At 53.0% G+C, this 57,671-nt stretch carries 39 protein-coding genes (2 of these 39 running past the window's edge); 28 read left to right on the top strand and 11 right to left on the bottom strand.

Going from position 1 to position 57,671, the window contains the following annotated elements:
* From SCARR_RS05850 to SCARR_RS05835, 4 genes are all read left to right on the top strand, one after another.
* A protein-coding gene (locus SCARR_RS05850) for a hypothetical protein (protein WP_136060568.1) crosses the window boundary here: on the top strand, positions 1-537 show its 3' portion. 285 nt of this gene lie to the left of the window's left edge; the window shows 537 of its 822 coding nt (coding positions 286-822); the start codon falls outside the window, past its left edge; its stop codon occupies positions 535-537.
* Positions 538-622: 85 nt separating this feature from the next.
* A complete protein-coding gene (locus SCARR_RS05845) occupies positions 623-2,737 on the top strand; it encodes a DNA polymerase (RefSeq protein WP_168433036.1) in 2,115 nt (704 codons plus the stop codon).
* A 203-nt stretch (positions 2,738-2,940) separates the two neighbouring features.
* Entirely contained in the window at positions 2,941-5,172 is a 2,232-nt protein-coding gene (locus SCARR_RS05840; protein ID WP_136060566.1) for a primase-helicase family protein, read from the top strand.
* A gap of 578 nt (positions 5,173-5,750) precedes the next feature.
* Positions 5,751-6,236: a sigma factor-like helix-turn-helix DNA-binding protein gene (locus SCARR_RS05835; protein WP_136060565.1), complete on the top strand. Its 486-nt coding sequence runs from the start codon at positions 5,751-5,753 to the stop codon at positions 6,234-6,236.
* Positions 6,237-7,661: 1,425 nt separating this feature from the next.
* On the opposite strand, the gene SCARR_RS05830 is transcribed toward SCARR_RS05835, so the two are convergent.
* Positions 7,662-7,925, bottom strand: a complete 264-nt coding sequence (locus tag SCARR_RS05830) for a hypothetical protein (RefSeq protein ID WP_136060564.1) — start codon at positions 7,923-7,925, stop codon at positions 7,662-7,664.
* Between the two features lie 260 nt (positions 7,926-8,185).
* On the opposite strand from SCARR_RS05830, the gene SCARR_RS28795 reads away from it, so the two are divergent.
* Positions 8,186-8,575, top strand: a complete 390-nt coding sequence (locus tag SCARR_RS28795; protein WP_246044430.1) for a DUF5681 domain-containing protein — start codon at positions 8,186-8,188, stop codon at positions 8,573-8,575.
* A complete protein-coding gene (locus tag SCARR_RS05820) occupies positions 8,473-9,699 on the top strand; it encodes a terminase large subunit domain-containing protein (protein WP_246044449.1) in 1,227 nt (408 codons plus the stop codon). Before SCARR_RS28795 ends, SCARR_RS05820 begins: the two co-directional genes overlap by 103 nt.
* On the opposite strand, the gene SCARR_RS05815 is transcribed toward SCARR_RS05820, so the two are convergent.
* On the bottom strand, positions 9,696-10,430 hold the full coding sequence (locus tag SCARR_RS05815) for a hypothetical protein (protein ID WP_136060561.1): 735 nt from the start codon (positions 10,428-10,430) through the stop codon (positions 9,696-9,698). The genes SCARR_RS05820 and SCARR_RS05815 overlap by 4 nt on opposite strands.
* A gap of 217 nt (positions 10,431-10,647) precedes the next feature.
* On the opposite strand from SCARR_RS05815, the gene SCARR_RS05810 reads away from it, so the two are divergent.
* The 8 genes from SCARR_RS05810 to SCARR_RS05775 all read left to right on the top strand — a co-directional run bounded on the left by SCARR_RS05810 (position 10,648) and on the right by SCARR_RS05775 (position 19,431).
* On the top strand, positions 10,648-11,892 hold the full coding sequence (locus SCARR_RS05810) for an IS4 family transposase (RefSeq protein ID WP_136060137.1): 1,245 nt from the start codon (positions 10,648-10,650) through the stop codon (positions 11,890-11,892).
* Positions 11,893-12,100: 208 nt separating this feature from the next.
* The gene (locus SCARR_RS05805) at positions 12,101-13,747 is read left to right on the top strand and encodes a Lon protease family protein (protein WP_136060560.1); all 1,647 of its coding nucleotides are present in this window, start codon (positions 12,101-12,103) and stop codon (positions 13,745-13,747) included.
* 17 nt (positions 13,748-13,764) lie between these two features.
* Complete coding sequence (locus SCARR_RS05800; RefSeq protein WP_136060559.1) at positions 13,765-14,346, top strand: hypothetical protein; 582 nt, start codon at positions 13,765-13,767, stop codon at positions 14,344-14,346.
* Positions 14,347-14,362: 16 nt separating this feature from the next.
* Positions 14,363-14,938 (top strand): hypothetical protein, encoded by a 576-nt coding sequence (locus SCARR_RS05795; protein ID WP_136060558.1) that lies wholly within the window; start codon positions 14,363-14,365, stop codon positions 14,936-14,938.
* A 106-nt stretch (positions 14,939-15,044) separates the two neighbouring features.
* Positions 15,045-17,462: a type IV secretory system conjugative DNA transfer family protein gene (locus tag SCARR_RS05790; RefSeq protein ID WP_168433035.1), complete on the top strand. Its 2,418-nt coding sequence runs from the start codon at positions 15,045-15,047 to the stop codon at positions 17,460-17,462.
* Complete coding sequence (locus tag SCARR_RS05785; protein WP_136060556.1) at positions 17,449-18,051, top strand: hypothetical protein; 603 nt, start codon at positions 17,449-17,451, stop codon at positions 18,049-18,051. Before SCARR_RS05790 ends, SCARR_RS05785 begins: the two co-directional genes overlap by 14 nt.
* A gap of 73 nt (positions 18,052-18,124) precedes the next feature.
* Positions 18,125-19,117, top strand: a complete 993-nt coding sequence (locus tag SCARR_RS05780; protein WP_136060555.1) for a TOTE conflict system archaeo-eukaryotic primase domain-containing protein — start codon at positions 18,125-18,127, stop codon at positions 19,115-19,117.
* Complete coding sequence (locus tag SCARR_RS05775; protein WP_222846192.1) at positions 19,114-19,431, top strand: helix-turn-helix domain-containing protein; 318 nt, start codon at positions 19,114-19,116, stop codon at positions 19,429-19,431. The genes SCARR_RS05780 and SCARR_RS05775 overlap by 4 nt, the downstream gene beginning before the upstream one ends.
* A 411-nt stretch (positions 19,432-19,842) precedes the next feature.
* On the opposite strand, the gene SCARR_RS05770 is transcribed toward SCARR_RS05775, so the two are convergent.
* The 7 genes from SCARR_RS05770 to SCARR_RS05740 form a co-directional block, all read right to left on the bottom strand.
* Positions 19,843-20,463 (bottom strand): hypothetical protein, encoded by a 621-nt coding sequence (locus tag SCARR_RS05770; protein ID WP_136060554.1) that lies wholly within the window; start codon positions 20,461-20,463, stop codon positions 19,843-19,845.
* Positions 20,460-21,068: a hypothetical protein gene (locus SCARR_RS05765; protein ID WP_168433034.1), complete on the bottom strand. Its 609-nt coding sequence runs from the start codon at positions 21,066-21,068 to the stop codon at positions 20,460-20,462. The genes SCARR_RS05770 and SCARR_RS05765 overlap by 4 nt, the downstream gene beginning before the upstream one ends.
* A 189-nt stretch (positions 21,069-21,257) precedes the next feature.
* Positions 21,258-22,556, bottom strand: a complete 1,299-nt coding sequence (locus SCARR_RS05760) for a hypothetical protein (RefSeq protein ID WP_136060552.1) — start codon at positions 22,554-22,556, stop codon at positions 21,258-21,260.
* A 3-nt stretch (positions 22,557-22,559) separates the two neighbouring features.
* On the bottom strand, positions 22,560-23,966 hold the full coding sequence (locus SCARR_RS05755) for a sugar porter family MFS transporter (protein WP_136060551.1): 1,407 nt from the start codon (positions 23,964-23,966) through the stop codon (positions 22,560-22,562).
* A 126-nt stretch (positions 23,967-24,092) separates the two neighbouring features.
* Positions 24,093-24,461 carry a hypothetical protein gene (locus tag SCARR_RS05750; RefSeq protein ID WP_136060550.1) on the bottom strand — a complete coding sequence of 123 codons (369 nt, stop codon included), beginning with the start codon at positions 24,459-24,461 and terminating at the stop codon, positions 24,093-24,095.
* Positions 24,458-25,378, bottom strand: coding sequence for a glycyl-radical enzyme activating protein (locus SCARR_RS05745; protein ID WP_136060549.1), 921 nt, complete (start codon positions 25,376-25,378; stop codon positions 24,458-24,460). Before SCARR_RS05745 ends, SCARR_RS05750 begins: the two co-directional genes overlap by 4 nt.
* Positions 25,379-25,445: 67 nt before the next feature.
* Positions 25,446-27,761, bottom strand: a complete 2,316-nt coding sequence (locus SCARR_RS05740) for a pyruvate formate lyase family protein (protein WP_168433033.1) — start codon at positions 27,759-27,761, stop codon at positions 25,446-25,448.
* Between the two features lie 107 nt (positions 27,762-27,868).
* On the opposite strand from SCARR_RS05740, the gene SCARR_RS05735 reads away from it, so the two are divergent.
* Entirely contained in the window at positions 27,869-28,828 is a 960-nt protein-coding gene (locus tag SCARR_RS05735) for an AraC family transcriptional regulator (protein ID WP_168433032.1), read from the top strand.
* On the opposite strand, the gene SCARR_RS05730 is transcribed toward SCARR_RS05735, so the two are convergent.
* On the bottom strand, positions 28,819-29,631 hold the full coding sequence (locus SCARR_RS05730; protein ID WP_136060546.1) for a sugar phosphate isomerase/epimerase family protein: 813 nt from the start codon (positions 29,629-29,631) through the stop codon (positions 28,819-28,821). The genes SCARR_RS05735 and SCARR_RS05730 overlap by 10 nt on opposite strands.
* The gene (locus tag SCARR_RS05725; protein ID WP_136060545.1) at positions 29,631-30,599 is read right to left on the bottom strand and encodes a fatty acid desaturase; all 969 of its coding nucleotides are present in this window, start codon (positions 30,597-30,599) and stop codon (positions 29,631-29,633) included. The genes SCARR_RS05730 and SCARR_RS05725 overlap by 1 nt, the downstream gene beginning before the upstream one ends.
* Before the next feature lie 959 nt (positions 30,600-31,558).
* Here SCARR_RS05725 and SCARR_RS05720 point away from each other — a divergent pair.
* From SCARR_RS05720 to SCARR_RS05660, 13 genes are all read left to right on the top strand, one after another.
* A complete protein-coding gene (locus SCARR_RS05720; protein WP_136060544.1) occupies positions 31,559-32,386 on the top strand; it encodes a hypothetical protein in 828 nt (275 codons plus the stop codon).
* A gap of 185 nt (positions 32,387-32,571) precedes the next feature.
* Positions 32,572-34,860 (top strand): sodium-translocating pyrophosphatase, encoded by a 2,289-nt coding sequence (locus tag SCARR_RS05715; RefSeq protein ID WP_136060543.1) that lies wholly within the window; start codon positions 32,572-32,574, stop codon positions 34,858-34,860.
* 97 nt (positions 34,861-34,957) lie between these two features.
* Positions 34,958-36,196 (top strand): PP2C family protein-serine/threonine phosphatase, encoded by a 1,239-nt coding sequence (locus SCARR_RS05710; RefSeq protein ID WP_136060542.1) that lies wholly within the window; start codon positions 34,958-34,960, stop codon positions 36,194-36,196.
* Positions 36,197-36,396: 200 nt separating this feature from the next.
* Positions 36,397-38,307: a polysaccharide lyase 6 family protein gene (locus tag SCARR_RS05705; protein ID WP_168433031.1), complete on the top strand. Its 1,911-nt coding sequence runs from the start codon at positions 36,397-36,399 to the stop codon at positions 38,305-38,307.
* A 7-nt stretch (positions 38,308-38,314) separates the two neighbouring features.
* Positions 38,315-40,594: an alpha/beta hydrolase family protein gene (locus SCARR_RS05700; protein ID WP_136060540.1), complete on the top strand. Its 2,280-nt coding sequence runs from the start codon at positions 38,315-38,317 to the stop codon at positions 40,592-40,594.
* A 154-nt stretch (positions 40,595-40,748) separates the two neighbouring features.
* Positions 40,749-42,509, top strand: a complete 1,761-nt coding sequence (locus tag SCARR_RS05695) for an alpha-L-fucosidase (protein WP_136060539.1) — start codon at positions 40,749-40,751, stop codon at positions 42,507-42,509.
* A 48-nt stretch (positions 42,510-42,557) separates the two neighbouring features.
* Positions 42,558-43,397 (top strand): alpha/beta hydrolase, encoded by an 840-nt coding sequence (locus tag SCARR_RS05690; RefSeq protein WP_136060538.1) that lies wholly within the window; start codon positions 42,558-42,560, stop codon positions 43,395-43,397.
* 32 nt (positions 43,398-43,429) lie between these two features.
* Positions 43,430-45,691: a heparinase II/III domain-containing protein gene (locus SCARR_RS05685; RefSeq protein WP_168433030.1), complete on the top strand. Its 2,262-nt coding sequence runs from the start codon at positions 43,430-43,432 to the stop codon at positions 45,689-45,691.
* Positions 45,692-45,837: 146 nt separating this feature from the next.
* Positions 45,838-48,099 carry a heparinase II/III domain-containing protein gene (locus SCARR_RS05680; RefSeq protein WP_136060536.1) on the top strand — a complete coding sequence of 754 codons (2,262 nt, stop codon included), beginning with the start codon at positions 45,838-45,840 and terminating at the stop codon, positions 48,097-48,099.
* A 165-nt stretch (positions 48,100-48,264) separates the two neighbouring features.
* Positions 48,265-49,797 (top strand): glycosyl hydrolase family 28-related protein, encoded by a 1,533-nt coding sequence (locus SCARR_RS05675; protein WP_168433029.1) that lies wholly within the window; start codon positions 48,265-48,267, stop codon positions 49,795-49,797.
* A gap of 37 nt (positions 49,798-49,834) precedes the next feature.
* Complete coding sequence (locus tag SCARR_RS05670; protein WP_168433028.1) at positions 49,835-50,968, top strand: reprolysin-like metallopeptidase; 1,134 nt, start codon at positions 49,835-49,837, stop codon at positions 50,966-50,968.
* Between the two features lie 332 nt (positions 50,969-51,300).
* The gene (locus SCARR_RS05665) at positions 51,301-55,887 is read left to right on the top strand and encodes a putative Ig domain-containing protein (RefSeq protein WP_136060533.1); all 4,587 of its coding nucleotides are present in this window, start codon (positions 51,301-51,303) and stop codon (positions 55,885-55,887) included.
* Between the two features lie 291 nt (positions 55,888-56,178).
* Positions 56,179-57,671 carry the 5' end (the start) of a LamG-like jellyroll fold domain-containing protein gene (locus SCARR_RS05660; RefSeq protein WP_136060532.1) on the top strand. It continues 2,458 nt past the right edge of the window, so only the first 1,493 of its 3,951 coding nucleotides appear in the window; the start codon lies at positions 56,179-56,181; its stop codon lies beyond the right edge, outside the window.

The raw sequence follows: 57,671 nt of genomic DNA, 5'->3' as shown, positions 1-57,671 counted from the left end.
AAGGATTTGATCCTGCTCGATCCCGGCTCCGACCCCAAAGTCTGGTCCGATCCGCTTAACGTCACGGTGCTCAACGCCAAGAAGCAGTTCCAGGAAAACCTCGACTATGGCGTGGAGGAAATGCCCGAAACCGTCGACACCCTTGACGAGGTTCAGGAACGAGGCGGGTGGATCGACTGGCGGGGCGACGAAAAGCCGCCGTGGCGTCCGATGCTCACCGTGCTGCTGCTCATCGAAGCCCCGTCCGATGCGTTGGCCGAAGAGTTCTCTATCCAGGGCATCGATGGCAAGGCCTACGAGCTGGCGCTCTGGACACTCAAGGGTTCGGCCTACAGCCGGGCAGGCAAAGCGATCAACACCGCCGCCCGTTTCGCCCTCCGCAATAAGGAGACCGGGCAACCGGAGCTGCACAAGGGTAAGTGGACGCTGCAGGTTCGCCGGGAAAAGCTCGGCACCAACCTCGTCTATGTCCCGCGCCTGCGCCAGCACGGCAAGCACCCGGACGAGTTCGTAGAATTCGTCACCACCCTGCTGTAGCGGTTTTTCGTAGACGATGCTTCCAGCTTCGTTACCGAGGCTGGGGGCATTCGCTTCAACCTTCAACGTTTTAAACGGTTTTCCTATGTCTGCTCCAAACTCCAAACTGCCAACCCCAAACTGCACCGCGATTCTCGCGGTGGACTTCGAAACCTACTACGACCGCGACTACTCGCTAAGAAAGATGGATGCGCGGACCTACGTCCACCACCCAAAATTCGACTGCTACCTCATGTCTATCTATGGCTATGTACCGCAGGCGTCCCGCCTGCCTTGCCCATCCTCACCGTCTTCTGATCTCTGTCTTCCGTCCTCTGAACTCTTCTCTTGGTGCGGCCATCCAAAAGACTTCTCCCAGTGGCACCTCCTCTCTGGCGCCACCCTAGTTGCCCACAACGCGGCTTTCGACTCCCTCGTGTTCAAGCGCCTTCAGGCATTGGGTGTTATTCCTGATTTCAAGTCTCAGGTTTCAGGTTTCCAGTTTCCTGTCTGGCGATGCACTGCGTCTCTCGCAGTGTATTTATCGGCGCCAAGGTCGCTCAAGGGAGCCTGTAAACAGCTCCTCGGTATTGCCGTCGATAAGACCCAGCGCGACAAAGCCAAAGGCCAGGCCAGCGGCGATCTGTTCGGTAACGAAGCAATGGCCGCCTATGCCCTGGAAGATGCCCGTCTATGTTATCTTCTTTGGGACAAGTTCAACCACCTTTGGTCTGCAGAAGAGCAGGAACTGGCCACCCTTACTTTTGAATGGGGGCAGCACGGCATAGCCGTCGATTCCCAACGGTTGGCAGCGTCTATCCGCACGTTGGAAACCCAGCGCTTCAACGCGGCGCAAGCGCTGCCATGGGTTGACGACCTTGATGAAGACACGCCGCTTTCCCACCGCAAACTGGCGGAAGAATGCCGCAAGGCCGACATCCCTTGTCCGGCATCGCTGGCTATGGACGATCCCGAATGCGCGGCATGGGAAGACAAGTATGGTGCTGACTATGCCTGGGTAGATGCCATGCGGATATTCCGTCGCACCAACATGCTGCTCAAACGCTTCCACACCGTCCGCTCCCGTTCCTTTCCTGTACCGCTGGCGTCTCGCCTGCCCTGCCGTACCGCTGGCGTCTCGCCTGCCCAGTCCGCACCGTCCCCTAATGCCCAGTGCCTAGTGCCTAATGCCTGCACTTACCACTTTCCCTACAGTCTGAAATATTTCGGTGCGGTACCAGGCCGCTGGTCCGGCGATGCTGGGTTTAACGTACAGAACATGCCGCGCGGCGAACTATTCGACGTCGATCTTCGCCGCTGCTTTATTCCGTCACCCGGTAACGTATTTATCATTGCCGACCTCTGCCAGATTGAGCCGCGCATTCTGGCATGGTTGATTGGCGACGCAGCCTTTCTCGACTTGGTACGAAGCGGCATTGATATCTACGAAGCTCATGCGCGTTCCACTATGGGCTACACCGATCCACGCCCATTAAAGGAAGTGGATTCGGATATGCGTTCCCTGGCCAAAGCGAGAACGCTTGGACTCGGCTACGGTTGCGGCCCGAAGAAGTTCGTGGCGGTGGCCAAGAATCTGGGCGGCATTGACATTACCTTTTCTGAGGCCAAGCAGACCGTGCAGGACTTCCGCTCAAAGAACCCGAAGATCACCCGCTTATGGCAGCGGTTGGATCGCGACTTCAAACGCAGCGCCGGTTCCGACTACCACATCGAACTGCCATCCGGTCGGGAGCTGCGCTACCTATCCGTCTGCAAAAATCCACGCGGCTACTATACAGCGGAGACGGAAAGGGGAGGGCGGAAGCGTATACTCTACGGCGGCCTGCTTACGGAAAACCTCGTACAGGCCACGGCTCGCGATGTCTTTGCCGAGCAGCTTCTCAATATCCACCGCTACTTATGTAGCACGGGCATCTCTGCCCGTGATCCCGCATCGCCATGTACCGCAGGCGTCCCGCCTGCCCAATCCGCACCGCAATCCCTTCAGAATTCGACATTCCCTGTTCATCATTCTGCGGTTCCCACCCCTTTCGGCCGCATCGTCTTCCATGTACACGACGAAGTAATCGTCGAGGTGCCTTTATCGATTGCAGAGCAAGCACGAGAGCAGCTCCTCGCCATCATGTCCACCACACCCGACTGGCTTTCCGGCTGTCCGGTCGAAGCCGAAGCCACCATTCACAACCATTATACAAAGTAGGGTTTTAAGTTTTATGACAACCAGTTTTCAGCCGCATCCGTCCGCACCGTCTTTGCTTTCTATGCGTTCTTTCGCGGCCAACAAACCCGTCCGCACCGCTTCTGTGTCTTCTGCGTATTCCGTTGTTCAAACCCCCGTCCGCATCGACTTTTCACATTTCAAGCTTCACGTCTCAAGTTTCAATTGAACCGGAGGTTCTATTCATGCTGCTCGCCATCCCCAATCTCGCCTCATCCCGTACCGTCGAATGCTCGCCGTGGGAGACCGAAACCACCGCGCCGCCCAAGACACGCTGGAACCGTCCGGATGTGGAACATACATTCTATTCCGGCTACGAAGGTCTCATTGCATCGGGCCGCATTGATTCCAAAAACAATCCAGCGGTCTTGCTCCATTGGCTGGTGGCCGACTACGACGGCAACATCGACCAGCACATGCGCGATACCGTGCTCGAACGGTGCACCGACTTCAGGCCGCAATATATTTGTCGTACCGCTTCCGGCGGCGCCCGTCTGCTATGGAAACTCGCAGAGCCGTTTCCACTGCACCGGAACGACCTCACTGCAAAGCTCATGCGGCACATCAAAAAGAAACTCAAGCTCTCCAAGCTGCTGGTCGGCCTAGATACCGATGCCTTCGAAGATCCCTGTAAATATTACGAGGCTGGTACCGATTGGCAGCCACTATCTTGCGATGAGATATCTTCGGCCTTCATCATGCAGTGGGCCATCGAATCCACGCATAACTATGCCTGGGGCAAGCTCGGTACGGTTATTCCGATGGATATTGTCGCCGCGGAAGTAGAGCGGCAGTTTCCCGGTCGCTGGCAGGGCGAATTCTACGTCGGTGCGCGCGGCGTACGTTTCTGGGATGCAGAGTCCGACAACCAGACTGCCGCTGTTGTACGCGATTCGGGTATGCAATGTTTTACCGGTGGAACCGCATTCGTTCCATGGTCGGTCATTCTTGGCCGTCAGTTTGTCAGCCAATTTGAAGCGGATCGTATTGGCGGCAGCGTTACCGATGTCTATTTTGACGGCCGTGACTACTGGACGCAGCTGCCCAGCGGTCAATGGCAATCGTATGGGAAAGCTGACATTGCACTTCACCTGAAGGTGGAGCGTGGTCTACGCGGACAACCCGCTCGTGGGGAAAACTTCAGCGAGGTGGACCAGGCTATCCATCGTATCCAGAAGCAACAGTATATTGCCTGTGCCGCTCCGTTGGTACATCGACCCAAAGGCATTGTCCTGATCGACGGCAATCGCGTACTCAATACCTCCACCGTCACCGTCCTCCAGCCCGCCACGGACGAAGAATACTACCAAGCCGTTGTTGTATCGCAGGCTTCCAGCCTGCCTTGCCCATCCGCACCGCCATGTACCGCCGGCGTCTCGCCGGCCCCATCCGCACCGCCTTCAGAGTTCGATGTTCCATGTTCGGAGTTCTGCGGTTCGTCTGCCTTCCCCTGGCTGCACGATTATTTCTCCAACTTCTTCGACCCGTCCGAGCAGCTTGATTTTTTCTATGCCTGGTTGCAACGTTGGTATGTTTCCGCCCTTGAAGGCCGAATGCTGCCCGGTCAGGCCTCTTTCTTTGCCGGCGTCCCAAATACCGGAAAGACACTGCTCTCCAATGTTATTCTATCCCGTATCTTCGGCGGCCACATCGATGCCAGCTCTTTTCTTTCCGGCGAGGATGGTTTCAACAGCCACCTATTCAACAGCGCCGTCTGGGCGGTCGACGATGTCGTGCCGCTGACCGACAACAAATCGCACCTAAAGTTCTCGGCGCTCATCAAGAAGATGGCGGCCAACCGCACCTTTTCCGTGCGTGAGAAATACCGGGTCGACAAGTTGATTGAGTGGAATGGCCGCGTAGTCGTTACCTGCAATACCGATCCCGAATCTATCCGTATTCTACCCGACGTCGATTTATCCAACCGGGACAAAATCAATCTCTTCCGGGTTGCCGAGCGCGATACCTTTACCTTCCCGCGCGATGTCGAATCCATCATAGCCGCTGAGTTGCCGTACTTCCTGCGCTGGCTGCTCGACTGGCAACCACCGGACAACGTGGTCGGTGATACGCGTTATGGCGTGAAAACGTATTGTGAGGATTCCCTGTTCGAAGCGGCGCGCCATTCATCCAGCGCCTATTCATTTCTCGAAGTGCTGCTCAAGTTTTTCGAGGGGCAGGTGGAGGACACCTGGGATGGTTCCGCCACCGAGCTGCTATCGGCCATGCTCAACGACACCGACGGCCTGGCCGGCATCGCCTCCAAGTACACCACGCGTCAGGTCGGCCGCGAACTCTCCAAGCTCGCCTCCCAGAACTATCCCATCACCCAGCAGCGTACCGGGGCCAAACGCATTTGGATTATCGACATCAACGAAATCATTACCGGAGACACCGCCGATGGAACGCCGTTTTAATAATCGTACCGCGCGCGTCTCGCGTGCCCTGGAGGGACGACCTCCGTGTCGTCCTGCCGTACCGCGGGCGTCTCGCCTGCCCACACCTGCACACCCCGTTTCAAAACGTTTACTTCGTGTCGTTATGACGTGTGACATCATAAGAAAAAAAGTCTCTAGAGCCCTCTCTGAGTATTTTCACGGGGGCGTCCGCACGGCGTTCTGTCCTTCTCTCCCTATATTACTATATATATGTCATAGAATGTCATTATGTCATAAGCCCCGCGGGGCAGTGCTTTCCTCGGTGACATCCCCCGTGCCGTTTCCGCTGCCGCTGTTTCTACGTCACTTTCCGTGTCTTCGGTTTATTGCTTCTCCGTGTCCCTCTGTGCCCTCTGTGGTGAACCTTTCCCAATCCGCACAGTCGCTGCCATCCCGCCTGCCCCTCCGCGCTCTTTCCGTACCGCGGGCGTCTCGCCTGCTCCGCCGCCAAGCATACGCAATACGCATTACTCGTTACGCCTCTCCATCCGTGTTTGTCCGTGTTGATCCGTGGCTACACCAAACTTCCAACATCCAACCCCAAACCGGTTCCCGCTATGCTCTGTCATAAATGCCCACACTACGATTCCATCCAGCGCGGCGACTATGCTTCCAAACCCTGGAAAGACACGCCCTGTGCTAAATGCAAAATGGGGGAGGATACCTTTTACTCCGTGCCCTTCGACGAAGAGCAGCCCGTTGTAGCCGGGGGCGGTGACCCCGGACCCGCCATGTCCGCCTATACTGTAGCTGAGGGCCGTGATCCCGGATCCGCCGACCGCTGTTCACTCCCCGGCGACACCATGCTCCCAGCCTCAACCCTCGCCACCTGCCTCCAAGGGTTGCTTACCCTTGACCCCGAGCTTCGTGAAATCGTTGCCTTGCGTTTTCTCGGTTTGTCCTACCGCGAAATCGCGGAACGCCAAGGCACCTCCGTCCAGCTCGCCGAGATGCGCCACAAGCGCGCCCTCCGCGACTGGCCTGCCCTCGAATCCCTTTTCCCTGAAAAGGTCGCCAAGCAGTCCCGCCGTAAATCTCGGTAGTAGTATTATGTACTACGCCGTGTTCGTCGGCTCTTGTCCGTGGTTCAAGTTTCAAGTTTCCAGTTTCAAATTTCAAGTTTCACCTACTTCCCGCCCGCCATCCCTTACGCAGCAAACGCGCTCAGAACCTGCTACGCAGAACGCTGTCACGTTTCCTGCTCTACCTACGCCGCAGCGCCAGGCGCCCTTTGTGCCTTCCGGTTCGCGACGGGAGCAGGCCAACTCATCTACGATGGCCGGCCTGCATCCCTTTGCTCACCGTCTGTCCCAAAGTTCACCTCGCGCTGCTTCGTGTTACCCCCCAAGCCCCCCGCAACGGGGGGATGTACGCCGCGCCTTGAGCCAAAGAAGAAATTGTTCATCCAGCTTCATTCCGCCATCCTTCCGCATCCAGCGGCCAGCTACGCAGTACGCTGTCCGTTCCCGGTCTCCTCATTCAGCTTCCTTCACAAATTCTCCTTTGTCAGGCGCAGTATGGGTGTCGGCTGCTCCCGCCACCAGCGGCACAGCGCCAGGCGGCATTTGCTCGCTCCCTTCCGCCCCGGCTCCACTCGTACCTCATTCCGCCAGGCGGAAGTCCGTTCCCAAACGCCACCTCGCGCTGCTTCGTATGACCCCCAAGCCCCCGCAACGGGGGATGTCCGCCGCGCTTTGAGCCAAGAAAGAAATTGTGCTGTCTGTACGCTGCGCAAGCTCCGCGTCCATCCATCACAAATTCTCCCTTGTCTGCGCGGTATGGGAGGCGGCTATTACCGCCACGTCAGCGCATCAGCCGTCTTTGCGTTCCGCTCGCCGGCCAACCAAGGCGGGGGCGCTGATGTTATTTTCGCAGCACTCAAAAACATCATCGCCTGATCCCGCCCGCTTGCCCGGCCTTCGCCCTACGGGGAGCTCCACACAAATTCGGCTCAAGCGCTTCAACTACACTCCGGAAGCCCGGCTGATCCGAACGGCTCATGCTTCTCCGGTCGCAGACTCCCTCCGCAGCATCAGCCGCCCGGGACGGTCTTCCTTCGGGGGCCTACGGCCTACCCTGCGGGGCAATGTAGGCGAAGCATCCTGCTTCGTTTTCCCTCTTTGTATGAAGCAATGAGCGGTTCGTTCCTCACACGCTCCTTGCTTCCCTGCTGCCACCGGCATCGCTCCAGGCATTCGCGCAGGCGTTGGCAAACTCGCAAACCCGCATAATGCATGATTATGTTCAGTGGTTTTTGGAAATCAAAATTTCAACCACCCAACATAACAAGTCATTATGCGAGCTTGCTTCTTAGGGGAGGGCGACTCCGCCCTCACAGGGGGCAGCCCCCGGCGGGGCGCCCGCTTCCCCCTCGGCCTTCGGCCTCACTCCCTTGCCCCATAGCGGTCACGGTTTCGGCTTACGCCCAACCCGCGCCAGCCCCGGCCCCTTCCTCCTGGTCCTTCAACTTAGCCAACGCTATGGCGGTCGGGCGGGGCGGCCGTGGTCGCGTGGTTTCGGCTATCGCCTTCACCCACCGCATCCCCCGCCCACCCGGCCATGGCGCGTCCATCTCGCAGGCTCGCTGTCCGCGCCCTAGGCCCCCGCCCGGGAACCGGGGCTCCTCGCGCTCGGGTTTTTAAAGTATCGCGCTCCGGAACGGCCGCCCAGCGGCTGCCCTGCGGGGCAAGTGGAACGTCGCCGGAACATCCGGTCTTTTTGGTTGTTTTCAATCTGTTCCATCAGCGTTATCTGCGGGCCAATTTTCGCGCCGAGCGGGCGAGGCCAGAGCAGCGCGACGGAAAAACGGGCGAGCTTGCGAGGCCGGAGCGGGAGCGACGGAAGCGAAGCGCCCCGCAGGGGCACCCCCCTAATTTTCCCGCGGGTGAGCGGCGCGAGCCTGTTTTTCTCTGCTCTAAGCAGATTCATGAAACAGCCTGAAGCACACGTCGGCATGTCTGTTTGATTCCCGCTCTTTAAGTGAGGAATCACTATGCAGTTTCAACCCGGACAATCAGGAAATCCAGCCGGACGCCCCAAAGGGCAGAAGAGCGGGCGCATGCAGGCGCTCGGCGAGCTCGACGCCATTCTCAAAGACGCAGGCACTCTGGAGACGCTTCGCGAAGGTCTCCAGAAGTCGCTGGAACGCGACCCGGTCTGGTTCTTCCGCCGAATCATCATGCCCCTTCTTCCCAAGGAGGCTTCCCTTCAAATTGAAAACGATGGAGTCGTTCAATGGCTTTCACTCTCAACTACTGTCCCCACGGAGGTCAGCAGCGAATCCACGACGCCCGCGACACGCGATTCCGCGTTGTCTGTACCGGACGCCGTTTCGGCAAAACCCTCTGCCTTGCCGGAGAACTCCTCGACCGAGGTGCCTTAGCTCCCGGCGATTACGGTTGGATTGCTCCGACTTACAACGTCGCCGACCGTGGGAAAGAAGCCCTGCGCGATATTGCCGGGGGCTTTGTCCGCTTCATTGGCCGCACTCCGTCGCGTGCTGAATTCGATGGCCCCTTCGGCACGACCCGCATCTGGTTTCTTTCTGCCGACAACCCCGAAAACATCCGGGGCTACGGCTTCCGCGGCTTGGTCATCGACGAGGCAGCGCTTGTGCCGCTTGATGTCTGGAACTACATCCTGCGACCCACCATTGCCCAGACCCAGGGATGGGCCGTGTTCATTTCCACCCCCAAGGGGCGCAACTGGTTCTACGACATGTTTACGCGCGGGCAGGACCCGCATGAGTCCGACTATGAATCGTTCAGCTTCCCCAGTGTCGAGAGTCCATATTTTCCGGCGTCTGAATGGGAGGATGCCAGGCGGACACTTCCCTCCGATGTTTTCAAGCAGGAATACGAAGCGCAGTTCCTCGAAGATTCCGCCGGGGTATTCCGCAAGGTATCATCCTGCCTGTTTCCTGAATCGGCTATTTCCCGCGATGACCGCGCGGGGCCGGTGGTGATCGGATGCGATGTCGCCAAGCATACAGACTTCACCGTTTTGATCGCCATGAACTCCCGCAACGGGCGCTGCCTGGAGATGGAGCGCTTTAATCAACTCGACTGGCCGGTGCAGAAGGATCGCATCCTTACTTTTTCGCGCAAATGGCGCGGCCGCCTGATCCTAGATGCAACCGGCGTAGGCGATCCCATCTACGACGACCTCGCCCGACGCTACAGCAACATCGAGCCGTTTAAATTTACATCGGTTTCAAAGACCGCATTGATCCAGCGTTTGATTGTAGCCATCGAGCAGAAAAAAGTGGGCTGGCCCGAGGAATGGAAGGTGCTCACCAACGAACTGCAGCGGTACGAATATGAAATATCCGCGCGCGGCCATCTGTCGTACAATGCACCATCCGGCTTCCACGACGACTGCGTCATTGCGCTCGCCCTGGCAAACCACCGCCGCTGGCAGACCGAATCCTGCGGCCCGTTAATTCCAATTCCACCGATCCACGGCATCCGCTCCCGATGGTTCCCGCGCCCGCGTTCTTTGGATTAGTCTTGTTCGAAGTTCGTTTTCATAACGATTCCTGCAATCTTGGCAATCTTCACCTTTCCATTCTCGATCCTCAACGTTACCTTCTCAGAAACGGTCACCCTGATGACTGAACCATCTCCACGCGAGATGCATTCCTGAACGACGGTGTTCTCGACATCCGCTTGCTGCGCACCTGGGGAGATGTCGACCTTGCCAATGCTGGTCTTGCAGAGGCGATTGCTGTAGAAACAGTGCGATTCTCTCATCATCGCCAAATACTCCTCCCGGTCGTACTCTTGCGGCAGTTCATCGGGATCAGGCGACATGGCATAGGTCACCGTGAGATCTTTGGATAGCAATTGTGAAAACGTATAGATGTCGCCAGCAACCGCCAACCGATCGGTCTGCGCAGCAAGGTTCGTTACCGCCTTTGGGGTCAATACGGTAACTTCCGGCTCATCTGCCAAAGAGCCATTTGCAGGCTTCTCTTCTTCAATCCGGACATCATCTATCCATAGTGTTCCCGCTTCTATGACATTAAGTTGGAATCGAATAGTGCCGTCTGTTTCCGGGACGACATAAATGTATTCAAATTGACGCCATGTGTCGGTGCCCGTTTCTTCTTCACCAAAGGTTTTCGTAATTGGAGGATGTGCAGCACGATCTTTTTTTTCAGCTTCAGTAAGGCCTCGGTGGGAATGTCCTCGTTCGTTCTTAATTATTACTCGAACCGTACATCCCTGATTCTTCAACCAGAAACTAACTTTATAAGGTTTGCCTGTTTTTACAGGGTAAAGAACCTGAAATAGTCCCGCGGACCGGTTTCCGCCTACAGGATCTGCCTTATGCGCTATAAGCTTCAGCGACTGCTTTCCCTCAGCGAAATCTTCAGTATCTAATTCACTGTCATCCCATAGATTTTAAATAAAAAGGCTGGCTTGTGAGCTCTAAATCCTCCACTCGGAGGGTATGAAAAAACAGAGACAAAAACACAAACCAGCCGGACATAGGTATACAACCTTGAAGCAATTGTGCAATCTGATTCCCGGACACATGGTCACGAACCTTGCGAAGAAGCATGGCGTCGATGCCCGAAGCCGGACGTACACGCCATGGAGCCATGTGGTTTCGCTGCTTTATGCCCACTTTGCTCATGCGCTCGGGCTTAACGATGTATGCGACGCGCTCCAGATGAATGCGGCGGCGCTCTCCACCATCCGCGGTGCGGTTCCACCGTCCCGCAACAACCTGAGCCATGCGAATCAAGTGCGCGACGCGAACATGGCCGAAGAGCTTTATTGGAGCATGATGAAGCATCTGATGGACACGGTGCCTGGTTTTGCGAAGGGAAAGGTGCGTAGTGGATACCTCCGTCGCTTCAGCAAGGCGATCCATGCGCTCGATTCGACCACGATACAGCTGGTGGCCAATAGCATGGACTGGGCAAAGCACCGCCGCCGCAAGGCCGCCGCGAAGTGCCACATGCGTCTGGACCTGCAAAGCTTCCTTCCACGATGTGCCATTGTCGACACTGCAAAACACCATGACAGCCGCAAGACCTTGAGCTTGTGTGCCGACCTTGAAGCCGGAGAAATCGTTGTATTCGACAAGGCTTATATCAAATTCAAGCATCTCTTTGAGCTAACGGAGCGCGGCATTAATTGGGCGGGTCGAGCGAAAGACAACATGCAGTACACGGTGATGCGCTCCCTCGAAACGACTAAAAACAAGCGCATCCTTCGCGACGAAGTCATCGAGCTGATGCTCGAAAAATCGAAGAAGGCCTACCCGTGCGAGTTGCGCCGCGTTGTAGCCCTCGTGGAGATCAACGGCAAGGATGTCGAAATGGTCTTCCTGACCAACCATCTGGAGTGGAGCGCGTGGACGGTCGCGGAGCTCTACCGCTGCCGGTGGGATATCGAGGTGTTCTTTAAGGAAATCAAACAGACGCTCCAGCTCTCCGACTTTCTCGGCTACAGCGCTAATGCCGTACGCTGGCAGGTATGGACCGGGCTGCTCGTCCATCTGCTGATGCGCTGTCTCAAATTCATGCACGGATGGGATCACAGCTTCAAGCGCCTGTTCACCGTCGTAAGGGTCTCGCTTTGGCGTCGCTGGAACCTGCCCGCCTTGCTGGAATCCTATGGGACAGCCAAACCACCCGGTCGCATCCGAGGAGCACCGGAACAGGCGTATCTGCCGGGGTTCATCTAAATGCTGTGGGACAGCCAACTGTTTAAAACGGGGAATCATCATTACTCTTCAACAAAAAATCGGAATCGACTAAATAAACTAAACATCAGAAACCTTAACAAAAACGGGAGCTGACACTCCGTTATCGACCTTTGTCGAGCTGATCACCACTATGAGTCCGTCCGAGGGTAAAGTAACCGTCAATGCATACATATACAGACAGGAGCACTTGATTAAACCTGTGCCTGTTGAACTGCTTGCTCTTTTCGGTATGAGCCCTATACAAGAACGATTGTTAGGGAGCGAGGTGTTATCCCCAGGCAAGAGCTTTGGTGGCCAGTGTGCTGAGGATGCTGACGCATCGCCTCCTGATGAGATTTCCTCCAATTCAAGCGCTTTTCTGGGATTACTTGCCAAGGGGATTTCATTGCTTCCGGATATAGGCCCGTTTGGATTTGAACTGTCAGGCGTCAACCTGTCCGCAGCATCAAGCTCCGATGTCGGAATAGATGTTTCCGGCTTTTCCGCGGACACGCCGATTTTCGCAGCCATGTTGTCTGCCGCGCTGGACATTCCCTTGGCCCAGGATGTCGTGTTGACGGGGCACATGGCATCGGTTTCCGGCGATATCCGCCTGGTGCGGCATATTCCGGCAAAGCTGCAGGCTGCGATCGAAGATTCTGAAATCGAAGAGTTTCTCTGTCCTGAAATTGATGCGGACAACTCCAATCGATTTCTTCCGGAAGATGAGCGCGAAATCCTGGCTGCGGCAATCCAAAAAGCGCGGCGGTACATACGCATTACGGCGGTACGCACGATTGAAGACATCATCCCTGCGGTGTTTCAGGAAGAGGACATCGTACGGTCGGCCTTGCGAACTGGGTTTGGGCAGTCGGAAGACACCGCTTCCTGCGGGGAAGGTCCAGTCGAGTGCACAATCCAGCGATTAGGTGGCCGGATTGAGGATCGGTTCTATGCGATTCTTAAAGCCGTGGTAGCCACGGGGCATCCCAAAGAGATAAAACCCTTCCTTTCCGAGTGGGCGGATGCACACCTGCGGCGCAACCATTATCCCCAGGGATTCGGAACCCGCCTGAGGGAGTTGTTGAGTGCGATCCCTCTTGAGACCCAGCGAGGACTTGAATATCCCCTGGTTCCGGTCAGCACGTGCATACGCCTAAGCCAATATGCCGCCGCTTCCGATGGCAACGATGTCGTTGCGCTCTACGATGCGGCAACGCGACGCCGACCAATACATTACGCCCACCTCCATCCGTCTTCGGTCGATGGTCCGGTGTCCAGTACGCTTGCAATCGTCACAGCCGAGTTGCAGCCGGAAAACCTGGCAGAGAGAATAGGCCTTCCTATCGACCGGGCGCGTGCCGGATACGCTCTTTACAGTGTCACATCGGAATCCCAGGCCGAAACATTGGGTGTGGCGGCGGCCTTTTACCTTCATATGGCCCAGGCTACAGGCCGCACCGGTGAGCATGTTACTGCTGAGGAAGTCATGCCGGAGGCTCACGCGCTGATGGGGGAAGCCTTCGCCCGGGAAGGCGGGGAACCTGCGGCCTACGCAGAGGCAAGGGATGCCACGCGGGGTGGACTGAGGCACGTATTGGACCGAATGGCTGATGAGTATAAACGGCGAAGACAGGAGGAATATATCCAACTTGTCCTCGCTACGGCTTTTGACCGCGAAGACTACCGGGCTCGAGTTGCATTTATGGGCGACTTTCTGAAGCTGCACCCGGAGTCGCTGCCGCCGCACCTTGCCTCCGAGCCGCCGGAACGGTTCGCTGACCGGTATGATGTGATCGTGCGGTCCTTTGTGGATTCGATGGAGCAAGTAAAACGAGTGGTTGGCACTCTATAAGATAAGGAGACAAAACAATGACGGCAATTCAACAGATAATGGATGCTCTGGAAGAGCGGAGCATTGCTCGTAATATCGGTATTCCGCATGACGAGGCTCGTATGCGGTATCCTTTGTCGAGCAATACGGTAGGTTCGTTCGAGGCGTTCGCCTCGGTAACAGGCGATTACCTCAATCATCACACGGCAACCTGCATTACAAACGGCGGTCGTATGTCGGCCGGGCAGGCCCAAGGCAGGGCGAAAGAAATGATCGAACGGGAATATCGCCGGAACAACGGCGACATCGTCTCGGCCTACAATGATGCCCATGACGGAACGAATGGCGGTATGCGAAAAATCCTCGATATCATTGCCGACGCCTGCAAGACAGAGGCGGTTCAGCACTACGTACGTTCCATATTCGACAGCTATGTCGCTCCTAATTCATGGGAGGACAAGGTGGAAATTATCCGGCAGTTCATGCGGCACTTCGATGCCAGCATCCCTTCAAACGTACGCAGGGACCAGCCGGAGCGATATGCACAAAACTACCGGGATCTCATCGACGCTTTTGTCCAGGGGCTGCGCCAGACATCATCGATGTTCCGGCGACTCTAAAATGAGGAAGGGGGTTATGACAGCAAGCAGACTCCAGCGCCTGCTGGCCAATATCGAGGGTATTCCCAGCTGCATCGATCAAAAAGTCGATGCGGCCCTGAATGGCTTTGCAGTAAAGACGGCCATTCTCACGGACTGGGATTCGTACTGCGAATGCCTCGCCCGGTGCTTGTCCCATGTGGAGGCAACCTTGCTGGGAATCAATCCCGGCCCTGTCGATATTCAGTTTTGCTCAAACCGATGTTGGCATCTGTTGAAGCGGAAATATGGGGACAGCGCGGCACAGGCGGCCTTTGAAGAGGTGAGGACCGGAAGCGGCGGAGGGCTGCGCGGCGTATTGCGCATCCTGGCATTGGAGTACGGTGCGGAATACTCGCGCAATCTGATCTCCGTCACGGTGGAATCGTATTTTTCACACCGAAGCGTCGAACAGTTGATGGCCGATGCAAAAGAATACATGGCGACATACCATCAGATTCTTCCACCGGAGATCACCGAGGGAACCGGGGCGCGCATCCATTCCGGTTTTCGCAAGGCTCTCAAGCAACATCCATATCTGATGCGGCGTCTTCGCAGAACGTCTATGCACTAAAGGTCTGCGCAGGCTGCAACACTGCCACCTGCGCTGCCACTATCTGAGTAGAGATATGCAGATTGCTACGATAGATCAGGTGAGACTGGAGCGCGCCGCTCCGAGGATGGCGGCGAAAAAGCTCATGGCCCTCTTGTCGATGGAAATAGCCAAAGGCTGTTCGCCCAGGATAGAGAGGGAACCCGTGCGGTTGGAGCCACGCTACGCGCTGTTCGGTGTGGAGGATGATGCTGAACAGGCAGCGGCGATTCCAGAAGTGCCCACTGAACCCGGTGAGTGGCTTCGGTTGCGCATCTGGGTGTCGCCTGACCAGAAATGCGACTGGACCCGGTCTGAGACTCTGTTGAAATCCATGGCCGGCCTGTCCCACCGTGTCGCATTTGAAATTTCCGGAAATATCCAGTCCATCACCATTGGCCTGCTTGTGCATCGAGCAGATGCCTATGTGCTTACTACCATATTTCGTGGGCTGTTTGAATGCTCTGAGGTCACGGTCGATCGTGAGCCGCGACTGGAACGTGTCGATTGGGGGCGGGATACGCGCGTCTATCTGGCAGACTACTATCCTGATCCGCCGTACTCCCATTTGCTGACATCGTACGAGGAACTGAATTCACCGGCGTTTATGTCCCTTGTCCAAGCGTTGTCGCAAGTTCCCGACGCCGACATAGGCTTCTACCAGTGTGTATTCCAGCCGGTCGCAGCGACCAACGACTGGCATCGAAATGTGAAGCGCTTGCTGGATCTGGAATATGAAATCAATCTTCATGGACTCTACAGCCTAGGACGGCGCTACATGCAGCAGGCTCCTTCAGGCGATCTCCGGAACATGGCAAGCGATGTCGAACTGAAAGCCCACAATGACCGCCCTTTCTTCAATGCGGCGGCAAGAGTTGGTATGATTACCGAAAAGCCTCATCCACCGCCATCGTTGCAAGCCTTGACGGCCTTCATGAACCTTTATCAACACGGAGGACGGCCGTTGCGCCAAATAGGAGATGGGGAGTACCGGAAAATGTTCAGAGACTCGGACTTGATTCGGATGATTCAGCGGGGAACGGTTTACCGGCCAGGCTTTCTTGTGAATTCCCGCGAGCTTGTCGGGCTGGCCCATCCGTTTCACGCAAAGCTCGTCGAGCAGCGCCGACTCCCCCTTGCCGCGCTGGAGACGTTGCCGGTCAGGGATAAATCTCTCCACAACGGGACGCATATCGGCGACAGTCCTTATGCTGGTGAGATCCAGCCTGTTTGCATCCCTGAAGATGTCCGCTCCCGCAGCACCCATATTCTTTCCTCAGCAGGGATGGGGAAGAGCACGGTCTTGCTAAACATGTTCCGCCAGGACATTGAAGAGGGTAGCGGGGCCGTGTTCATCGATATTCACGGGGATGCTGTTAAGCAGGCCCTGACCATCATTCCGGAAGGGCTACGCTCTCGTACCATCTATTTAAATCCCGGTGATCCAAATTTTGTTCCACTGTGGAATCCGTTGACTCTGGATCCGGGAGAAAATATCTACAGAAGGGCAGACGACATAGTTGGAGCCCTCCGGCGGGTGTTTTCGGATTGGGGTGATCGGTTGGAGCATGTCATAAGGAACGGGCTCATTGGGCTGTCATATCTGAAGCACGCATCGCTTCTTGATCTCTACAGCCTCGTTCGGCAGGGAAGTCCGGAAAGCGAAGAGTTGAGGCAGATGATCGTGGAGGCCGCCTTGGACGAACCCGTCAAAAAATTCTGGCAGCAGGATTTCCTGAAGGACTATCGCAAATCGGATCTGCAGGCCCCCAAGCACAAGCTGTCGAAGCTGGTGGCCGCCGGAAATGTGTCGCTCATGCTTTCACAGCCCGAGAACCGTATCAGTTTCCGACGGATTATGGATGAGGGCATGATTCTTCTCGTCGACCTGTCGTCCGTGGGCAATGACGCGGGGGAGATTCTCGGAGCCCTCATTCTTTCCCTGTTTCTTAACGCGGCCATGGGCCGCAGCGATACTCCAATAGATCAACGAAAACGGTTTTCGATCTTTGCGGATGAGGCACATCGGTTTGTTGCCGCGAATGCCATAGAAAACATCATTGTCCAGGCGCGCAAGTTCGGGATCAACCTTTGTCTGGCTCACCAGTATCTGTCCCAGTTCGGCACGCGCCAGGTGGACGCTTTGTCTACCGCAGGGACTACAATCCTGGGGAAAGTCGATAAGCGAGATAGCCAATTCTTTGCAAAAGACATGCAGGATCTTGTTGATCCGAAGGAAATCATGAAGCTGGAAAAGTATGAGATGATTGCAAGGATCGGAAAGGAGGTCGTGCGAATGGTAACCAGGCCACCCCCTGAAGTCGAGGGAGGGGATGTAGGGTCGATTCTGGAAAATACACATCGGAACTACTGTTTGCCGGTCGATGCCGTTCGGAAAGGCCTGGCCCGGCGCTCCGAGCGATGGAACTCTCCGTTCAGGGATTTATCCGCCGATGAGATGGGGTGGAGCTTCAGTGAGGAGGATCTGGCCTATGAAGAATGCTAACGCAAGTCCTGCCTCAATTTTGCACCGTCTGGAAATTGATCTGGCCGGAGCGGCTTGCGTGTGTGGATTTGATGATGCCGCCGCCGACTACGTGCCGGCCGCAGATGCCCCGGCATCATTGGCTGAATTTGAATCCGAGATCATCCGCTTCACACGCCACCTGTTCCAGAACGGAATGATACCTTCCCAACGCATTTCGGATTCTGAGGCTTACGCATTAAGTGTTGATGTTCTGGAGAGCGCCTATTCCCAGAAATCCATGGGAGGATATGCATTGGCGATCATTGAAGTCCTTGAAGACGGTGCCACCGAAATCAGTACAATTCTTCAATGGCTCGCGGAAGCACTGAAGGAGCAAGTGCTGGCCCGACATACGTCGTGTGTTCTGGATAGCTTTCTCCATGGACTCGATTGGAATTCCAGAATGCAGCTCGCAGAGGAAATCCAATCCCGATATGAGTTCGGCGACGTTGCGGTGTTTTCGGGACTGGAACTGCATGCCCTCGCGAATCATGTTGCCGCTTTACTACAAAGTCATTGGGCGGCTGAAGAAATGCCGGGGGCTTTGACTCTATCTGAAATGACCTGATCGCATCTGCCGCTATCCTTGTGAAGAGATTCATCTTCTGAACATCGTTTGCATCGAAAGGATAGTTGCTGGAATGCACTTTACGCAGAAACAAGTTGAGCTTTTTGGCAGCCGCTTCGCCGGTCGTACGGACGTGTACGGAACGTATGACTCCGAAAGCGGACGAAGCTGGCAGGTGAAGAAGCCGGTGACCATTGATGTTGCCAACCGTCATCTTTCCGGTGTTCAGCCGTTAGGCGTTTATCCGCTTGTCGGCGAGAAAGTTTTTTTTGCTGTGGTGGACTTCGACTCGCACGACAAAGGTATGCCGACGGCTTTCCGTTCAGTTTCCCTGGATGCTGGCATTAGCACCTATATTGAGCGCAGCAAGTCCAAGGGATATCATTGCTGGTGGTTTGCCGAAGATGGCGGTGTAGAGGCCCGGCTGATGCGCATCGCCATGCGGGTCTTGCTGCAAAAGATCGGCGCGCCATCGACGGAGATATTTCCTAAGCAGGATCGTCTTCTTACGCGGAAACAGTATGGCAATTTCATCAACCTGCCTCTTTTTGGGCGGCATGTTTTGCAGGGGCGTACGGCGTTCCTGAACGAACACATGAAGCCTTTTGAGGATCAATGGGCTGTGCTGGCAAGTATTCAGCCAGTGTCCCGAAATGCTCTGCTCCATATCGCGAGGAAGGAGCCGTCCTATTCCACTCGCACTGCATCTGTCAACCTGCGGACAGTTGCCGATGGTAGGAAGTATGGGCTGAAGCCCTGTGCGGAAAGGATGCTCGCCGAGGGAGTCACCGACTACCAACGCGTTGCCTGCTTCCGTCTGGCGGTGCAGTTGAAGCTGGCCGGCTATGCTTATGGCCAAGCACTTGGAATCCTGAATGCCTGGGCCCGCCGAAATCGCCCTAATTCGGGTAAGCCTATTATCCGGGATTCTGAAATCCATGCCCAGGCACATTGTGCGTATAAGGGGAGCTATCGCGGCATGGGATGCGAGGATCCTGCTGTTATGCCGTTCTGTGATTCGTCGTGCCCGCTCAAGGTGAGTCATTCCGTAGGAGTGCCACAGTGAAAGCCGACGCGATGGATATTCAGATATTGGACGACCCGAACCTGTCGGCAGCGCGAACACTCTTGCGTGCGGCTGGACATGACGACGAAGCAATAGATCGGGCGTTCTATGCACTGCAAGAGTGGGAACGATGCGCTGAGGTTTCTTTGGATAATCTGCTGAGCGCCCGCGAGGTATGCGACTGGCTTGGTATCTCGCTGAGCACGCTTTGGCGGTGGGAGATCCCTCACATCCGGGTTGGGGGGCTACGTCGCTTCTACCGCAGCGACATCGAGAAGTTCCTCAACCGGCGCTACGTACGGGCCAAGAAATAGCGCCTGCTTGTTCCGCCATTCCCGTGTTTGCCGGCAAACAAATCCATGCCTTTCCCTCCGGAAGCTCTTCAGGTTATGAGAATGTCTGAGCAGATTTGAATCAAATTGCACGGGATTCAAAATCCCGCGACTTCGGTCATGTGGGTTCGAGTCCCACCTCCGGCACCATTACCTTTTATGGCATTATGATTGAGCACTATGTCTTCGGACTGTTTGAAAATGTTTTTATCAGTTCTCTTCAGATCCAACTGTGAAAGCCGAGTTAATACCACAATAACCCACGGGTGCTTGTCGAACCGTTTTGTTTGGCTTGCGGTCGGATCTCGGTAGGGCGCCCTCCATATTCCCTTTGGGCCCTATATTTGTGGCTTATTCTAGCATCGTTCCGATGCGGAGTTCCTTGATCAGAGTCTACTCTCTGTTTCCGTCGGTAAGATCCCCTGAGAAGGAATAATACGTTAGAAAGAGTCCGGGGTTGGGAAGTTCTTCAAAGTCGTAGCTTCTAACCATGGCGCATGGATAGTAACCCATGCGATCCATATCCTTACCGTAGCGGTTATCTTCTTCAACCATTCGGTTGTCCTCGTGGTCGGGTTCGAGCTGGTTCCCTTTCCAAACTTCAAATTGATTGGTGTCAAGATTGGTAATGTAGGCCCATTCACAATGCTGACTGTCTCGAATGAAATCGGATGCGTCCGGCATGAAGCTGAGCTTACCGTCGAGGTAGGGGGCCAGTGTGCCCTGCAACGGCGCAAATAATTCATGGTAGTCGGTCGGTGCGCTGTCGTATTCCAGATGAGGAAAATGCCTTCGTATTTCGGCGACAGGATAGCCGTCGAAATAGTCAATTCTATGCGTCTCAGCCACCGGAGTGAGTTCTGCTATTCGCTTTTTGAAAGGATCCCAGTCATCGACTGCCCGTAGTTCGTGAAGGATCTGGAGGCCGAGTTTATTCGGCGCAGAACCGGAACGGTTGTAGTCGAGTTTATCAATGTCGCGGTATCGGAACCCGATCAAACCTTGATCGCTCATGGTCTGTCCTCTGGTCGCGATGAGGTAAGATCCCTGAAGAAAAAGTAGTCCGACAGGTAGGTTCCTTGCTCGGGAAGTTTTTCCAAATCATAGGATCTCAACATGGTGCAGAGATAATATCCGGTGCGGGCAGCTTCTTGAGGATAGCGCTCATTTTCTGAGTCCGGTTCGCTCTGGAGTCCTTTCCATACCTCAAATTTTTTGTCATCTAGGTTGGCGATGTACGCCCGCTCGCAATGGAGGCTGTTGTGTATGAAATCCGATGCGTCCGGCATGAACATTAGTTTTCCGTCCAAGTAGGGTTTCAATGTGCCCTGCAGCGGTTGATAGAGATCATAAAAATTCTGAGGAGAACCCCTGTACTCAAGATCGGGAAACGCTCTTCGAATCTCTGCTTCCGCCATGCTTGAATGTTCGCCCAGTTTTCGCTGTTCAGGAATTGGAACGAGACTTTCTATGCGGTCCAAAATTACGTTCCAGTTATCAACTTCTCTTAGTTCCCGCAGAACCTTTAGCCCGAGTGTATCCGGATGAGAGTCTGCGTGGTTGTAAATGAGCTTGTCGGTGTCGTTGCACCTGAATCCGATTAATCCTCTAGTTGACATTTGTTATCACCACTATAGAGGGAGGACTGCCGATTTAAATGGCTGACTCCCTATCGGTGGGATAGCAGGGGGCAACGCCCGTCAGCGGCGTTGGTTGAAAGCAAACGTGGGGCATAATGATACCTGTTTTGATATTGATGGCCGCGCATGGCGGTACCCTGAAGCGATAGCCATATCTTGGGCCGTTGCTTATTTGGGTTTTCCGACTTCTTCCATCGCGATTGCGGACCATTCCCAGAGGCGCTCAGGTTTGTAGCGCACGGTGGAGATGTCTTTCATGATGAATTCCAGATGCGCACCTTGGGCGATGTCCAGCACACGGCGGATTTCGGCGCGGGCGCGTTCGGGATGCCAGTCGTCCCCCGCGAGAATGGCCGGGCTGGGTTTGATGCTGTAGACCATGTCTTGACCTAGGCCCTCGGTGATTTTTTCGACATCGCACCAGGCACTGGTGGAGACCTTTCGAAGATTGGGGATCTTCTTTAGGATCTCGGTCTTGTTGTGCAGCGGTTCGCAGCAGCCGTAGTAGTTCATGCCCCAGCGCTCCATCCAGCGCAGCTCATGCTCGATCGCAAATTCCCAGTGCATGTCGGGAGAAACTTCCGAGAATATCTGCGCGTTGGAACAGCCCCACATGTCTTTGGGCGTCACGTGTGTTTGTGCATTCCCAAGGCTTGGAAGTTTGGAGATATATCCATAGCCGCCGGAGCCGACGCGTACGTTGGAATTGTCGAGTTCTAGCACGTTGAGTTCATCAAACTGGTCGAGCTCCACCATCCAGGCACCGACAAGGCGGTTGACGATGGCGTGGTAGAGATCGGGATCGTCATAAAGGCCGATCAGCGCATTTTCGATACCCGTCCAGCGGATCAGGAAGTCCCAAGGCGTAAACCAAATGTGGCTTTGCCCAACCACCCTCACCGGAAGGATGCCGCCGAACACGTCGTTGAAGATCTGCTCGCGCAGTGCGGTCTGCTCCTCATTGTGGGTAACAACCGGCATCTGGATCTTTTCAATATCGGCCAGTTCTTCAATCTGGATGTTGAAGTGGCGGGAAACCACATCGTTGGAATGATCGGTTTCAGAGATATTGGTATCTTCAACAATGCCGAAGTCGGTGCTGTGAACCGCCTTCGGGCACTCGATCCATGGGCTCACGACCATGTCGGCAGGCAGGTGGTTCCACTGGTAGAGTTCCTTGCGCAGCAGCACTTCCTGCTCACGCGCCCACCCACCCTCACACTGGAGCTTCAGCTCGTCATTGACGTCCATTTCATTCCAGGGGATCTCATTGATCCAAACCATGGGACGCTCGGACTTTAAGTCGTTGAGAGCCGTCCACAGGCGAGCCTTTTCCTTTTGCGAGGATTCGGTTCCGGCAGCGGCCTTCTGTTCCGCGAGGCCGCGCAGGGTATCGCGGTCGGTTGAGGAAACCTCGATCTTCTCGTCGGTTGCCATGGGGGTGTAGTGGCTGGGATCGTGCAGCATGGTCTAGTCCTCGTGTTTGAGCCAGGAACGCTCGATTTCTTCAATGGTGCGTCCTTTGGTTTCGGGCATAAGGAACTTAATGACAAACAGGGAGAGAGCCAGCACGCCGGCAAAGCAGTAGAAAATAAAACCGGTCGGCATGGCGTCCTGCATGATTGGGAAAAGCTGGGCCACTCCAGCACTGGTCAGCCAGATGCAGACCGTGGCGATGGAAATCGCCTTCCCGCGGATGCGGTTCGGAAAGACTTCCGAAATCAGTATAAACTTGACCGGGCCGATGGCGCAGGCAAAGAAAGCCACAAAGGCATTGATCGCGACTACGATGGCCCATCCGGTAGCACCCTTAAGGAAGAGGCTGCCGATAACAAGATGGGCAATGACTCCTCCGATGGTGCCGACGGCGAGTAGTTTTCGGCGGCCGGCGGTATCAACAAACATTAAGGCAAAGATGGTGGCGACCATGTTTACCAGAGCAATGGTGCCGAAGCCTCCGAGCGATCCGGCCAGACTGAAGCCTGCCGCTTCGAAGATCTGCGGACCGTAGTAGAAAACCACCGAAACTCCGCAGGCTTCGGCAAAGAAGCAAAGCAACAGGCAGAGAATCAGTGGCCTGCTCAGCTTGCGGGTAAAGAGATCAAAGAAACGGACGTCGCTTTCTTCGTTTACCGCGGTTTCGATTTCCGCGCAGACCGCCGCAGCCTTTTTATCCCCGTTGATGCGTTTTAGAATTTTTTTCGCTTCGTCCGTCCGCTGATTTTTAACCAGCCAGCGAGGGCTTTCAGGAATGAAGAAAGCGCAGACGAGGAAAAGAATGCCTGGCAGGGCTTCGGCGAAATACATGGCACGCCAGCTTTGATCGACTGCAAACCATTTCCAGAAGGGGGCGAGCGTTTCAGAGGCGGCATTGGCTTCGGCAAATTTAATAATCCCAAAGTTGGAAAAGACACACATCACGATTCCGATGGTGATGGTGAACTGGAACAGTGTCACCATACGACCGCGGTGTTTTTCGGGGGAGATTTCGGAGATATAGAGCGGGCAGACCATCGTGGAGGCACCAATCCCAAAACCGCCCAACAGGCGTGCCATGATCAGATGCGCCGGACCGTCGGAAAGTCCACTCCAGGTGGCGGAAATAAAGATCATGATCGCAGCGATCATTAGTGTTTTCTTACGACCGAAGGCGTCGGAGATCGGTCCGGCAAAGGCCGATCCGATGGCGCAACCCCAAAGAACACAACTGACATAGAAGCCCAGTTGCCTCGGGCTGAAATCAAACAGAGCTGTAACTTGCGAGTTCGTCCCGGACACCACCACAGCGTCGTAGCCAAACAGTAATCCGCCACAGGCTGCCACGAGGCAGATAAACCACAAATATCCCATTGAACCGCTTTCCGTCTTACTTTCCATAGATTTGCCTTCTTTCAGTTAATCATTATATTTAATACATATTTACCGGGTTTTGGACATGGACGAAGAAGTGAAAAAGATGGATTATATCCTACGCTTTTCATTCCCTTTCCGGTCTTTACACAATCAGGCCAGGTTTTTGGAAATCCCGACCAAAAAAATACCGACAACGGCGAGGCCATAGCCGATTGATTCAAGCACCGGAAGCCCTGCGGGCGACAACAGCTCTAACCGTCCGGAAGGCACCTGCACATTCACCAGTACAGCGGACAGCATCACCAGAACAATGATGAAGGACATAACGAATCCCAACGACGCCCCCCACACATCCGCCCAGCACATCAGATATTGAGTCGTCACAATGGTCAGAGCAATCCCGGCCAGCCAGCCCGTTGCGGGACAACCGCTAACCAAGGCAAACTTGGCCTTTTTTAAACAGAGAACGGTTCCGATGTTCGAAATCGCCGCCACCAACACAATCAAAAAAATCTTCATATCATACGTCCTTTTAAATAAACCCGGTCGTATTTTTCCGGTCCGAGGGCTCCGATAGCGGTTTGGAGCAACTCTTCTCCATGCTTCCGTTCCATGAGCGGTGTTTCAGCAAATTCCCACTCCATATTCATTTTTTGGTATTTTTCAACGGCCAGATTATTAAAGGCACAGAGATCCCAGCGCTCGATCTGATCCGTCCAATGATTGGAAAGAAAATGCCCAATCGCCTCAATATTTTCTGTACCATCGGTGGCACCGGGAATCAGCGGCGTTCGGATCCATATCTTTAATTCTGGATGTTCTGTGGCGTAGGCCATGGTTTTGCAAAAATTATCCAGAATCTGCTCATTCCCCTGCCCGGTCCACTTCCTATGATTGGAAGAATTCATGATCTTGAGGTCAAACAGCACGAGGTCGCAAAGCGGCAACAGTACATCGAGTGCTTCAGCCGGAGCGGCGCCACAGGTATCAAGCGCCGTATGCCACTCCCGCTCCCGACAGCCTTTCAGCAACTCAGCCACAAACGGCCACTGCATTGCGGGTTCACCGCCACTAACCGTGATGCCTCCGTTTTTAGTAAAAAACGCGGCATCGCGTTCCAGATCGGCCAGCAATGCTTCCACCGACCAATCCTTCCGCAACGGCTCCAGTGCCTTGGCGGGACAGTTTTCAATGACGGCCGGATCGCCGTTCCAATTATCATGATCCGTAAGCGAGCCATCATCCAGCGCACAGATGCCGCAACCAATGCAGCGCGGTTCATTACGCCAAAGCTCCGCCTTGCCGGAAAGGCTTTCCGGATTGTGGCACCAGGCACAGCGCAGTGAACAGCCTTTCATAAAGACCGTGGTGCGCAGCCCCGGCCCATCATGCGTCTGCATCCGTTTTACGCTAAATGTATGGCCCTGTTTACTCATAATTGATTAACCACAAACTACACGAACGCTTCAATTCTATTTTTGCGTAATTCGTGGTTCTATTTTTTTACAATGACTTGTAGTTCACGCGGGTGATGAATTCCTTCTGGAACTGACGATCCATCTTGGTGAAGTGGGCAGAATAGCCAGTAACTTTCACAACGATATCGTCGTATTCATCTTTCTCCGGATGGTCATAGGCATCCTTTAGATCTTCCAGATCGAAAACGTTCAGATTGATCTGCACGCCGCCTTTTTCAAAGAACGTCTGAGCAAACTGATCGACCAGCTCACCACGGTCGGCATCTTCCGCGAAATAGCTCGGATGCAACTCTATTTGGAACGAACCGCCCTGATACTTGGCAAAGTCCAGCTTGCAGAAGGAATTTGCCGTGGCGGTCATGCCGGCACGATTGCGGCCATGCATCGGGTTCATGCCGTGTGCGAGTGGTTCCTTGCGTTTACGGCCATCCGGTGTTGCGCCAAGGTATGGCCCCGCGACCGTGTGTCCCTGATATTGGAAAAGCGATGTACGGAAGTGGCCGCCCTTAATGCTGCGCTTCGCTTCCATAACTTCACGGACCTGTTCAGAGATCTGTATGGCCATGGCATCGACGCCATCCTCGTCATTTCCAAACTTTGGAAGATTCAACAACACCTGGCGTATAATTTCCTCGCCTTCGCCAGTCCAGTCGCATTCGCAGGCATCGCGAACCTGCTTGAGCGAAAACTTCCTGTCTTCGAACACGGCCTTTTTCAGCGCATACATGGAATCCACCACGTTCGGAACGCCCAGAACATTTACAGACGGATAGTTATAGTCCACGGAATCAAAGTCGGTAATGTCGCGCCCTTTTTCAATTGGGCCATAAGAAACCAACGAGGTGATCATTTCCGGCCACAGTTGAGCGTGATATTTGTACGCTTCGTTTTTAAAATTCACTAAGGCTTCGCCGCTTTTATCCACCTCTTCACAGTAGAGGTTCCAGAAGCCGTCCCACCCTTCAATGCCCTGTTCAATGGCCATATCGATAGCGCGTTGCATCGGAGAGATGAGGACAATACAGTTTACATCCTGATCCTGATATTCGCGGCCCGGAATACAGTACCACTGGCATCCGCTGTACGACGTGTTCATCGCATGCTTTTCATCGAAACCGGTACGCAACTGGCTGGCAACGAGGACATCGGAGTTGACGAGCGCTGGCACCCCGCAGCCATGACGGCCGACGACATCACATGAATATTTAAAAAAGTCTGGATCCATATCCTTGTGCCATTGTACGCCAAATTGGTTGTATCCGCCGACCAAATCGTAGGCTTCCAGCCCGATCCAACTCATTTCGTTGGTGGCATCGGAACCATCTTCGTTCCGTCCGCCATACGAAAGATGAGGGCCATATTTTAAATACCATTCTCCCAGCAGTTCGCGAGCGCGTTCGCGGTCGATACGTCCTGCGGCTTTGTCGGCCTTATAGAACGGTATCAGCAACTGGTCAAAACGGCCATAGCCGTTTCCGTGCCCATTGACGCGCTCTACAATCATGTAGAGCATAATCCACTGCAACGCCTCGTGGTACGTCTTCGGCGGTTCATAGGAAATGTTTGCGCAATTTTTCGCGACGAGTTCGTAGGACTCTTTTTTTACCGGATCCATTTCGGTTTCGGCCAGCTTAGCGGCCTTTTCGCCATGGCGCTGCACAAAGTCGATGACAGACAGAACGACCTGTTCACTGGCATCCAGATAGGTCACAGATTTTTCGTTACCATACGTCGCATGCTTATTGCGGTTTTTACGAATTTTTTCCAGCAGTCCACCCCAGCCGAGTTTAAGACCGATGGAAAGATCCGGACAGCAATGCGCTAGACTAAATCCACCGGCGCCCAATTCGCGGGCAACCAGCCCCAAGTCGGCGTGGGATTTCGGATATTTGTAGTAGCGCGCTTCGTCTAACTGCCAGTGAAATTCACCGACGATCTGCTCGTATGGATGCACCTCCGCTTCGGAGTGACGAAGGAAGAAGGCATAATCGTCCGCCCAGTTGGTGACGGTCGGCTCATAGCCATTGACCTTGGAAGGCATCTGCGCCGCATACGGGAACGGACCGCCGACATCGACACGCGCGGTGTGGTCGCCGATATTGATGCGCTCGTCTTCGGAAGCGGCCTGCTCACCGGTTGCCGCCGCAAAGGTTTCCGCTTTCCCGGACCAGTGATAGATCAGGAACTCCGCGTTGTCGCAGTAGATATCTTTTTTATGGTTTTTAGCCAGCCAGTCGCGGCGATCAATCAGTCGCTTGATGCGATTATTGGGTTTAAAGTTGCTGTTGTGCAGATCTGCCGCATAGATGCGCTCGGTGTCTGTATAGTCAAAGGTTTTCATAATTTTATCCTCGTGAATTGGTGTCTTAGTTATTCCGCTTTTCCTCATATTTTTCCATGGACAGGATTTTGGAAATAATGGACAATATCCCGATGTATCAGAGCTCAATGCAACAGAGGAGTGAAACAGAAGTAAGCAAACTGCTCAAACAAGCAGGGCTTAAGTTTTCGGATTTTTCGGATATCCCTCTTCCTGACATCCGCCGTGCCCAGCGCGGCGCGTTCCCGGATATGCGTATGGCGCATCTTGCGTCAGCTTTGCGCGATGAGTTTCTGCAAAAGCCGATTACGGGCGATCTGCTCTGCACGCGCGTCGGTTTTCAGGGAGCGTCGCCAGCGCACTACATACCCCGACCGATCGGAAGCTATGACTATATCCTGATCTATTGCGACGACGGACAAGGCTGGCTCGAACTCGATGGTAATGAATGGACGGTGGAAAAACACAGCGCCTTTCTCGTGCCCGCACACGTTCCGCATAAATACGGTGCCAATCCGGGGCAACCATGGTCCAACCATTGGGTGCACTTCCAGGGGAAACAGGCCGCGGAATTCTGTGAGCTGGTTTTTCCCTCTACAGGAAGCCCGGTCATACATCTGCCACAGCATCAGGAAATGGCTGCCTGCATTGAACAGCTCTATCAGTTCATGAGCAAGGTACATACCTACTCCACGCTAGTTGCCGCGACCGGCGCACTGAGCCAGCTGCTTGGTGTCATCCAGCTGCGCATGAGGTCATCCGAACAGCGTAGCCGCACCGCTGATGAAAACATCGACAAGACCGTCGAGTTCATGCACCGCAATCTTGCGCGCAAATTGCCCCTGAAGGAACTGGCCAACATTGCCGGCATGAGCCTGAACCACTACGGCGTGCTTTTCAGCAAGCGCTACTACAGCACGCCGATCGACTATTTCAATCGACTCAAGATTCAGCGTGCCTGCGAGCTGTTGACCACAACGGGAATGCGCATCAGTGAAGTGGGTGAGCAACTCGGCTTCCCCGATCCATACTACTTTTCCCGGATCTTCAAAAAGATCATGGGCATCTCGCCGCGCGACTATCGATAGCGCTTGCGCAATAGATGCATCATATAAATATTGATGTCCCACTGGCTGGAAATCGCTTGCTGCGTAAGGGGCAGTGAAGCGGTATAGGGCCAAGGGCCGAACTCGGTCGTTATGGTTAGGGTTTCTGAATCCTTGGCTTGGTGTATTTCAACAATTCGGTCCCACCAACTAAGAAAGCGTTCAACAATATATGCGTTTTCAGGCGCACGAGGATCGTTGATTTGCGGCCCCTGATCATAGCCAACGCGGGAATGGATGTGATCCGCCCTTTCTATGGCCATATCGACGAATGCTTCCTGTCCTTCCAACAGTGATTCAGAAACACAACACCAATGGGAGAAATCCGCGGTGAGCCGAAGTTCCGTCCGCGCTTCCAGATATTGGAAAGTCAGAGCGGCGTGATACGGAAAGCGACCCCTATGCGTTTCATGCACAATCGGAACACCACAGGATGCGCCGACCTCCAGTGCAATGTCGACGATCTCCAGATTTTGCTCAAATGTGAAGAAATCAATTCCCGTATGGCAATTCAGTTTCTGTGGTTTGAGTGCCGTGATGCGTTCAAGATTTTCGCGGTAATGCGCTTTGTGTTCCTCAAAGTCATGCGCGCATGTGCCGGAATGCTGAGCCACGTATTCGAGTCCATTTTCTTTAAGCAGGTCCAATTGCACTACTGTCTCAGCTGGATCGGTGCTGAGGTTGAGCTCAATGCCGTCAAAGCCGGCTTTTGCGACATCGTGACAATACGTTTTGAAATCCCGATGTTCATAACCCCAGTGCGGGGTGAAGAATTTAATTTCCATTACGCCTTCTCCGGGATGGTGGGAGTGAAGCAATAGTTCGGATCTTTCTGCTGCTTAAGGACGGTCGGAATAATTTCGCGATAGGCCGCGAACCAGCTGGGATGGGTTTCCGGAAGCTGATCTTTGATTTTTTCATGCAGCTTTGGCAGGGCATGGAACGGGATGGCCGGGAACATGTGGTGCTCGATGTGGTAATTCATGTTCCAGTACAGGAAACGCGTGAACGGATTAAGGTAGATGGTGCGTGAGCAGAGTCGGTGATCGCGCACATTTACTTCCATGCCGGTATGCTGAATAAGATCAAGCGAGCGGCCCAGCGGTGCGCCGTAAAAACGCGCGAACAGGGTGTAAACCACCGGCAGCCATGTGTTGAACACAAAACAGGATGCAATGACACATCCGTGGCCAATCAACCAAAGCCGGGAGCTCCAGATCATTTTATTCCACTCATTTTTAGGAACGATCTGTTTGGCATCATCGCTGATATTGCCCAGCGCATGCCGGATAATGGGGAGCGGATTAAAAAGGCCGACAGCAAAAAACTTAGGAATCATTTTCCAGATGGAAACGGGGCGTTGGATTTCAATTTCCGGATCATCCTCTTCATAATAGGTGAAATTGTGGTGCTGCATGTGTCCGTAGCGGTTGTGCACCATTTCCACCCCGTTAAAGAATGATGCGACCCAGCACCAGAACCCGTTCAGGTTTTTATTTTTGAAGGGCGTACCGTGAAATGTTTCGTGCATCATGTGGTTGAAAAAACAGTAGACGGTGCCATACGCAAAGAATGCCGGAATCACCCAGGGAGTGCCGATGGCGCGGTAGGCGAGCACTCCCAACCCGATCAGCAGGGTCAAATAAAGCGCGGTGTGCGTAATACCGACGGCATCGCTCTTTTGCATGAGTGCTTTCATTTCGTTTTTCGGTACGTCGCATTTGTACCATCTAGGCTTATCTGTCGCTTTCATATTAAATCTCCTGATTAAGTTCTTAATGGGACTCAATCTACGTAGTGGCAGGCGCAATTGCCATGGATGGTATCCCGAACTAAATGGACAATAGCACCGTGATGGTACTAGATCTTATTGGCATGTACCCCCTTGCTAAGTTTCTTCCCGGTTCAACTCGTCTAGAACTTTGCATTTCTCCTTGTGTAGGTGGCTTGGAGTGGTTTTGAGGGTCTCATCTTCGAACCATGGACCCATGCGGGCTGCGAAGTCCTCGGTACGGGCGGCGGGGTAATGGGTTGGAGGTTAAGCCCCTAATTGTCGGTGAAAACAGGTTTGTCGCTCGCAGAATATAATTTTATAGCACCATAAAATCTCTTCTCAAACCGTAGGCTTAACTCACGAACGAAGTGAACCTCTAATGACCGAGTGAATGGTTGTAGAACATTGAATCCATTTCGTACGGGCCAGCCGGGCCCACGCTCGTTTCTCGCTGAGGCCAGGCGCTACTTCCTACTATCCCAAAAATTATTCTGCCGCCTAATTATTCTGCCCAAATGTCCTGAACCACGGGTTTTTACCTCGGAATGCAGAGAGATGAGGTCAGGCTAAAAAGGCTTAACCTCCGCCCCATTACTAGGGGGGTGAACGACGAGTTCAATGCGATCACCAACCGCATCAATGTGGACGCTGCAGAGCAGCAGTTCATTCGCCTAAAAATTGAACAACCATCATGCGGATATAGGATCCGATTCAGAGCGAGCTTCGGCACGCTGTCGTATTTTTTCAGGTGAGTGCGGTTCCGGAGAGCCGTTCGCAAACTGGACCCTTTCCTGGTCGCAAAACGAATCACACATCCTCCGTATGAAGGTGATATAAATTAAATCTCAAGAGTCTGTAGTATAGATCGACTCCGAGAGATAAGAAGTATCTGGAAGCAACGAGGCGACTGGATGCATAACGGAAAAGGAAAGGTAATTATGAAATATACAAAAGGAAAACGGATAATGATGGCCGTGGCGTTGTTGGCGGTCTCCAGCATGAGCGCGCAGGCCACGTTGCTGGCCTATGAAGGATTCGACGCGGTTGGGAATATCCGGGTCAGGGCTATGCCGGGCGGCATGGGCTTCACCAACAATGCGACGCTCACCAACTATCGGATGAGAACCTACGACTCAGCGGGGCTATCCTACACCGACGGCCAGGGAAACTCGTTGGAGGTAGAGGGGCAGTATGGGGGGATGGATGTACTGATCGCCGGCACCAAAAACCTGCAATTGGAACTGACCGACGGTGCGATCAGTAGTGGAACCGTTTATATGAGTTACCTGTTCGATGCCGATAACGCCACAACCGGCTTCACCGCAGGGCTTTTGAGCGGGGCGGTGGGAGCCTCCAGCACCATGGGTCCGGTTATGCAGGCCATGGTTCGCGCGACGTCCACAGGATGGGGCAACTTTGGAGTCCCGAGCGGTATTGACGATGTTGACGGCCCCACGACCGCCGGGCTTCATTTCGTCGTTTCCGAGGTAAATCTCGATGCCGGCACGATGACGACTTACTTTGATCCAACCGATCTGACCGATGTGGCTGGGAGCGCCTCCCATACGATCGCCTCGACGGGAGCCACCTTTTCGCCGATTACGCATTTCGGGCTCACCCTAGGCGCTAATATTGGCTATGTGGACGAAATCCGGATCGGTGAGACGATCGGTGATGTTACGCCCATCCCGGAACCGGCGACTTTGGGTTTAATCAGTGCATTTGGCGGTGCGATTCTTTTCATTCGCAGATGCTTTATGATCTAAATTCCCATCACACATCGATAGAAATAAAACGTCCCGCCCTTGCGGGATGTTTTTTTTACACCGTTTCGGAATGCGCACATTGAAAAAACCTTTCAATGCGCTCAAGCAACACGGTTTCTATGGCGTCCGGGATGCGGGTGGCATCTTGATAAATCGCTATAAACATAAACTCTCAGGGGAATATCATGAATTCAGTAATCACAAGTCTATGGTGGATCGCGCCGATCGCATCCATCTTCGCGCTGTTGTTCGCGATCTTCTTTTATAAAAAGATGATGTCTGCGAACGAGGGCAACGCAACCATGATCGAAATCGCGGGGCACGTCCGTGAAGGCGCGATGGCCTATCTGATGCGCCAATACAAGGTGGTCTTCATCGTCTTCATTGTCTTGCTGATTATCCTGCAAGCGCTGGCCTTTGCCGGCATTCAGAATCCATTTGTTCCGATTGCCTTTTTGACCGGTGGCTTTTTCTCCGGCCTCTGCGGGTTCATTGGAATGAAGACCGCGACCGCGGCTTCCTCGCGCACGGCACAGGGTTGCTCGGAAGGGCTCAACCGCGGCCTGCAGGTCGCGTTCCGTTCGGGCGCGGTGATGGGCTTGGTCGTGGTTGGTTTCGGTCTGCTCGATATCTGCATTTGGTATTTTGCACTGGATAAAATTTATTCGCCGGAAAACATGATCAACGGCGTACATTTCCTTGGCATGGAAATTGTGCCGGCAGGGTGTACCGTTACAGAAAAACTGGTTCACATGACCACCACCATGATCACCTTCGGCATGGGCGCGTCGACGCAGGCGCTGTTTGCGCGTGTTGGCGGCGGCATCTACACCAAGGCGGCCGACGTGGGCGCCGATCTCGTGGGTAAAGTCGAGGCCGGCATTCCGGAAGACGACCCGCGCAACCCGGCGACCATCGCGGACAACGTCGGCGATAACGTGGGCGACGTCGCTGGCATGGGCGCCGACCTCTACGAATCCTATTGCGGATCCATTCTCGCCACCGCCGCACTCGGTGCGGCGGTTGGCGCGCACCATGTCATGAACGGCACTGGAACCGAAGCCGACGCCATTGGCCTTGTGACCGCGCCGATGATTGTTGCCGGTGTGGGCACCATCCTTTCCATCGTCGGAATGTTCATGGTGAAGTGCAAAGACGGCGCCACGCAGAAGGGGCTGCTGAAAGCCCTGCTCACCGGAACGCTCGGCAGCTCGGCTCTCATCGTCCTCGCACTGGCCGGCATGTGGCAGCTCGACATGATTTCCGGCGGAATCGTTCTTTCCGTAATCTCGGGTCTTGCGGCGGGCGTCATTATTGGCCAAGCGACCGAATATTACACCTCCGCTGAATTCAAACCGACCAAGGGCATCGCCGAACAGGCCGTCATGGGGCCGGCGACCACCATCATTGATGGTCTCGCTACAGGGATGTATTCCACCGGGATCCCGGTGCTCACCATCGTCGTCGGCATCATCTGCGCCTTTGGCTTCGCGGGCGGATTCAGTGATATGTCGATGGGCCTCTACGGCATCGGATTCGCCGCGGTCGGCATGCTGGCCACGCTGGGCATCACCCTCGCGACCGACGCCTATGGCCCGATCGCCGACAACGCTGGCGGCAACGCCGAAATGGCAGGCCTTCCGCCGGAAGTACGCGAACGCACCGACGCGCTCGACTCGCTCGGTAATACCACCGCCGCGACCGGAAAAGGTTTCGCGATTGGTTCCGCGGCCCTCACCGCGATGGCACTGCTCGCCGCCTATATTGAAGAAGTTAAGATCTGGATTGCCAAGCTTGCGGGCGAAGGCATGTTTGCAGGATTCACCGCCGAACAGGCCGAACATGCGGGCATTATGGATTTTGTGAACAGGTTCGAACTGCACATCATGAATCCCCTGTTGCTCTGCGGTCTGTTTCTCGGCGGCATGATGGCGTTTGTCTTCTGCGCTATGACCATGAAAGCCGTCGGCCGCGCCGCCGGCGCGATGGTCGAAGAAGTGCGCCGTCAGTTCCGCGAAATCCCGGGCATCATGGAAGGCACCGGCAAGCCGGACTATGCTTCCTGCGTTGCCATTTCCACCAAGGGAGCACAGCGCGAAATGCTCGTCCCCTCCCTGCTCGCCATCATTGTCCCGGTTGTAACAGGTCTGATCCTCGGCGTTCCGGGCGTGATGGGGCTGCTTGCCGGGGGCCTGACCACCGGCTTTGTGCTGGCCACCATGCTGAACAATGCGGGCGGCGCGTGGGACAATGCCAAGAAGCACGTTGAAAATGGTGCGCACGGCGGCAAGGGCTCCGATGCCCACCACGCCGCTGTCGTTGGCGACACCGTCGGCGATCCGTGCAAAGACACCTCCGGCCCATCGCTCAACATTCTCATCAAGCTGATGACCATGGTCAGCATCGTCTTCACCCCGGTTGTGATCAAGTTCTCCCCTGTGATTCAGGAGTGGTTGCACATCGTCACCAAATAGTTCTAATGGTCGGAGGGGCGAACGTTGTGTTTTACCCTCCAATCTGATAGTCTCATCGACCTGCTCAAGGGAATATTGACCCCGTTGGGAGCGCAATATGCGAACGAAAGGAATGCAGAGAAGTATCGAAGATTTCAGTAGAGCGCTTGAGCAGGGATATGCGGCTGTGTATCGCCGGAACTTTGTTTCGGTGACTTATGAATACATGGGCGGCTATATTGAAGAGATTACGGGTTATGCTCCTGAAGAACTCACTCCGGAGATGTGGGATAGCCTCGTCCTTCATGTTGAACAGAAAGGCGAGCTCTCTGGATTGTCGAAGGAGGAGTGCTTCCGTATGAATCGCTCTGGGCAGGTGGACCGCTGGCAGGCGGATATGCAAATCCGAACCCGCTCAGGGCAAACGCGCTGGGTGAGCGATATGTCAACGGTTCTGCGCGACGAGTCGGGGGACTGCTTTGGTACTCTCGGCGTCCTTCAGGATATTACGGAACGTAAAGATGCAGAAAAAAAGATGGCAGATTTGGCAGAGACGCTGTGCTTGAGGAATCGGGAGATAGAAGCTGACCTGGCCTTGGCTCGCGAGGTTCAGCATGCCCTTGTTTCCGGGCAGCTGAAGCAATTTCCTCTGGATGTTATGAACGAAAAGGTACGTGCGAATTTTTCGCATCGTTATATCCCTGCCTCGACTCTGGCCGGTGATTTTTTTGAGATTCTGCCTTTGTCCGAACATGAAGTCGGGATCTTTTTCTGTGATGTTATTGGGCATGGTGTGCGAGCCGCACTGCTGACTACCTTTTTGCGAGGCTTGATTGAGGAACTTGTGCCGCAGGGCGACGACCCCGGGGCCTTGCTTGGAAAAATAAACCGAAGTCTCAAAGAGGTTTTCGGTCAGTCCGATTCTCTGCTTTTTGCCACGGCGTGTTATTTGGTGCTCGATGTGTCTACTGGCATGATACAGTTTTCCAATGCTGGGCATCCTGCTCCGTTATGTCTTCAACCGGCAAATCAAGTGGTTGCGAAACTGGAGTCTCCTGATCAGACCCCCGAGCCTGCACTGGGCATTGTGGAGGGGTATGCATACACAACGCAAAAATATTGCCTGACCGCCGGCGAAGCTTTGCTGCTTTATACCGATGGCGTGTTTGAAGCGTACGATGCCAATAACGAAATCTACGGTGAAGAACGGCTGATGGCTTTCATTAAGCAGCACCTTGATCTGGCCTCCGAGCTTCTGATGGACGAACTCCTCCATGATGTCCGGTGCTTTTCCACCTCTGAAGATTTTGAGGACGACGTCTGCTTGCTGGCTGTTGTGCCTACGGCAGTCGCATAGGTATTCTTAGTTGACGCTACTGTTAGAAGCCCGCGCGGATAAGGTGGCAATGAAGTCGTAAATAGGGACGTTTGTTGACGCAATCTGGACGTTCCAATTTTACGAGTAGAAAAGGTAAATTGGGAATCCTGAAATGTTCACAGGTTCGGGCAACGGCCTCTTCGTCCTGAATGGATACACATTGATTGGAATCAATGGAAATGATGAGAACTATAGTAAATCTGATTTGTACTTTTATTTGCTCGGCACAAGTGCTGCAAGCGTCAACCCTGACGTCGGGCGAATCGATTCGTGCGCTGTTGCTTGGCGATCCCAAGGGCTCAGACAAGGCGGAGCTCTTTCATGCCGAACCTGTCAGCGGTGCGCAGTCGTCACTTCTTGGAGGGGAGATTTCTCTGCGCAGGAATTTTATGGCGGAGTTTGATCTAAAGCCGAGCGAGTTGGATGCCGCATTGGAAATTCGCATGTCATCTCGAAAAGCGGGAGCTGAGGGGGCGGGATATATTCTCTCCACGTATAATCTCCATAGCGGGATTTCATCCTTGGAGAAGATGCCCGGTGGAGCCGTCTTGAAGCAGATGCAGGATTTCGCGGTGCTGGCTCCAGATCGATTGTACCGCTACCGTCTGTTGAAATGGGCGAACCGGTTTCAGCTGTATTTGGATGGACAGCTCCAGATGGATTATACGGAGGCGGATGACGAGGCTCAGGTGTTGTCGAACGACCTCTATGTGACGATGGGTGCCGAATCACTCCGATCAAATGTTAAGGTGTCCAGTTTGGTGCGGAATCCGTTTTTGGTGCCTGCTTTAAAACGGACCGTGGAGGTACGGGATCTTAACGGTCTGCTACGTGCCGTGGGTCAGGCCAAGGCCGGGGATGAAATCCTGCTGGCGGATGGCCGATATGAAGATGTGCAATTGGAGATATCCAATTCCGGTGCCGCTAACAGCCGCGTCATTATACGTGCAAAAAATCCCGGGCAGGTGGTTTTTTGCGGGACCCCGGCGATTGGAATTAAAGGGTCCTACATTACGGTGAAGGATATTGTTTTCACGGAGGGGATCGCCCCGGACGGTGATTCGGTTCCGCCGTTGGTTACTCTTGATGGGGCCTATAACCGTTTGACGGGTTGCGTGGTTGATAATTTTGACCGTGATTCCGCGTTTAAGAAAAAAGAGTTCAAGTGGGTGAGAATGCCCGGAGAACATAACCGGGTGGATCATTGTTCATTTATTGGGAAGCGATCGGGGAATAACCTCCTTCCAACCGGCGGGCTTCCTGAATCATGGGATCGCATTGACAACAACTACTTTAATCTTTACCCGGGCAAAACGCATCCCATCATGGTCGGAAGCGGCTGGGTGGCAACAAACGAATCGCACACTCTCATCGAATATAATGTTTTCGAGAACTGTGTGGGTGAGATTATTTCGGATAAGACCACAGGCAATGTAACGCGCTACAACGCTTTCTTTAATTCAGCGGGCGCGATGTCGTTACGCCAAGGACGTCGTGCCCACGTGTATGGGAATTATTTTGTGCAGGACAGAGAAAATCATGATTTCTGGCCCGAAGAGCGAAAAGGCCATGCCCTCACGTGTGGCATCAGCATCCGTGAGTCGGGACATCTGGTAGAACATAATTATTTTGAGGGTTATGCATCAGCCATCAGGCTGAGAAGCGGCTCTCCGGAAGGCTTCCAAGAGCCGGGGCGCCCTGCAGTACTGCCGCGGCATTATGCGCCGGCCAGTGATACGCTGATCCGGCGGAACACGATTGTGGCGCGGCAGACCGTTGTCGTGGTGGAAGACGTTTTTCCTGAAACGGATATTAAAAAGCGAACTGTTCTAGCGTATGATATTCGAGCCGAAAACAATGTGATGATGGGGACGGATGAAGCGTTGCTGGTTACCCTGGAGTATAAGGAACCGGTGCGCTTTAAAGGCAACTGTTTTGAGCACCTTCCGGAGTTGAATGAAGATGTGACGAACGATGAATTGATCAGAGATGATATGAAAGATAAGTGTGCTGAAGGGCGCGGCTCTTCACTGGTTTTAATGCCCATGTTAACAGGGGATTCGGTCGGGCCGGTCTGGCTGAGGAATTAAAGGAGAAATGATGAACTATTTACAGATTGGGTTAGTCGGGTTAATGGCATGGCCTTCCATCATGAATGCGGAGCTTGACCCTCATGCGGTCTATACCCCCTTAACATGCGAAGGGCGGGCCGTTGATACCCGTCGCGGGGATGAAATGGTCCGCGAGTATATGCACGGCCAGATTGAGTCGATCGAAAAAGAAACCTTTGCGGGGATGGACGAATTGGCCGACTGGGAAAAGGCCCGCCCGGAAATTCGCCGGCAAGTGCTGGACTCGCTGGGGCTGGATCCGCTACCTGAAAAGACGGATCTAAATGTCCGCGTGGTTAGCCGGATTGACCACGGCGATTTTATCGTGGAAAAGATACTGTTTGAATCGATGCCTAAATTGTATGTGACGGCTAATTTCTATCTGCCGAAGTCGGTTGAAAAGCCCTTGCCGACGATCCTGTATTTATGCGGACATGCCGGATCTTACAGGGATGGTGTGACGCATGGGGCGAAAACAAGATATCACTATCATGGGGTTTGGTATGCGCGCAACGGATATGCCTGCCTGATTATCGATACATTGGATGAGGGCGAAATTTCCGGTATCCATCGCGGAACCAGCAAGGCGCAGCGGTTTTGGTGGCATAACCGGGGCTACACGCCTGCCGGGGTCGAGACCTGGAACGGAATCCGGGCGTTGGATTATTTGGAGACGCGGAACGAAGTCGATGCCGCCCGTATTGGTGTGACGGGCCGAAGCGGTGGGGGGATCGACAGTGTTTGGCTCGCTGCGGTGGATGAGCGTATCGCCGCTGCAGTTCCTATTGCCGGAAAAACATCAGATATAAGAATGCTGATTGAAGAAAATACGATGGATCTTAGCTGCGATTGTGCCCATGCCATCAACATGTACCAGCACGATACGGCAAAAACCATGGCGCTTATTGCGCCCCGACCGGTATTATTAGGGGGTTCCGATAAGGATGACTATTATCCGCTGGATGGGATTGTTCGCGTTTATCAAAAAACCTTGGAGATCTATAAGCTATATGATGCGGAAGATTCCCTTAGTCTGAACATTGTTCCGGGGGGACATAAAAGCACGCAGGAAATGCGCATTCCTACATTTCATTGGTTTAATAAATACCTGAAAAATGACAATTCGTTGATCACGATTGCGGCCGAAAAAGTTTTCGATATCGAGGAGCTTTCTCTGTTTGGGGATATTCCGGAAAGTGAAAAAACGGATTGGATGATCAATCCGGGGCCGCAACGCTCCGATAAACCGCCGTATAAAATGACCGGACGGGTGCCCGGGGATCAGATCAATACCCAAATCGATGAATTGTTTGTTCCGCGATATGTCCCGCTATCCCCAGATGCAACGGCGAGTGAAATCCAGGGTCGGTATGACCGGAACATGGAATTGCTTAAGCAGAAAACGTTTCGCTCTTGGCCGAACGATCCCTCCGACTTGAATGTTAAGGAAGGGCTCTCGGTCGTCAGGGATGGAGTTCGTTTTTCATCGTATCGCTTCACTTCGCAGGAAAACATTGATTTGACGATGTACTTGATCCGGGCAGCGGATGCAAAAACCATGGATCACGTCGTGCTGGATGTGGTGGACGAGCAAGGTTGGGACGGCTTTCTTGCAAAGATGAAGCCTCGTTTCCCCGGGGTTCTTGCCGAGGAGCGGGATCCGGTTGCGGATGACGTTGCTGGGTTTGCCGATCTTATGAATCAAGTTCGGGGAGGTCATCGTGCCGTTGCCGTTTTTGCCCCGCGTGGGGTCGGTCCAACGGCGTGGAATCCCTATCAGCATCATTTGATTGGATTTTTGGCACGTGAAAACGGAAACAATCCGTACGAGTGGGAGGTCGATCTAAAATACACCCGTCGCATTTATCGGCAATTTGTTGAACTGGGACAAACCGTTGATGGCATGCGGGTGTGGGATGTGCGTCGGGCCATTCAAGTTCTGAAAGAGGTCGGAACGCAGGCGACGACGGTTGATCTCCGAGCTCGGGGAACGAGCGCGGGCGTGGCACTTTATGCCTCTTTGTTTGAAGACGGCATCGAAGCGCTACATTTATGCGATCTCCCCGCAACGCATCGGCAGGGCCCTTATTTTCTGGCTGTAAACCGCTATATGGGCATGCCGGATGCAGTCGTTATGGCCGCCTTGAAGGCGAGGGTCTATCTGAATGGTGGAACCCGTGGTGAGTGGGCAGATGCGTTGAAGAGGGCTGAAAAACTAGGCCGAGGAAGCGTTATTGAGCTTACCTCAAAGGGAGTAGAGGATTAGTGACTTTGGTTGTTCTGCTGACGGGCATGGTTTCGTTGGCGGAACGGGGACTTCTTCGGCGCCTTTTCATACGAATGATTGGCCGATCGAAGAAGGACCGCCGGGGCGTTAACGCGGATTCACAAATCGAATATGAAAATGAAGGAGAGTCGCTATGAATCGTAAATGGGGTTTGAGTCTTTTTTTTGCATTGGGCTGTATCGCGTTTGTTTGCCAGGGAGGTTCTTCGAAGAATCTCCCCGCATCCGTAGAAACAGATCCCGCTCTTCAGCGTTTTCAGCAGATGAAATTCGGTATGTTCATCCATTGGGGGCTCTACGCCGTTCCGGCGGGCGAGTGGAAGGGAAAAGAGGTTCCGGGCATCGGCGAATGGATCATGAATCGAGAAAAGATTCCTGTATCCGAATATGAACCACTGGCCGCTACATTCAATCCGGTAGAGTTCAATGCCAATGAGTGGGCCGATTTGGCGAAGGATGCGGGGATGAAATACATGGTCATCACCGCGAAGCACCACGATGGCTTCGCCATGTATGGTTCGAAGGCCAGCACATATAATATTGTGGATGCAACTCCGTATGGGAAAGATCCGATGACGGCGCTTTCGGCGGCCTGTGCGGAGCGTGATCTCAAGTTTGGGTTCTATTATTCCCAGGCACATGATTGGCATGAACCAAATGCTTTCGGGAATACATGGGATTTTTCGGGGAAACGCGATCCTGAAATCTACATCCAAAATAAGGTATTACCGCAGGTAGAAGAATTGTTGGAGGGCTATGGTGATCTATCCATGATCTGGTTCGACACCCCAAGATTAATGAACAAGGATCAAGTGATCGAGTTGCGTAATCTAGTGAAAGAAAAACAACCAAGTTGTCTAGTGAACAGCCGCATTGGCCACGATCAAGGCGATTATGATCAAACAGAAGACAATACCATCCCGACCCAGGTTTATACATCCAATGTGTGGGAGGTTCCGGCCACATTGAACCGTACCTGGGGATACAAAAAGAATGACCACAATTGGAAGAGTCCGAAAGATCTCATCTGCAAGCTGGTTGATATTGTTAGCAAGGGCGGGAATTATCTGTTGAATGTGGGTCCCGATGCCACCGGTGTTATCCCGGAGGACAGTCAACGGATTTTAAGGGAGGTTGGGCGATGGATGGCCGTGAACGGCGAATCCATTTATGACACCTCGCACAGCCCGTTCAACATCAATGGCATCACATGGCGCTGTACGGCGAAGCCGGGTAAGCTCTATCTGCACATACTGAACTGGCCGGGCGAATCACTCGATCTCGATGGACTGAGCAGCCGTGTGAAGACCGCCCGTTTTTTGGATGGAGGACCATCCATTCAATTCAACCAAACTAAGAAACGTCTTTCTTTAGTACTTCCCCAGACTGCACCTGATCAGATTAATACGGTTATTGTGCTGGATATTGAGGATGAGCAAGCGGTGGTTATACCCGACTTTGGCTATGAGACTATTCCTGCCGTCTGGAACCTGTATGCATGGGAAGCAAGACTGCGGGGGCCAGATTTAGTTTATGATTGGGAAACTCAGTCCGTTGATAATTTTATTTTGGCGCATAATCTCAATCAACTGAGTTGGATTAACCTTCCGAATGAAGAAGGAGAATATTTGGTGGATATTGAATATGCCTGCGAAAATGATAAGGCTGGGAGCCGTTATGTTGTATCTAGCCGCCGCAGTGAGTGGGACAACCAAAATACCGAGACCTCCGAACTGATTCGTGTGGTTGAAGGAACGGATGGGAAATTTGTTACTAAACGTCTAGGTAGCGTAAAAGTTTTTTCACCGAATTGTGCAATCCACTTTGCGCTGCAAAAAGATTTGACATCGGAGTCGGTCAAGGTTCGAAAATTAGTTCTGACCCGGGTTGAATAACGGAAGAGCGGATTCACAAAGAGATCTTGAACTAGGAGACGAGTCGTTATGAGTGGTAAATTGGTTTTTAAGTTGGGTTTGGTCTGCATGTTGGCTTCGGGTGCGTTTGCACAATATGACATGTCGGTTTATCCGCCTGAATTTCCTGAGGCGAAAGAGATCGTTTACAAGACGATTGATGACGTTGAACTCAAGCTCTACCTGCTCGCTCCCAAGGGGCATAAGAAAACGGATAAGGTGCCAGCCATCGTATTTTTCTTTGGGGGTGGATTTTCTAAAGGTACGCCTGCCCAGTTTCAGCCGCAGTGCAACTATTTGGCTGAGCGGGGGATGGTCGCCATCACGGCCGACTATCGGGTGTCTTCTCGCCACAACTCCACTCGGGTCGATTGTGTGAATGATGGGATATCGGCCATGCGCTATATTCGGACGCATGCCGTCGAGCTGGGAATTGATCCCGCCCGAATTGTGGCGTCCGGGGCTTCTGCCGGGGGGACCGTCGCTGCTTGTGTCGGGGTTATTCCCGGCATTGATAATGGGGATGCAGACCAGTCGATCCCTTATTTAGCCAACGCCATGGTGCTGTTCAACCCCGTGAGTCTAGGAAAGAAGCCGTGGGAAGGCTTCTCGCTGGACTATTCACCGTATGCCCATGTGAGCGAACGCACGGTTCCGAGCATCCTGTTTTTCGGGGAGCAGGATGCGCATGCCAAAAAGGCCAAACCCTTCCAGAAATTGGTTAAGTCCAAGGGCGGGCGGTGCGAGATTCGGGTTTGGGACGGTGTTGGGCATGGCTTTTTCAACCAAGGGAAAGATGACGACAAATATTTTAATGAAACGAACCAGGCGATGGATAATTTCCTCGTCTCGCTGGGGTATTTGAAATAGTTAAAAATGAATTCAAAATGATAGGAGCAAGGATGAAAAATGGGATTATAGCATTACTCACAAGTGTATGGGTTGTTGGCTCGGCGGTTGCCGTTCCTTCCGCACCCCGCCTGCTGGAAAAGTATCCGACGGAAGCGGACTTTCTGGCGGCCTATGCCGATGAAGATCTGGAGGCCCGGATTACAAAAGAGACTCCTCGGCTCTTCTTGACGAAAAGTAGGGTTGATGAATTTAAGAAGGACCCCGAGAAGTGCGCACTCATTGCTTCATACAAAGAACATATTGAAGCGCAAATGGAGGAGTATAATTATCCGGCGATCAGCCCGGTCGAGTATTGGGCGCAGTTTAAGGAGATACTAAGTGAGGATAGCAGATTAGTAAGCCGAGGGAGATCACGGTTTGATCCGACCGATGATGCGCTTAAAGCCGCATGGGTCTATTTATGGACCGGCGATCAACGATTTTCTGAGTACGCGGAATGGCTGTTGTCGGTTTCGCTGCTAACCTATGAGTTGCGTGCAGAGCTATACTATACGATCGACTGGTATGGTTGGTCCCGCTTGAAATGGGTTATGACCTATGACTGGATTTATAATGATATGCCGGAAAGTAGCCGCTCTGATTTGCTTCCGCGCTATGTCAATGCCATGGCGCCTTATGTGACCGGCAAGAAAAAGATGGGTTCGTATAATGAAGCAGGAAATGGTAAGGAGATGGGGGCGTACGGACCGGGGTTCCTTAAGTTTTATATTCCGATTGTTGCCTTGGATAAGCCCTTTATTCCTGAAGAGATGAAAGCAAACCTGTTGCGGCCTTGGCTGCAGAAGGGATACCACGAGCTGTTGGAATTATTGTATTATCGCACGCAAAGTCGCGGGGAATTCGGCGGGTGCAGCAGCACGACCTTGACGTATTCAATCGGGGCCTATCCGAAAACAATATTTAATTTTTTATATGTTTCTAGATCGGCTCTCAATTTGGATTTCGCCGCCATCAGTCCAGATCTGCTCGGCCTTCCATATTATCTGATCTGGAACATGATTTTGGGAGAAAACGAGGTGTTGTATCAATATGGATCGGGCGATCTGCAGAAGCGCGAAAGCAAATTCCCTGGTCAAAACCTCGATCACTATATGGAAGCTTTCATTTCGCTCTACCCCAACGCCGACCCTAATTCTACCGATCTTATGCGATTCATAAGGGATAAGTTTCCGGCGGAAGAGGATCATCTCTATTATTCGCTTCTACGTGAGAGTCAAGATGAGACGAGAGCGGAATTTGATGAAAGCATATTGCCAAAGGCTTTTTATTTCCCGGTAATGGGGCAGACCTTTTCCCGTAATGCTTTTGCCACCAATGGCACGTATGCCATGTTCCAGTGCGGTGGAAAAATGATTGCCCACCGCCATGCGGACAATCTTCATTTTACCCTATATAAAAATGGATTCCAGGCCCTTGATTCCGGTAATCGGCCCAGATATTCCGATGGCGACCACTCGAAGTATTATTATCAGCAAAGTGTTGCGCACAATGTGGTTTTGATTCATGGAGATGGCGATAAGAAAAGGGGCAATAGAAATGATTCATTCTATGGCGGACAGATTTTTAATCAGCGGTTGAATTCCGAGGTGAAATCATTCCTGTCGAATGAAGATTTTGCGTATATTGCTGGCGATGCGACGGGGAGTTATTCATCGAATCATGTCAATGAAGTGACCCGACAGTTTTTTCATATTTATCCGGACCTATTCTTGGTCTTCGACCGGATTGAGAGTAAAAAGGCCGCCTTTCGTAAAGATTGGCTTTTGCATTTTGCGGACGAGCCGCTCGTGCTTCCGGATAATAGTTTTGTCAGCGCAAATGGAAGCGGTCGATTGCTCGGAAAAACCTTGTTGCCAAAAAACGTAAAAACCAAAATCGTTAACGGATTTAAGTGGGATGAAGATACCGAATTCCCGATTCATTACTGGGATAAGTTTTCGGCCGCCGAGCAGGCCAATCAAGGCAAGTGGCGAGTGGAAGTGACGCCTGGGAAAGCGCAAGAAAAAGATGTTTTCCTGCATCTGCTTCAGGTGGGTGATGCGTCGCTTGCAAAAATAGTTCCTCATAAAGTGGTTGAAAAAGAGGGTACTGCTGCGGTTCGCATTTCGTATAACGACAAGCTGTATACCATTCTTCTGAATAAAACCGGAGAACTTGGCGGCAGCATTGAAATCCTTGATGTGGAGAGTAACACGACATCCAAGGTTAAACTGAAAAATATCGTTCAGGATCAGGTCCCGTTTCTTGACTAAATATGGGGTTTTCCCTGAAAAAACCGCGCGTTGCGAATCGCCCAGATAAATATTTAATGAAATGAATAAGGCGATGGACGATTTCCTCGTTTCGCTTGGGTATTTGAAAAAGTAAAAAATAAATTCTGAGAAGGACGGGAGCAAGGATGAAAAAGAGGGTTATAGCATTACTCACAAGTGTATGGGTTGTTGGCTCGGCGGTTGCCGTTCCTTCCGCACCCCGTTTGCTGGAAAAGTATCCGACGGAAGCGGATTTTCTGGCGGCCTATGCCAATGAAGATCTGGAGGCCCGGATTACAAAAGAGACTCCTCGGCTCTTCTTGACGAAGAGTTTGATCGCTGAAATTAAAGAGGACCCCGAGAAGTGCGCAATCCTGGCTTCATACAAGGAACAAGTGGAAGCGCAAATGGAGCGGGTCAATTATACGACGATTAGCCCTGCGGAGCGTTGGAAGCCGTTTAAGGAGAAGCTAAGTGAGGATAGTAGATTAGAAAGCCGTGGGAGATCGCGGTTTGATCCGACCAATGATGCACTTAAATCCGCATGGGTCTATCTCTGGACCGGCGATCAACGGTTTTGTGAATACGCGGAATGGTTGTTGTCGGTTTCGCTGCTAACCTATGAGTTGCGTGCGGAGCTGTACTATACGATCGACTGGTATGGATTTTCCCGCTTGCAGTGGATTATGGCCTATGACTGGATTTATAATGGAATGTCGGAAAGTAGCCGCTCTGATTTGCTTCCGCGCTATGTCACTGCCATGGCGCCTTATGTGACCGGCAAGAAAAAGATGGGTTCGTATAATGAAGCAGGAAACGGGAAGGAACTGGGGGCGTACGGGCCGGGGTTCCTTAAGTTTTATATCCCGATTGTTGCCTTGGATAAGCCCTTTATTCCTGAAGAGATGAAAGCAAACCTGTTGCGGCCTTGGCTGAAGAAGGGATATCACGAGCTGTTGGAATTATTGTATTATCGAACGCAAAGTCGCGGGGAATTCGGCGGGTGCAGCAGCACGACCTTGACGTATTCAATCGGGGCCTATCCGAAAACAATATTTAATTTTTTATATGTTTCCAAATCGGCTCTCAATTTGGATTTTGCAGCCATCAGTCCGGATCTGCTCGGCCTTCCCTATTATCTGATCTGGAACATGATTCTGGGAGAAAACGAGGTGTTGTATCAATATGGATCGGGCGATCTTCAGCGGCGTGAAAGCAAATTCCCTGGCGGAAACCTCAATCAACATGTGGGAAATTTCATTGCGCTTTATCCCAACGCCGATCCTAATTCTATGGATCTTATGCGATTCATGCGGGATAAGTTTCCGGTGAAAGGGGGACATCTCTATTATTCGCTTCTACGTGATCGTCAAGGTGAGGCGAGCGCCGAATTTGATGTAAGCATACTGCCCAAGGCTTTTTATTTCCCGGTAATGGGGCAGATTTTTTCCCGCAGTGCTTTTTCCACCAATGCTACGTATGCCATGTTCCAGTGTGGTGGGAAAATGGGTGCCCACCGCCATGCGGATAATCTTCATTTTACCCTATATAAAAATGGATTCCAGGCCCTGGACTCGGGGAACCGGCCCGGGTTATCCGATAACGACCACTGGAAGTACTATAGTCAGCAAAGTGTTGCACACAATGTGGTGCTGATTCATGGAGATGAGGGCATCCAAAAGGGCGGCAGGGGTGCTTCACTCTATGGCGGACAAATTTCTAATCAGCGGTTGAATTCCGAAGTAAAATCATACCTGTCGAATGAAGATTTTACATATACTGCTGGCGATGCGACGGGGAGTTATTCCGAAGATTCGGCGCGTGAGGTGACCCGACAGTTTGTGCATATTTATCCGGATCTATTTTTGGTCTTCGACCGGATTGAGAGCCAGAAGGCTGGCTATCGCAAAGATTGGCTTTTGCATTTTGCGGACGAGCCGCTCGTGCTTCCGGATAATAGTTTTGTCAGCGCAAATGGAAGCGGTCGATTGCTCGGAAAAACCTTGTTGCCAAAAAACGTAAAAACCAAAATCGTTAACGGATTTAAGTGGGATGAAGATACCGAATTCCCGATTAAATCCTGGGATAAGTTTTCGGCAGCCGAGCAGGCCAATCAAGGCAAGTGGCGAGTGGAAGTGACGCCTGAGACAGCGCAAGAAAAAGATGTTTTCCTGCATCTGCTTCAGGTGGGTGATGCGTCGCTTGCAAAAATAGTTCCTCATAAAGTGGTTGAAAAAGAGGGTACTGCTGCGGTTCGCATTTCGTATAACGACAAGCTGTATACCATTCTTCTGAATAAAACCGGAGAACTTGGCGGCAGCATTGAAATCCTTGATGTGGAGAGTAACACGACATCCAAGGTTGAACTGAAAAACATGATTCAGGATCAGGCCCAGTTTTTGAATTAAAAGGAAAACTAGTAGCTCCCGAGAGTGGCGTACATCCCGTGTGTAGGTATTTGAAGTGGAGCTCTTCTCTATCCAAAAACAAGTCAATCAAGTTAGAGGCTACTCATGATGAAGGACGCTAGAGGGGCACAAAAAACAGCACGTAACATTGGAGCAAGGAATCTTATGAGGAAACAGTTCGTAACTGCAGTGGTCTTGATAACGGGTTTGATTGGCGGTTTGAGCATCGGGAGTACGGTCTGCGCGCAGACCTATTCCGAGCTGTGGGGCAAGGCGGGGGAGACGTGGTCTCCGGCCGGGCGACTCCCTGATTTTTCCTATGCGGGCTATCATTGTGGTGGGGCCCCTATACCCCGTGTGCCTCAGGTTTCCAATGTTAAATCTTTTGGGGCCAAAGGGGACGGCGTGCACGATGACTTGCAGGCCTTTATGGATGCCATTTCCGCCAACAAAAACGGAGCGATCTATGTGCCTCCCGGACGATATAAAATTACGAATATCCTTAATATTCAGAAAAGCAATGTGGTGCTCCGGGGGGGCGGGCCCGAAAAAAGCATCCTGTTCTTTCCGGTGCCGCTGAATGAGATCAATCCAGTTTGGTTTACGACGCCCAAGGGAAAGAAAATCAGTAGGTATTCTTGGTCTGGTGGGTTGCTACAAATTAATGGGGACTTTCAAACCGTTAAACTTGCCGAGGTGACCGCCCGTGCGAAACGTGGCGACAAGACATTAACGGTTTCATCAACGATGGGTTTAAAGGTCGGCCAGCGCGTCGAAGTCTTTGTGCAGGATGACGCTCAGAAGACCTTGACGTCTCACCTTTATTCCGAAGATTCTGGAGATCTTCAAAATTTCAAAGGATCCACGGGGTCGTTTGTCGTTACACTTACCGCATTAACCAGCAATCAGATTGTCTTCGACCGCCCGCTGCGGTTCGACATCAAGCTTGGCTGGAAGCCTCAGATCAGGAGCTTCAACCCAACCGTCAGCGAGGTGGGTATTGAGGATCTGGGGGTTGAGTTTCCTCGGGGCCAATATGACGGACACTTTACCGAGCACGGCTACAATGCAATTTCCATGTCTGCCGTGGCGGACTGCTGGGTGCGTAATGTACGCATTATAAACGCCGATAGCGGAATATTTATTGGTGCCAAGTTCTGTACCATTACCGATGTGACGTTCGAATCGGAACGAGAGTCCAAAAACGGTATCCTTGGGCACCATGGTATTCTCCTTGGCGGAACCGACAATCTCTTCACCGCGTTCAATTTTAATATGCGCTTCGTCCACGATCTAGGCGTTTCAGTCAACTTTGCGGGCAGTGTATTCTCGAATGGAAGGGGCGAGGACCTAAACTTTGACCATCATAAACGCGCGCCATACGAAAATCTATTCACCCATATTGATGTTGGACAAGGGACTCGGATGTGGCATTGCGGCGGCGGAGGATTGCTGGGAAAGCAATGCGGCGCGCGCGAGACCTTCTGGAATATCCGAGCCGAGCAGCCGCAATGCTACCCCGACAGCCAATTCGGTCCCTCGTCCATGAATCTGGTAGCGATCAAGACCGAACAACCCTCGGTTAAAAAACGCGATGGAAAATGGTTTGAAGCGATCGATCCGTTGAAGCTGGAGCCGCAGAACCTGCATGAGGCCCAGCTTGCGCGAAGACTCGCCGTCGAAGGGCTATTGCAATGATGTCTGGTTTTTGGAGAAAACGAGGAGCTGTATCCATATGGCATTCTTCTTAAAAAAATCGCGCGTTGCGAATCGCCCAGATAAGCCTGTTGGAGCAGGGCGCTATCGACTTTTCCTCGTGGTGGTGACGATGGGCCTATCTACAGGGTCCGTCGGTGCGGAACAAAGCATCGCGGAGCGCGAAGGCCTGGAGGTGGATGAGCGTCGCGCGATCTTTGTTTTTATCAATATCCGGGACAAAGCGGACCATCACTACACGAAGCAGCATGTGCAGGAATTGCGCGAGCATCTTTTTTCCGAAGGGATGTCAGTCGATGCAATCTATAACCAATCATCGTTTGGGCAGACTCGGTTCCTTGAGGAGAACGTACGGACTCCGGAACCGATTACAGTCGAACCCTATGAGGGGTGCCCAAAGAAGGATTACCGTATTCGGGCCATGGAGGTACTTCGGTCGGAGCTCGGTATCGAGGCCTATGATTACCAACACCGTTTTTTCATCTTTCCGAGTGGAAAAACGACAAAGTCGGAGTGCTTGTTTACTGCGGCCGGGCAGGTTGGGTCTCATGGTGTGGAGTCATCGAAAGCAGCATGGGCTAAAGTCCATTCGGTATTTACTATTGCTCACGAGATGGGACATAACGTGGGATTTAACCATGCAAAGTCCGATCGTAACAACAACGGCTTCAACGAAGACGAACCCTCGGATCGTCGCTATGGGGATGGATCGTGTATTATGGGGTCGACCACCGGACCCAAGGGGTTTAATTCAGTTCATGCGGATCAGGCCGGCTGGTATGACCACCTTCCCGCCGGAACCTTGGTCCTTTTAAATAAGCCGCTTGTGACTGAAAGGGTGCTGTTGCCGCTCGGTCGCGATCCCTATCGGGAGCCGGGGACTCAAGTGATCAAACTTCCGAGGAAGTCAGCAGATGGAGAGTTCTATTATCTTTCGTTTCGTGAATCGGCAGGAGTTGACACGAACCTGAAGAGTGCGTTCGTTGGAGGCGTGAGCATTCACCGAGGCCGGAAAAAGGGCAAGGCGTCGTATCTGATTTGCACCCTGAAGGATCAGGAGATATTTAGAGATGCTGAACGCGGGCTCGTTATTCGCCAACTATCCCATTCGAGAAACGGGGTCCGCATCCATGTGGAGTTTCGCCATCTCTGATCGATTCTTCCAGCAATCTGCTGGCGGTTGTTTGGGGACCCCAGAGAGCCCGTCACCGATCTGAACTCCCTGCTTGATGCAGATCGTGGTTGGATCCTTGAGCAGGCTGAACCCATCGCTGATGATGGCGCCATCACTGGTCGGGGCTTGTTTGTTTTCAACGTATGAGAATGAGGTTTCGAATTTCATTCGTAAATCGGATCCAAGTTGGTCGCAAAGCGTACCTGTTAAAAATCTGTGAATGGGGTTATAAATAGCGTCACTCTGAGCTTGCCGGTTGAAATGAGCTTAGATGGGTCGATGTGTGTTCGATCAACAAAATCAAGGGAACTATGAAAAATGCAATGGCAAAGGTGATCGGGCTGGCTTTCGTGGTTTCCTGCCTAAGTACGCAGGCCGCGCTGCTGGCCTATGAAGGATTCGATACGATTAATCCGATCGGAACCGATGTTACCGCGGCGGGGCTTACCGGAACTGGATTCAGCGGCTATACCGAAACCCACGCCGATATGGATCTTCAGGCGGGGCTTAGCTATACCGATTCGCAAGGCAACCAGCTGGTAAATATGGGCCGGTCCGCTGGACTCAGTTCTGCGGCGGCGTCCCATCGGAACCTCCAGCTCGTGTTGGCGAATCCAATTGCCGATACCGACACCTACTACATGAGTTTTCTCATCGATTACGTCGTGCTGGATGCCTGGACGTCAATGGGGTTTGGCCAGGCTGTCGCTGGCTCTGACGTGAGTTATGGAAATGCTCATGCCGGGGCGGTCAGCCGGTTAGACACTTCTTTTAAACGACAGATCTATGCACCCAATGGCGTGAAGATTGCGGGGGCGACTGAAACAACGGGCCCGACGTTGGTGATTCTGAAGGTTGACCGATCGGCCCACTCATTGAGCGTTTACTGGAACCCTTCGGATCTGACCGACGTAGTCGGCACAGCCGAAGGGAGTTTGTCTGCTGTCGGGACCGCCGCTTTTCCGGATTTTATCGCGGTTGCGCTCGGTGTACTAACGGGTGGCGAGGCCCTCGTAGACGAAATCCGAATCGGAGACTCGCTTGGCGATGTTGTTCCGTTATCGACCGTGAAAACCATTCTTGAATATACCGAACAGGAGTTTTTGGACACCTTCTTGAATCTGGATATCGAAGGATCCTTGATCGCGGGACATCCGCGTCTGTTTCTTACCCCGGACCGATTTGACGAGATCATGCTGGATGCCGCCAAGGCGGGTATGATCACCAATGATTTTAAAGCCGACATCGAGGCCCGCATGCTGGCCGATGATTGGACCAATGTGACCGCTTCGAATTATTGGATGCAGTATGAGACGGCCTTGGAGGCAGATAAATTAGTGGCAGGTGGAGCGAACTCTTTTGAACCCAACCAGCATGCCATTAAGTCGGCCGTGGTCTACCTGGCGACCGGCGACCAGCAGTTTGCCGACTATGCGGAATGGCTCATGAACGTATCGTTGCTGAGTTATGAGAAACGGGTCAATTTGGGCTATGCTTTTGCCTGGGCCGGGTTTACCCGGCTGGAGTGGCTCATAGCCTATGATTTGGTCTATAACGGGCTCTCTGCCGGGGCACAGGAGGATTTGCTCAATCGCTATATTTCCGCCATGGACTTCTTCATGGCCAATAGTTTTACTTCGACCGAAGTACCACGTGAGTCCAGAACCAATGTTGAACTAGGGAACTATGGAGCCGGATTTCTGCGGTATTATATTCCGCTGATGGCTCTCGATAAATCGTTTATCACCGAGACGTTTAAAAGCGATACACTTCGTCCCTGGCTGGACGTAGAATATGAAAATTATCTAAAATTCATCTATTACCGGGCGCAAAGCCGCGGAGAATTCGGCGGGGCGAGTGCAACCACGCTATCATATTCATTTTCGGCTTATCCCTATAGCCTGATTAATTTTATGCATGCTTCTCGCTCGGCCTGGGGTCAGGATTTTGTATCGATCACCCCCGAGCTTCTGGGGCTATCGTACTATGTGATATGGAATATGATCATGGGGGTTGATGAAGAAATTTACCAATATGGATCCGGCGATCTCCAGCGAAGTGAAAACGAGTTTCCCGGAGGTCAGATGGCTCTGCACATGAAAAACTATCTCGCCCTCTACGGTGCGGTGGCCAGTCCGGAGCAAAAGGATTCCATGAACTATGTTCGGGGAATTTTTGAGGACCATATCAACCATCCCTACTATTCCCTATTCGGCAATACCAATGATATTTTTGAGTCGACTTCGGATTCCGATACACTTCCCAAGGCGTTTTATTTCAAAACCATGGGGCAGCTCTTTTCCAAAAGCGCTTATGCCTCCAATGGCACGTATGCCATGTTCATGTGCGGCGGAGAAATGACGGCCCACCGGCACCGGGATAGCCTGCACTTCACCTTGTATAAAGAAGGGTTTCAGGCGCTTGATTCGGGGAATCGACCGGGTTATTCCGACACCTACCATTGGACTCGGTATGCCCAGAGAAGCGTGGCGCACAATATGGTGCTGGTGCATACTCTCCCGAGCGGGAATGAATATGGCGGACAACTTGCGGGAACCCATGGGGATTCCACGCTGGAGTCGTTTGTGTGGAACGATAACTTTAGCTATATGGCGGGCAATGGAACGGATTGCTACGATAGCAACCGGGTCAATGAGGTGAGCCGTCAGTTCCTGCATATCTATCCGAGCCTGTTCCTGGTGTTCGATCGGGTCGAGGCCGATGAAGCCAGCTTCCGCAAGGACTGGTTGCTGCATTTCGGTCAACCACCGACCGTGTCGACCGATGACAATAGTTTTTCCGGATGGAATGGTGGAGGTCGCTTGTATGGTAAGACCCTGTTACCTGCAGCCGTTGATACCACGATCATAGAAGGATTTAAACGGAATGATGCAACGGAATATCCCTTGTTGGATTGGGATGGACTTACCGATGCCCAGAAAGCGGTTCAGGGAAAATGGCGGATCGATGTCACCCCTAAGGTGGCCACGGAGCGCGACTATTTCCTGCACCTGCTGCAGCTCGGGGATGAGCATTTGGAAGAATTGATTCCTTATGCCTTATCAGAAGATGCGGGCTCTGCAACGGTGAGCCTGGACTACGCTGGGAACCACTATACGATCCAGCTGGATAAAACCGGTGCGCTGGGCGGATCCATCGAGGTGGTTGATGCCGCCGGACAGACGAATACGGTGGCGCTGCTGAACACGATTCAGAGCCAGACCGAGTTCCTGCCCGCTAGCGTCTCCAACCGTCCCCCTGTATTTACCGTCGATCCCTTCACGATGGCCGAGACCTCTGGGTTTCAGTTTTACAGCGGAAGCATCCGCGACACGGCAATGGACGCCGATCTGGATGCGCTCGTCTATTCAAAGACCAGCGGCCCGGCCTGGTTGACCATCGCTCCCGACGGCACGCTTGGCGGCATGCCAGCCTCCGTCGATGCCGGCCTGAACAGTTTTACCGTTCAGGTCTCCGACGGGCAGGGAGGGACGGATAACGCTGAAATGACAATCACGGTGAATGCCGGTGTAAACTCAGATCCTGTCTTTGTCGAAGATCCCATGAGCCGGATATTCGCGATTCCAGGCAAAGCCTACGTAGCAACCCTCGCAGGCAGTGCCGTGGATACCGATGCGGGGCATCTGCTCACTTACAGCAAGGTGGCGGGCCCCTCATGGCTTAGCGTGGCATCGGATGGAACTCTTGGCGGAATACCCGCGAGTTTGGATGACGGATTGAATTTGTTCAGGGTGCAGGTTTCTGATGCCTTTGGCGGCACCGCCACCGCTGGACTGACGATTAGGGTCTACGACGGGTTATTGGCCTACGAAGGGTTCGATGCGGTTGGGAATGTCCGGCTCCAGAAGATGCCCGGCGGCGTGGGCTTTACCAACAATCCAACCCTCACCAACTATAGGATGAGAACCTACGACTCCGCGGGTCTTTCCTATCTGGATGGCAACGGAAACACCTTGGATGTGGAAGGCCAATACGGGGGGCTGGACGCGGTGATAGGTGGCACCAAAAACCTGCAACTGGAACTCACAGGCGGTCCGATCAGTACTGGAACCGTTTATATGAGCTTCCTGTTCGATGCAAATAACGCCACAAACGGCTTTTATGTAGGGCTTTTAAGCGGGGCGGTAGGGGCCTCCAGCAGCATGGGTTCAGTGATGCAAGCCATGGTTCGCGCGACGTCCAGTGGATGGGGCAACTATGGAAACCCGAGCGGTATTAACGACGTTGGCGGTCCCACGACCGCCGGGCTTCATTTTGTCGTTTCCGCGATTAATCTCGATACCGGTACGATGACGACCTATTTCGATCCGACCAACTTGTCCGACGTGGCGGGCAGCGCCTCCCATACGATCGACTCGACAGGCGCCACCTTTTCGCCGATTACGCATTTCGGATTCGGCCTAGGCGCGAATATTGGTTATGTGGATGAAATCCGTATTGGAAACAACATGAGTATTGTTGTTCCCATCGTTGGAGTGCCCGTCACTCCTTACGAGTTTTGGAGTGTTGAGAATGGGTTGGCCAATGGGGTAAACGACGCGCTAACCGCCGATCCGGACGGGGACGGAAACGATAACCTGATGGAGTATGCCGTGGATGGCGATCCTTTGGATGCCGCCGCCGGAGCATTGATGTTCATCGGCTCCGATGGAAATGCAAGCCACTGGTTTTACCATGTCCATAATCAACGCACGGATGATGGAAGCCTGACCTATAGGGTCGAAACAGGCACCGACCTTGCGTCTTCTTCAAACTGGACCGTCGGTGGCGTTGAGTTCGTAGGCGAGTCCCCTTCGGCCGGCAACTATAAATCGGTGACCAATCGTACGGATATTGAAAATCAGGAATTCATCCGTCTGAAGATTGAGCGCCAATAAACAGGGTTTATGGTGAGTCGTAATACGACCCCTGCCTCCCTCGGGGAAAGATGATATAAAAGGATCTCCTGCAGGGGATGCGAACTTACTCGATGGCCGCCGCTTTTCTTTTTTAAGAATAAGTTGAGGAGCTGGAATCCCAGACGCAAATGGGGTTCATAATGAGTCGCAAAGTGGGCTCTAGTACTTTCAGTCGATGGTGCTATTAATTGTATTGTACAGTTAGTATTTAGGACGCTGGTTGCGCTTCGGTGGTCAGGTTGCTTGGACAAAAATAAAAGAAGGAGATACATGAAAAGATTAAAAGGGATGTTGCTCGTTATGGTCGCTACGGCGGCTTTGAGCATGAGCGCGCAGGCGTTTGACATTGGGCTCACGGGAGATGTCGCAAATACGTCCAACCCCGGATGGGGAAGTGTTCTTTTAACGGTGGATGATCCCTTCGCGTACGATAGCGATACTCCGACGAGTCCGATGCCCGATATTACCAGTAGAGTCGTGGAGGTTATGTACGCTTATAATACCGTTGGAGACGCCATCCTGAGTTATACACTCACCGATGGCGTATATACCGCCGCTACGGGCGGGGAGACCATCAATCTCGACTTCTATGGTCGAGAACTTACCCCGATCCGTGATGATGATTTTGATGTGGTGCTCTACAACGGAGATTATAGTACGCCGGTGGCAACGAATGCGGCGCTGGGGATTGACGATGTAACCTTCCATACACGAGGTAGCTTTACCTTGGCTGAAGGAACGCAGTTTGACCGCATTCAAATCATAGGCCATCACTCCAATCCTGACCCCCTTATTACAAAAAACGGTTTTACCCTCGCAGAAATCAGGGTGAACACTGCGGTTGCGCCGCCGCCGCCGCCGCCGCCGCCGGCTCCACTAGTGATCGCCTACGAAGGATTCGACGCGGTTGGGAATATCCGGGTCAGGGATATGGTGCCCGGTTATGGCTTTACCAACAATGCGGATCTCACCAACTATAGGTATAGAACCTACGACTCCGCCGGTCTTTCCTATACGGATGGCAACGGAAACTCGTTGGAGGTAGAGGGGCAGTATGGGGGGATGGATTTACAGGTCTCCGGCACCAAAAACATGCAACTGGAACTCACCGGTGGTGCGATCAGTACTGGAACCGTTTATATGAGTTACCTGCTCGATGTCGATAACGGCACAAGCGGCTTCACCGCAGGGCTTTTGAGCGGGGCGGTGGGAGCCTCCAGCAGCATGGGTTCGGTTATGCAGGCCATGGTTCGCACGACGTCCTCAGGATGGGGCAACTTTGGAATCCCGAGCGGTATTGACGATGTTGGCGGCCCCACGACCGCCGGGCTTCATTTCGTCGTTTCCGAGGTAAATATCGATGCGGGTACGATGACGACTTACTTTGATCCAACCGATCTGACCGATGTGGCTGGGAGCGCCTCCCATACGATCGCCTCGACGGGAGCCACCTTTTCTCCGATTACGCATTTCGGGCTCACCCTAGGGAGCAATTTTGGCTATGTGGACGAAATCCGCATTGGTAATACACTGGAATCTGTAACGCCATTTGTTCCAACGCCTGCTCCGAATATGCACTGGAACTTTAACGATGCCAGCAATTCTACGATTACGGAAGTGACCAGCGGGTATGACGGGCTTGCATCTGGCGGCACCTGGAGCGAGTTTACTCCGTTGGGTGCGGGGACTTCTCTGCAGTTTGATGGGATCGATGATGCGGTTACTGTTAGCAACTATCCCGGTGAAATCAATCAGGATTTTGC

It is taken from the genome of Pontiella sulfatireligans (assembly GCF_900890705.1).
GTDB lineage: Bacteria > Verrucomicrobiota > Kiritimatiellia > Kiritimatiellales > Pontiellaceae > Pontiella > Pontiella sulfatireligans.
Note: the sequence above shows the minus strand (reverse complement) of the source record. Positions and strands in the feature narration are given on the sequence as shown.

What these genes read in the sequence shown, in the direction of transcription:
- SCARR_RS05845 (WP_168433036.1), top strand. Translation starts at nt 623, where the DNA reads ATGTCTGCTCCAAACTCCAAACTGCCAACCCCAAACTGCACCGCGATT.
- SCARR_RS05840 (WP_136060566.1), top strand. Translation starts at nt 2,941, where the DNA reads ATGCTGCTCGCCATCCCCAATCTCGCCTCATCCCGTACCGTCGAATGC.
- SCARR_RS05835 (WP_136060565.1), top strand. Translation starts at nt 5,751, where the DNA reads ATGCTCTGTCATAAATGCCCACACTACGATTCCATCCAGCGCGGCGAC.
- SCARR_RS28795 (WP_246044430.1), top strand. Translation starts at nt 8,186, where the DNA reads ATGCAGTTTCAACCCGGACAATCAGGAAATCCAGCCGGACGCCCCAAA.
- SCARR_RS05810 (WP_136060137.1), top strand. Translation starts at nt 10,648, where the DNA reads ATGAAAAAACAGAGACAAAAACACAAACCAGCCGGACATAGGTATACA.
- SCARR_RS05800 (WP_136060559.1), top strand. Translation starts at nt 13,765, where the DNA reads ATGACGGCAATTCAACAGATAATGGATGCTCTGGAAGAGCGGAGCATT.
- SCARR_RS05795 (WP_136060558.1), top strand. Translation starts at nt 14,363, where the DNA reads ATGACAGCAAGCAGACTCCAGCGCCTGCTGGCCAATATCGAGGGTATT.
- SCARR_RS05790 (WP_168433035.1), top strand. Translation starts at nt 15,045, where the DNA reads ATGGCGGCGAAAAAGCTCATGGCCCTCTTGTCGATGGAAATAGCCAAA.
- SCARR_RS05785 (WP_136060556.1), top strand. Translation starts at nt 17,449, where the DNA reads ATGAAGAATGCTAACGCAAGTCCTGCCTCAATTTTGCACCGTCTGGAA.
- SCARR_RS05780 (WP_136060555.1), top strand. Translation starts at nt 18,125, where the DNA reads ATGCACTTTACGCAGAAACAAGTTGAGCTTTTTGGCAGCCGCTTCGCC.
- SCARR_RS05770 (WP_136060554.1), bottom strand. Translation starts at nt 20,463, where the DNA reads ATGAGCGATCAAGGTTTGATCGGGTTCCGATACCGCGACATTGATAAA.
- SCARR_RS05765 (WP_168433034.1), bottom strand. Translation starts at nt 21,068, where the DNA reads ATGTCAACTAGAGGATTAATCGGATTCAGGTGCAACGACACCGACAAG.
- SCARR_RS05760 (WP_136060552.1), bottom strand. Translation starts at nt 22,556, where the DNA reads ATGCTGCACGATCCCAGCCACTACACCCCCATGGCAACCGACGAGAAG.
- SCARR_RS05755 (WP_136060551.1), bottom strand. Translation starts at nt 23,966, where the DNA reads ATGGAAAGTAAGACGGAAAGCGGTTCAATGGGATATTTGTGGTTTATC.
- SCARR_RS05750 (WP_136060550.1), bottom strand. Translation starts at nt 24,461, where the DNA reads ATGAAGATTTTTTTGATTGTGTTGGTGGCGGCGATTTCGAACATCGGA.
- SCARR_RS05745 (WP_136060549.1), bottom strand. Translation starts at nt 25,378, where the DNA reads ATGAGTAAACAGGGCCATACATTTAGCGTAAAACGGATGCAGACGCAT.
- SCARR_RS05740 (WP_168433033.1), bottom strand. Translation starts at nt 27,761, where the DNA reads ATGAAAACCTTTGACTATACAGACACCGAGCGCATCTATGCGGCAGAT.
- SCARR_RS05735 (WP_168433032.1), top strand. Translation starts at nt 27,869, where the DNA reads ATGCAACAGAGGAGTGAAACAGAAGTAAGCAAACTGCTCAAACAAGCA.
- SCARR_RS05730 (WP_136060546.1), bottom strand. Translation starts at nt 29,631, where the DNA reads ATGGAAATTAAATTCTTCACCCCGCACTGGGGTTATGAACATCGGGAT.
- SCARR_RS05725 (WP_136060545.1), bottom strand. Translation starts at nt 30,599, where the DNA reads ATGAAAGCGACAGATAAGCCTAGATGGTACAAATGCGACGTACCGAAA.
- SCARR_RS05720 (WP_136060544.1), top strand. Translation starts at nt 31,559, where the DNA reads ATGAAATATACAAAAGGAAAACGGATAATGATGGCCGTGGCGTTGTTG.
- SCARR_RS05715 (WP_136060543.1), top strand. Translation starts at nt 32,572, where the DNA reads ATGAATTCAGTAATCACAAGTCTATGGTGGATCGCGCCGATCGCATCC.
- SCARR_RS05710 (WP_136060542.1), top strand. Translation starts at nt 34,958, where the DNA reads ATGCGAACGAAAGGAATGCAGAGAAGTATCGAAGATTTCAGTAGAGCG.
- SCARR_RS05705 (WP_168433031.1), top strand. Translation starts at nt 36,397, where the DNA reads ATGATGAGAACTATAGTAAATCTGATTTGTACTTTTATTTGCTCGGCA.
- SCARR_RS05700 (WP_136060540.1), top strand. Translation starts at nt 38,315, where the DNA reads ATGATGAACTATTTACAGATTGGGTTAGTCGGGTTAATGGCATGGCCT.
- SCARR_RS05695 (WP_136060539.1), top strand. Translation starts at nt 40,749, where the DNA reads ATGAATCGTAAATGGGGTTTGAGTCTTTTTTTTGCATTGGGCTGTATC.
- SCARR_RS05690 (WP_136060538.1), top strand. Translation starts at nt 42,558, where the DNA reads ATGAGTGGTAAATTGGTTTTTAAGTTGGGTTTGGTCTGCATGTTGGCT.
- SCARR_RS05685 (WP_168433030.1), top strand. Translation starts at nt 43,430, where the DNA reads ATGAAAAATGGGATTATAGCATTACTCACAAGTGTATGGGTTGTTGGC.
- SCARR_RS05680 (WP_136060536.1), top strand. Translation starts at nt 45,838, where the DNA reads ATGAAAAAGAGGGTTATAGCATTACTCACAAGTGTATGGGTTGTTGGC.
- SCARR_RS05675 (WP_168433029.1), top strand. Translation starts at nt 48,265, where the DNA reads ATGAGGAAACAGTTCGTAACTGCAGTGGTCTTGATAACGGGTTTGATT.
- SCARR_RS05670 (WP_168433028.1), top strand. Translation starts at nt 49,835, where the DNA reads ATGGCATTCTTCTTAAAAAAATCGCGCGTTGCGAATCGCCCAGATAAG.
- SCARR_RS05665 (WP_136060533.1), top strand. Translation starts at nt 51,301, where the DNA reads ATGAAAAATGCAATGGCAAAGGTGATCGGGCTGGCTTTCGTGGTTTCC.